Origin of the sequence: Microlunatus sagamiharensis (assembly GCF_900105785.1) — a bacterium.
In the GTDB taxonomy this organism is placed as follows: domain Bacteria; phylum Actinomycetota; class Actinomycetes; order Propionibacteriales; family Propionibacteriaceae; genus Microlunatus; species Microlunatus sagamiharensis.
Window position 1 is genome coordinate 2,405,105 of record NZ_LT629799.1, and the last position, 55,886, is coordinate 2,460,990.

A 55,886-nucleotide genomic window follows, 5' to 3' on the forward strand; every position below is an offset into this window, starting at 1 on the left:
ACGCCTCTCGCTGCGGCTGGTCGTCAACCTGAACGCGGTCCTGCACGGCCGCCTCGCCGCCGAGCGGGCGGCGGCGGAGGTGATCGGCGACGACGTCGCCCACCACCTCGTCGACCCCGACGGCCTGCTCGGGCTGGACCCCCTCACCGCGACCGAGCTCGACGACGGCTTCGCCGCGCTGGTGGCCGCTGAGCCGGAGCGCTGGCTGCTCGCCCTGCCGGTGCCCGGGGCCCTCGCCCCGCTGCGCGGCCCGGTCGCCCTGAACACCGCCGCTCTCGCGGCGGGCGAGGCCGCCGTCGCCGAGGGCGGCAGCGTCGCGCTCGTGCCCCACCGGGTCGGGCAGGCCGTGCAGTGGCGGGTCCACGCGGCCGCACGCCCCTTCGCCCCGCCCACCCTCTACGAGGCCGAGCGGGAGCTCAGCGAGGCGGTCCTGCGGGCCGCGACCACGCTGACCCACCTCGACGTCGCCTCCGGGACCCGGCCCCGCGACCGCGGCACGGCCCTCGCGCCCGGCTACCCGCCGCGCGCCCGCCTCGCCGCGGACCGTGCCGCGCGTCTGCTGGCCGCCTGCGACGAGGCGCTCGCCACCGACGGGGCCGCGATCACGCTGCACGAGGCCGAGGTCCGCTCCCGCGAGCTGCGGGTGGTCCGCACCGCCGCCGGCCAGGCCCTCTGCGCGGCCGCCGGCTGGCCGGAGGCCTGAGGCCCGCACCTCTCGTCGGGGCCGTCGACGCGCCCGAGCATGGGCGCGCGATGATGGGTTCAGGACGCACACCGCTCGGGGCGGACGGAGGCGTCGACCGTGACGAAGGCCGACCTGAAGCGCGAGATCACCACCTACGCGGCACCGCGCGGCCGCTTCCAGCTGGTCGTGGTCGCACCGGCCCGCTACCTGGCCCTCGACGGCCGCGGGGACCCGAACTCGGCGCCCGCCTACCGCGACGCGCTGGCGACTCTCTACCCGGTGGCGTACCGGCTCAAGCTCGCGAGCAAGACGGTCCTCGACCGCGACTACGGCGTGATGCCGCTCGAGGCGCTGTGGTGGGCCGACGACCTGGACACCTTCACCAGCGCCCGCGACAAGTCGCGCTGGCACTGGCGCCTGCTCAACCTCGTGCCCGCCTGGCTCACCGCCGTCCACGTGGCCGCGGCGCAGGACGTCGTCGCCCGCACCGGGCACGCCCCCGCGATCGCCGACCTGCGCCTCGAACCCCTCGACGAGGGCCTGGTCGTGCAGACGCTGCACGTCGGGCCGTACGACGAGGAGGGCCCGGTGCTCGCGGCGATGCACGAGCACGTGACGGCCGAGGGCTACGCCCTGACCGGCCGGCACCACGAGGTCTACCTCAGCGACCCCCGCCGCACCGCGCCCGCCCGGCTCCGGACGATCCTCCGCCAGCCCGTGACAAGGGGCTGACGACGGCTAGGAGCCGGTGGAGTGGAGCCCGCCGTCGACGTGGACCATCTCGCCCGTCGTCGCCGGGAAGAAGTCGCTGAGCAGCGCCACGACCGCCTTGGCCGTGGGCTCGGGGTCGCGCGGGTCCCAGCCGAGCGGCGCGCGGCTGCCCCAGACCGTGTTGAACTCGTCGGCCCCGCCGATCGCCTTCTTGGCCAGCGTCTCCAGCGGGCCGGCCGCGACCAGGTTCACCCGCACGCCCTCGGGTCCGAGGTAGCGGGCGAGGTAGCGGCTGGTGCTCTCCAGCGCCGACTTCGAGACGCCCATCCAGTCGTATACCGGCCACGACACGGTCGCGTCGAAGGTGAGGCCGACGACCGAGGCCGGGTTGGCCAGGACCGGCTTGCAGGCCATGGTCAACGAGGTCAGCGAGTAGGCCGAGACCTGGAGCGCCTTCGAGACGTCGTCCCACGGCGTGCTGAGGAACTTGCCGCCGAGCGCGGTCTCCGGGTTCGCGTACGCGAGCGAGTGCACGAGCCCGTCGAGGGAGTCGGTGTGCTCACGCAGCTGGTCGGCGAGACCGCCCAGATGCTCCTCGTTCGTCACGTCGACCTCGAGCAGCACCGGCTCGGTCGGGAGCTTCTTGATCACCCGTCGGGTGAGGCTCATCGCCCGCCCGAAGTTCGACACGACCACCGTCGCGCCCTGCTCCTGGGCGATCTTCGCCACCGAGAACGCGATCGAGGTGTCGAGGGTGACGCCAGCCACCAGGACCGTCTTGCCGTCGAGGATGCCCACCCCCCGATCCTGCCCTAACCGGCACCGGACGACGAAGCCCGCTCACGCCCTACCTCCGCACCCGCGCAGGAAGGCACCTGGAAGGAAGCCGCACCAAGAGGGGCACGATCGGCACCGAGCACGCGCACCGACCGCACGGCAAGGAGGGGTCGTCCACACCTGCGGCGGGCGTGGATGGGTCTGGCGGGAGCCCGGGCGCTGCCGTCCGGTACCCGCACGGGCACGTGACGACGCCCGGGCGGATGGTTGCCCGCCGCAGGTGTGGACGACCCCGACGGAGCGGGACGCCACCCCTCGGGCTCGAGACCCAGCAGATCAGTGACCCATCCCCAGACCCCCGTCGACGGGGATCACCGCCCCGCTCACGTACGCGCCACCCGGGCCGGCGAGGAAGGTGACGGCCGCGGCGACGTCGTCGCTGGTGCCCATGCGGCCCAGCGGGATCTGCGCCTGGTAGCCGGCGACGGTCTTCTCGTCGAGGTCGGCGGTCATGTCGGTCTCGATGAAGCCGGGGGCGACGACGTTCGCGGTGATGCCGCGCCCGCCGAGCTCGCGGGCGAGCGAGCGGGCCATGCCGACCAGGCCGGCCTTGGACGTCGCGTAGTTGACCTGCCCGGCGCTGCCGAGCTGGCCCACGACCGAGGAGATCAGGACGATGCGGCCCGAACGGGCGCGGACCATGCCGCGCGCGGCGCGCTTCACGACGTGGAAGGTGCCGGTCAGGTTGGTCTCGAGGACCGTGTCCCAGTCCTCCTCGCTCATCCGCATGATCAGCGTGTCGCGGGTGACGCCGGCGTTGGCGACGAGCACCTCGACCGGACCGAGCTCCGCCTCGACGGCCTTGTACGCCGCGTCGACCTGCTCGACGTCGGTGACGTCGGCCCGCACGCCGAGCACGCCCGCCGGGACGTCGCCGCTGCGGTGGGTGCCGGCGACGCGGAAGCCGTCGGCGGCGAGGCGCTGGGCGATCACGCGGCCGATGCCGCGGTTGGCGCCGGTCACCAGGGCGACGCGGCCGCCGCCGGGGCCGGGAACCGCGCCCGTCGGCCCACCGTTGGACTGGGTGTCGGCCCCTCCGGGCCCTGCGGTCGTCTCAGGCGTCTCGGTCACCACCCGAACGTTAGCGAGGCACGCCCGGCAACCTCCTGCCGCCGGGGCGAAACCGCGCGCGCCCCCGGGACGTAATGTCTGGTTATGGCGATCCCCTCGGGTGCGAACATCACCGACGCTCGCGCCGGGAGCAGCGTCGACATGACGCAGCGGATCCGCCGCTACACGATCACGATGGCCTTCCGGACGGTCTGCTTCCTGGTCGCGGTGATCTTTGCGCACGGCTGGCTGCAGTGGACGCTCTTCGCCGGGGCCGTGTTCCTGCCCTACATGGCCGTGCTGCTGGCCAACCAGAGCAACATGAAGGGCCAGAAGCACGTGGTGCGCCGAGGCGCCCCCGAGGACGCCAAGCAGCTGACGGTGATGCCGGCGTCGGAGTACGTCGAGGGTGAGGTCGTCGTCGACGAGGCCGGCGGGGTGCACGAGCCGGTCGCCGACCGCCGTCGCTACTGGGCGGCCTGAGCATGCCGGTCCCCGGCCAGGGCACCGACGGCGTCGACGAGCTCGGCGAGCTGGTCTGCTCCGCGCGCGGGTGCAGCCGGCCCGCGACGACGGACCTGCGCTGGAACAACGTCAAGATCCACACGCCGGAGCGGCGCAAGCACTGGCTGGCGTGCGACGAGCACACCGACTCGCTGAGCCGCTTCCTCTCGGCGCGCTCGATGCTCCGCGAGGTCGTCCCGCTCGGGGACCCTCCCGCCGAGGGCTGAGCCCGACGGCGGGAGCGGCCTAGCCGCCGATCGCCGACATCGGGCGGTCGGGCTGGAGGAACGACGGGTCGTCGATCCCGTGGCCCGGCTGCTTGCCGGCCATCGCCACCACCCACGCGTCGGCGATCGTGGCGTCGTCGGCCCCGCCGCGCAGCAGCGAGCGCAGGTCGGACTCCTCCCGGGCGAAGAGGCACGTACGGATCTGGCCGTCGGCGGTGAGCCGCACCCGGTCGCAGGAGCCGCAGAAGGGCTGGGTGACCGAGGCGATGACCCCGACGGTCTGCTGGGTGCCGACGACGCGGAAGAGCTCGGCGGGCGCGCTGCCGCGGGCGGCGGCGTGGGCCGGGTCGACGACGAGGTCGAACTCGGTGCGCAGCCGGGCCAGGATCTCGGCGGCGGTGACCATCTCCGTGCGCCGCCAGCCGTGCTGGGCGTCGAGCGGCATCTGCTCGATGAACCGCAGCTGCACGCCCTCCTCGAGCGCCCAGCGCAGCAGGGCGGGGGCCTCGTGGTCGTTGACGCCCCGCATCAGGACGGTGTTCATCTTCAGGGGGGCCAGCCCGGCGGCACGCGCCGCCCGGATGCCCTCGAGGACGTCGCCGTGCCGGCGGCGGCGCGTCATGCGCGCGAAGACGTCGGGGTCGAGCGTGTCGAGGGAGACGTTGATGCGGTCGAGGCCGGCGGCCGCGAGGCCCGCGGCGCGCGGGGCCAGCCCGATGCCGTTGGTCGTCAGGGCCAGCGCCGGGCGCGGGTCGAGCGACGCCAGGCGCGTCACGAGCCCCTCGAGGCCGCGGCGCAGCAGCGGCTCCCCGCCGGTGAGGCGGACGGTGGTGATGCCGAGCCGCTCGACGCCGATCTGCACCAGGCGGACGATCTCGTCGTCGTCGAGCAGCTCGTCGCGCCCGAGCCAGTCCAGGCCCTCGGCGGGCATGCAGTAGGTGCAGCGCAGGTTGCAGCGGTCGGTCAGCGACAGCCGCAGGTCCGACGCCACCCGCCCGTAGGCGTCGGCCAGAGCGCGCACCTCGCCCACCCCGGGACGGGGAGCGCGCAGGCCGGGCAGGCCGAGCAGGACGGTCATGATCGCGAGTCTAGGCCGGGCCGCACGAGGCGGCCCGGGCCTCGACCCGGTGCGACGACGGGGAGGATCAGGCCTCCGGGTCGGTGTCGCCCGCCGGCACCTCGGCCGGCGGACGGGAGGCGAGCTCCTGGCGACGGGCCACGATGATCGCGGCCGCCGCGCCCGCGGCGCCGACGTAGGCGACGGTGCGCATCCACGGCTTGTCGAGGACGTGACCGGTGAGGTGGTCGAGGGAGTAGCGCCCGCCGCCCGCGAGGGTCAGCGCGGAGCCGACGGCCGCGTACGCGAGGGGCATCTCGGGCCCGCCGTCCTGGGCGAAGAACTTCTCGAAGCCGTGCACGGAGGACGCGACGACCATGTTGCCGGCCAGGGCCGCGCCCGCCGGACCGGTCGCCAGCCCGAGCGCGACGGCCGCGCCGCCGGCCCCCTCGGCCAGACCGGCCAGGGTCGCGTTGCGCTTGCCCGGCGTGAAGCCGATGGACTCGAAGAAGCCGCCGGTCCCCTCGATGCCGTAGCCGCCGAACCAGCCGAACAGCTTCTGCGCGCCGTGCGCAGCCGCGGCCGCGCCGAAGCCGAGCCGCAGGACCAGCAGGCCCAGGTCGGTGCCCTTGCTCATGGTGGTGCTCCTCATCTCGCGCCGCGGCGCGACCGGTCGGGGGTGGCTCGTCCCGCACGCCGACGTACGGGTGGTTGAGCCTTGGACGAACGCTACGAGGCGTGGGCGCGTCGCGCCACCCGCCCGACGGGCGTGGACGCGTCCCGGGGACGGTCAGGCCGGACCCAGCGCGAGGTCGGGCACGGGCAGGACGGGCTGCGCCGTGCGCGACTCGTAGCGGTGCTCGCCGTCGTCGGTGACCCAGCGGATCGTGTAGGTGAGGGTGCACGCGAGCTGCTCCCGTGCCGCGGGCGAGCTGTACGCCTCGCTGGTCCAGCCCGCGCTGGCGACCTCGGTCAGCCAGGGCGCCAGGTCGGCGAAGCGGAGCTCGACGCTCGCCCCGGTCCCGACGAACCGCGCCGTGTGCTCGGCCGACGCCGACATCCCGGAGCCGGCCACGAGGGTCGCCTCCATCCTCACGTCGTGCACGGACTCGCCGTGGTCGGCGTTGGAGACCAGCAGCACGCCCGGCTCGGCCCACTGCAGCCGCCAGCCGGACGGGTCGACCCGCCGGGCCGCCGCGACCGCCGTCACCAGCCGGTCGCGGTGCCGGCGCTCGCGCCGTGCGACCAGCAACGCGATCGTCGCGGTCTTGACGACGACGAAGCCGCCGACGGCCGCGAGCAGGGTGCTGGTGTCCATACGGAGATGCTAGGCATCTTTCTGAGACGCGGAGAGAGGTTCGCTGAAGAACCGCCAGGAACTCGGCGTCCGCGGCCGGGGGCCTCAGCCGACGGGGACCTGCCCCACGGCGGCGAGGTCGAGGCGCTCGGGGTGGGTGTAGACGTTCATCGACTCCCCGCGCACGAAGGCCACGAGCGTCAGCCCCGCCTCGTCGGCGAGCTCGACGGCCAGCGAGCTGGGCGCGGAGACCGCGACCAGCAGCTCGGCACCGGCGAGCACGGCCTTCTGCGTCAGCTCGTACGACGCCCGGCTGGAGACGACCAGGGCGCAGCCGGTCAGCGGCAGCCGCCCCTCGCGCATCGCCCAGCCCACGACCTTGTCGAGCGCGTTGTGGCGCCCGACGTCCTCGCGCACGCACACCAGCGAGCCGTCGGCGTCCATCAGCCCGGCGGCGTGCAGGCCGCCGGTCTTGTCGAAGGCCCGCTGGTGCTCGCGCAGGCGGTCGGGCGCCTCGAGCACCCGCTCGACCGGGATCGGCTCGCGCCACGTCGTGGGGTGACGCCGGGCGCTGGTGACCTGCTCGATCGTCGTCGTGCCGCAGAGCCCGCAGGCGCTGTTCATGACGACCTGGCGGATCGGCCCGTCCGGGGCCACTCCGGGGGCCAGACTCACGTCGAGCACGTTGTAGGTGTTGTGCCCCTCGGCGTCGGTGCCGGCGCAGTAGCGCGCGAGCACCACGTCCTCCGCGGAGGCGATGACGCCCTCCCCGTGCAGCAGGCCGTGCACGAGGTCGATGTCGTCGCCCGGCGTCCGCATGGTCACGAGGTACGCGGTCCCGCCGAGGCGCACCTCCAGCGGCTCCTCCACGGCGAGCGTGTCGCTGCGGCGCACGACCCGGCCGTCGGGACCGGTCCTGACCTTGACCACGGGCCGGGTGCGGGTGAGGCGTCCCATGCCGCCATCCTGGCACCGGGAGCCAACGGGCTGCCGGGGAAGGCGGGACGAGACATGGACGCGACGCAGTGGCTGGCCAGGCTGGCCGCCGAGCTGGGGACCGAGGACGCGCTGCCCGACGAGGGCGCGGTCCGCGACCTGCTCGACCTGACCCGGGAGGTGGCCCACGGCGTCGAGCGCGTCGCCGGCCCGCTCAGCACCTTCCTGGTCGGCGTGGCCGTCGGGCGCGGTGCGGACCTCGCCGCCGCCACGGAGGCCGCCTCCGCGCTGCTCGACGAGCCGGCACCGGCGCCAGCACCGACCTCCGACGGCGCGAACTAACCTGGGGGCGTGCGCCGCCTCTGGGTCCGATGGGCCCTGCTCATCGCCTTCGTGGCGGCGCTGGGCACCGCCTTCGTCAACCTGGGCGAGTGGCAGCTCGACCGCCTGCACCAGCGCCGCGACCGCAACGTCTCGACCGTCGGCAACGAGCAGCGTCCGGTCGAGCCGTGGGAGCAGGTCTTCACCCGCCAGATCACCGACGCCGACCAGTGGCAGCGGGTCAGCGCCACCGGCACGTTCGACGCCGACCACCAGCTCGTCGTGCGCTACCGCAGCAGCGGCGACACCACCGGCTACGAGGTCGTGACGCCGCTGCGTACGGCGACCGGCACCGTCCTGGTGGACCGCGGGATCGTCCCGGTGAGCACCGGTTCTCAGATCCCCTCGACCGCGCCGGCCCCGCCGACCGGCCAGGTGACCGTCGTCGGCCACGTCCGTCGCAACGAGGAGGGCCGGGGCTCGGCGCGCACGCCCGTGAACGGCTCGATCCGCCTCATCGACTCCACGGCGATCGCCGAGACGCTGCCCTACCCCGTGGCCGACGGCTACATCGGCCTGCTCACCGTCGACCCCGCGCAGAGCGGGGGCTTCCAGCCCGTGGCGCTGCCGGAGATCTCCGACGGGCCGCACTTCTGGTACGCGGTGCAGTGGTTCATGTTCACCGGCATCGGCGCGCTCGGCGTCTTCGTCTTCATCCGCGGCGACCTCCGCGAGCGCAAGACCGGTCAGCGCAAGCCCGCCGGCGGCAAGGGCCGCAGCGACAGGGCTCCCGGCGCGAGGACCGGCACCGGGGCGGGTTCGGGACCGCCGAGCGGCCAGGAGCGCCCCGAGCTGACCAAGAGCGGAGCCTGACCCCGTGGACCTGCGCCTGACCGACCGCGTCTTCGTCGTCACCGCCGCCAGCAGCGGGCTGGGCCGGGCGACGGCGGAACAGCTCGTCGCCGAGGGCGCCCGGGTGGTGATGGTCGCCCGGCGCGCGGACGTGCTGGCCGACGTGGTCGCCTCGCTCGGCGAGGGCCGCGCCGTCGCGGTACCCGCGGACCTCGCCGACCCGGGTGTCGGCGACCTCGCCTGCCTCGTGGCCCTGCGGGCGTACGGGCGGCTCGACGGCGCGCTCGTCAGCACCGGCGGCCCGGCGGCGGGCACCGTGCTCGGGACGACCGACGAGCAGTGGGACGCGGCGTTCACCGGCGTGTTCCGAGCCGCGCTGCGGGTCACCCGGGCGGTCGTGCACCACGGCACGGCCGACGACCTCGCGCTCGCCTGGGTGCTGTCCACGTCGGTGCGCTCGCCGGTCGGCGGCCTGGCCACCTCCAACGGGCTGCGTCCCGGGCTCGGCATGCTCGTCAAGCAGCTGGCCGACGAGCTCGGCCCGGACGGCACGCGCGTCGTCGGCCTGATGCCCGGTCGGGTGGACACCGAGCGCGTCCGCCACCTCGACGGGCTCGCCGAGGACCCGGCGGCCGCCCGCGCCGCGTCGGAGGCGTCCATCCCGCTGCGTCGCTACGGCACGCCGGAGGAGTTCGCGCGGGTCGCCGCCTTCGTGCTCTCCCCCGCCGCCTCCTACCTCACCGGCTGCGTCCTCCCCGTCGAGGGCGGGGCGCTGCGGACCCTGTGAGCACCGCGGCGACCAGCCGACGGCGCCGGTGAGCGTCGCCGACGTCGTCGACCTGCTCGCCTGCCCGACCTGCGCCGGCCGCGGGTGGGGGGACGAACCCCTCCGGCTCGACGGGCCCACCCTGCGCTGCGCCCAGGGGCACGCGTACGACGTCGCCCGCCAGGGGCACGTGAACCTGCTCGGCCGCGCCGCGCCCCGCAACGCCGACACGGCCGAGATGGTCGCGGCGCGCGAACGGTTCCTGGGCAGCGGGGCGTACGACGCGGTGGCCGACGCGCTCGCCGACACGGCAGTCCGGCACTCGACCGGTGCCGCCGCGGTGCTCGACGTCGGCGCCGGTCCGGGCTTCTACCTCGACCGCGTGCTCGCAGGGCTCGTGGCGCGCTCGGGGCCGGAGCGGAGCGCCCGCGGTCTCGCGCTCGACGTCTCCCCCGCGGCCGCGCGCCGCGCCGCGCGCAGCCCCTGGCCCGTGGGCGCGGTGGTCGCCGACGCCTGGGGCGTCCTGCCGGTGCGGTCGGGGTCGGTCGACGTCGTGCTCAGCGTCTTCGCACCCCGGCACCCGCCCGAGCTCGCCCGCGTGCTGCGCCCCGGCGGCGTCGCTCTCGTGGTGAGCCCGCTGGCGGAGCACCTCGCCGGGCTGCGGGCGGCCTGGGGGCTGCTGGACGTCGAGCCGGGCAAGCAGGAGCGGCTCGCCTCGACGTTCGGTGAGCACCTCGTGCCCGTCGGCGACACCGACGTCCGGTACTCCGTTGCCGTCGACCGCGCGCGCGTGGACGACCTGGTGGCCATGGGCCCGAACGCGTTCCACCGCGGCCCGGGCGCGGACGGCACCGCTCCGACGCAGGTCGACGTCGCGGTCCGCGTTGCCGCCTGGCGCCGCCCGGGCTGAAGACCTAGGGCCGAGGAAGGGGTCGGGCGTCAGCCCTTCTTGCCCTTCTTGGCGGACTTCTTCACGTCCGCCTTCTTCTTGGACTTGTCGTCCTTCACGCTCTTCGCCTTCGCGGGCGCCTTCTCGGCCTTCTCCGCCTTCTTGGCCGCCTTGGCCTTGGTGCGCTCCGGCGAGGCCGTGCCGGCCGTCTCGGCCTTCACCTGCTCCGCCAGCTGCCCCGTGGCGTCACGCCGCGGACCCCGGGTCGCCCCGCCGCGGCCGCGCAGGCTCGTCCCGGACTCCTTCAGGACGCCGTGGACGAAGCCGTACGAACGCCCCGTGTCGATCGCGATCGACCGGATGCTCTCCCCGCCCGCGTAGCGCTCGCCGAAGGACGCCGCCAGCGACGACCGCTGGTCGCCGGTGATGCGGGCCCCCTTGGTCAGACCGCCCGAGCCCGTGCTCGCCGCCTCGGCCATGCCAACCCCCTGATCAGGACGCCCGGGAGTGGCCTGCGCCGACGGTGCTGGCCCCGGACGTCACGCCCGTGATCGCGCTGACGATCAGGCCACATCCAAGCACCCGGCGGGTGCGGGGGCTCACGCGGCCCCCGCCGCCCCTGCCGGTCAGGCGAGCGTGACGAGCTCGGCGTACTCCGGGCTCCACAGGTCCTCGGTGCCGTCGGGCAGCAGCAGCACCCGGTCGGGGTCGAGCGCGTGCACCGCACCCTCGTCGTGGGTGACGAGCACGACGGCGCCCGCGTAGGTCTTGATCGCGTTCAGGACCTCCTCGCGCGAGGCCGGGTCCAGGTTGTTGGTCGGCTCGTCGAGGAGCAGGACGTTGGCGCTGGAGACGACGAGCGAGGCCAGCGCGAGCCGGGTCTTCTCCCCGCCCGAGAGCACCGCGGCCGGCTTGTCGACGTCGTCGCCGCTGAACAGGAACGACCCGAGCACCTTGCGCACGTCGGTCTCGTTGAGCTGCGGCGCTGCGGTCTTCATGTTCTCGAGCACGCTGCGCGAGGTGTCGAGCGTCTCGTGCTCCTGCGCGTAGTAGCCGAGCCGCAGCCCGTGCCCGGGCCGGACGCCGCCGGTGTCGGACTGCTCCAGCCCGGCGAGGATGCGCAGCAGCGTGGTCTTGCCCGCGCCGTTGAGCCCGAGGATGACGACCTGCGAGCCCTTGTCGATGGCCAGGTCGACACCGGTGAAGATCTCGAGCGAGCCGTACGTCTTGGACAGGCCCTCCGCGGTGAGCGGCGTCTTGCCGCAGGCCGCGGGCTCGGGGAAGCGGATCCGCGCGACCTTGTCCTGGACGCGCTCGCCCTCGATGCCCGCACGGAGCTTGTCGGCGCGCTTGGCCATGTTCTGCGCGGCCGTCGCCTTGGTCGCCTTGGCCCGCATCTTGTCGGCCTGGGCCATCAGGGTGTCGGCCTTGCGCTCGGCGTTCTGCCGCTCGCGGCGCCGGCGCTTCTCGTCGGTCTCGCGCTGGGCGAGGTAGCGCTTCCAGCCCATGGCGTAGACGTCGAGCTCGGAGCGGTTCGCGTCGAGGTGGAAGACCTTGTTGACCGTCGCGTCGAGCAGGCCGACGTCGTGGCTGATGATCAGCAGCCCGCCGTTGTGCCCGGCGAGGTAGGTCCGCAGCCAGGAGATCGAGTCGGCGTCGAGGTGGTTGGTCGGCTCGTCGAGCAGCATCGTCGAGGCGCCCGAGAAGAGGATCCGGGCCAGCTCCACGCGGCGGCGCTGACCGCCGGAGAGCGTGCGCAACGGCTGGTCGAGCACGCGCTGCGGCAGGCCGAGGTTCGCGGAGATGCGGGCCGCCTCGGCCTCGGCGGCGTAGCCACCGCCGGCGGCGAGCTCGGCCTCGGCGCGCGCGTACGCGGCCATCGCCCGCTCGCGCTCGGCGTCGTCGTCGCTGGCCATCGCCATGCCGGCCTTGTCCAGGCGGGCGATCGCGGTGTCGAGGCCGCGGGCGGAGAGGATCCGGTTGCGCGCCAGCACCTCGGGGTCGCCGGTGCGGGGGTCCTGCGGGAGGTAGCCGACCTCGCCGGTCCGGGTCACCGAACCCGCCGCCGGCTGCGTCTCGCCCGACAGGATGCGGGTCAGCGTGGTCTTGCCGGCGCCGTTGCGCCCGACCAGCCCCACCTTGTCGCCCGCGGCGATCTGGAAGGACGCACCCCCGACGAGCAGGCGCGCGCCCGCGCGCACCTCGAGGTCCTTCGCGACCAGCATGTTCGTTCCTCAGTCCTTGCTCGGGGCGTGCGCGCTCACGGCTGTCCGCGCGGTCGGCGCGGTGCCCGGGAGGCTGCAGCGCCGCGGACGCCCCCGTTGTTCCCGGCCCCGGCCGCACGGACCGCCGGGACGCGACCTCCCAGGCTACCGCCCGGCGAGGGTGAGCGCCGCCGGACGCGGGCCGGGCACCGCCCTCAGGGCGCCGCGATGGCGGCGGTCGAGCTGCGCACGACCAGCTCGGTGGCGAGCTCGACGTGGTGGGAGTCGAGCGGCTCGCGCGCGGCGACGCGCAGGGCGGTGACGAGCGCGACCCGGCCCATCTCGCGCAGCGGCTGGCGCACCGTGGTCAGCGGCGGCGACAGGATCTCGGCCACGGCCGTGTCGTCGAAGCCGACCACGCTCAGGTCCTGCGGCACCCGCGCCCCGTGGCGGCGCGCCGCCTCCAGCACCCCGGCAGCGATCTGGTCGGTCGCCGCGAAGACGGCGGTCGGCGGCTCTGGCAGCTCGAGCAGCGCGCCCCCGCCCTCCACGCCGGCGGCGAAGTCGAAGCTGCCGATCCGCACGTACTCGTCCGGGACCGGCACGCCGGCCGCCTCGCAGGCCGCGCGGAACCCGTGCACCCGGGCCTGGTTGTAGGCCGACGACGGGTCGCAGCCGATGTAGGCGACCCGGCGGTGACCGAGGTCGAGCAGGTGCTGCGTGGCGGCGAGGCCGCCGGAGAAGTTCGTCGTGCCGACGCTGGCCAGCTCCTTGCGGGGCGGGCTCAGCGGGTCGATCACCACGAGCGGGATCCCGGCACGCACCAGCGCCGGCAGGTCGCCGTGCCGCGCGTCGTCGACCACGTCGATCACGCCGCGGCGCCCCAGGTCGGCGAGCTCGCGCGCCCAGGCGGCGGGCCGTAGGGCCCCGGGGGTGGGCTGGCTGCGCGGACGGACGCTGACGCTGACGCTGACCTTGCGCTCGCCGGCGCCCTCGAGCACGCCCTGCAGGATCTCGGTGGTGTACGCGGTCAGCGGCCCGTGGAACACGAGCTCGACCGTGTGCTGGGACGCCTCGGCCTCGGGGACCTCGGCCCGGCGCGCGACGTAGTCGTGCGCCGCGAGCAGGCTCTCGACGCGGGCGCGGGTCTCGGGACCCACGTCGGCGCGGCCGTTCAGGACCTTGGAGACCGTGGCCACGGAGACGCCAGCGGACGCCGCGACACGGGCGAGCGTCGTCGTGCGCCCCTCCTGCGCCACCACGGCCTCCCCCAGCCTCACGTCACCGGTGCCGATGACCGTCGTCCTTGGGGCGGTGCTGCTCGACGGTGCTGACGAGGCGCCGGTCGTGCCCCGCGCTGCGGACCGGGCCGGTCAACCGTACCGGGAGCCGGAACGGCAGATCTCCTGCCGACGTGCCGATCTGGACCTCGATCTCCCCCGGCTCGACCCGCCGGCGCAGGTCGCGGCCGGTGAACGAGGTCAGGTCGGCGTGCACGGTGAAGACGACCTCCGCGGACGCCCCTGGCTCCAGGTCGACGCGCGCGAAGCCGGCGAGCTGGCGCACCGGCCGCACCACCGACGCCACCGGGTCGTGCAGGTAGAGCTGGACGACCTCGGTGCCCCGGCGCAGACCCGTGTTGCGGACGGTCACCGACGCGGTCAGCTCGCCGTCGGTCGGGATCTCCGCCGCGCTCGCGCGCGCCTCGTCGAGGGCGAAGCTCGTGTACGCCCGGCCGTGGCCGAAGGGGAACAGCGGCGTGGGGTCGAGGTTGCTCGCCCCCGACTTCACGGCGCCAAGCACCGGCTGCAGGTAGGTGCCCGGCTGCGCGCCCGGCCCCTGCGGCACCTGCACGGGGAGCCGCCCGCTCGGGTCGACCCGCCCGCCCAGCACACCGGCCAGGGCCGGACCGCCCTCCTCGCCGGGCATGAAGGCCTGCACGAGCGCGGCCGCGCGGTCGGCGTACGCGCCGAGCGCGTACGGGCGGCCCGAGACGACCACCACGACCACCGGCGTGCCGGTGCCCAGGAGCGCCTCGAGCAGCTCGCCCTGCAGGCCGGGGAGACGGAGGTCCTCCGCGTCGCAGCCCTCGCCGGAGGTGCCTCGGCCGAAGAGGCCGGCGAGGTCGCCGACCAGCGCGACGCAGACGTCGGCGTCCCGGGCGGCCGCCACCGCCGCGTCCAGCCCCGAGCGGTCGTCACCGGTGACCGCGCAGCCCTGGGCGTACGCGACCTCGACCCCCTCGAGCTCGGAGCGCAGCGCCTCGAGCGCCGTCGGGACCGCGACCCCGGTCCCCAGGTCGAGGTCGGGGTAGAGCGGCAGGACGTGGTTGGGGAAGGAGTAGCAGCCCATGAAGGTCCGCGCGTCGTCGGCGCACGGCCCGACCACGGCGAGCCGGCCCAGCGCCGGACGGCCCTCCCCGGTCAGGGGCAGCGCGGTGCCCGCGTCGAGCAGCACCACCGACTCCTCCGCGAGCCGGCGGGCGACGTCGCGGTTGCGCGGGCTGTCGAGGTCGTGGTCGGCGGCGTCGAGGACGGTGGCCTCCGGCGTCCAGCCCTCGTCCAGCAGACCGAGCGCGACCTTCTGCGTCAGCACCCGGCGCACGGCGGTGTCGACCAGCGCCTCGTCCAGCTCACCGCGGCGGACGCGCCCGACGAGGTGCTGGCCGTAGCCGGCGGTGTCGGGCAGCTCGACGTCGATGCCGGCCTCGAGCGCCTGCACCCCCGCCTCCTCGGCGTCGGTCGCGACCCCGTGGGTGGAGGCGAGGAACGGGACCGCCCAGTAGTCGGAGACGACCGTGCCCTCGAAGCCCCACGCGTCGCGCAGCAGCTCGGTCAGCAGCCAGCGGTCGCCGCCGGCGGGGACGCCGTCGACGTCGCTGTAGGAGTTCATGACCGAGGCCGCCCCCGCCCGCAGCGCCGCCTCGAAGGGCGGCAGCACGACGTCGGCCAGCTCGCGCCGGCCCATCGGCACCGGCCCGTGGTTGCGGGCGCCCCGCGAGGCGGAGTAACCCGCGAAGTGCTTGAGCGTGGCGAGCACGCCGGCGCCCTGGAGCCCGCGCACGTACGCGGCCCCCATCAGCGAGACGAGGTACGGGTCCTCCCCCAGCGTCTCCTCGACCCGGCCCCAGCGGTAGTCGCGGACCACGTCGAGCACCGGCGACAGCCCGTGGTGGACGCCGAGGGCGGCCATGTCGGAGCCGATGGCGCCCGCCATCTCCTGGACGAGGTCGGGGTCGAACGTCGCCGCCCAGGCGAGCGCGGAGGGGTAGACCGTGGCACCCAGGGTGGTGAAGCCGGTCAGGCACTCCTCGTGCACGACCGCGGGGATGCCCAGGCGGGACTGCCCGAGGACGACGCGCTGCTGGCGCACCAGCTCGGCCGCCCCCTGGGCCGGGGTCACGGGCGTGCTGCCGTAGATCCGGGTGAGGTGCCCGAGCCCGTGGCGGCTGGCCTCCTCCAGGCCAGGGCCGGTGGAGAACTGCTCCTGCATCGGGGCGACGTTGCGCGAGGCGTCCGCCTCGTCCGCGCCGTTCGCCTCGTCCGAGTCCGCCGCCGCGCCGGCCTCGCCGCCCACGGGGGCGAAGTCGGAGTCGTCGGCGTCGTGGTCCTCGCGCCCGAGCCACCGGCTGCCCAGCTGGCCGACCTTCTCCTCGAGGGTCAGCTCGGCCATCAGCGCGTCGACCCGCTCCGCCACCGGGAGGTCGCTCCGCCGCCAGCGATCCTGGACCTCGGCGGGTGCCGGCACCGTGCTGGTCCGCGTCATCGCTCCTCCTCGTCGAGGCGCTCGTCCTTCTCGAAACTTTCGAACCGGCTTCGGCGCCTGACCCCGACCTTAGCCTGAGACCCTGATGAGGGCCACGGCCCTGCATCCGCGCGTCGTTTTCCGGGGAACGTTCCCAACCGAGCCTGAATCGTGACCGGCCGCTCCTTGACAGAGCCCGGAACCGCACCTACGTTGCTTGCGCGGGCTTACGAAAAGCCTGCGAAAGATCAGCGACGCCAGCAACGGGTCCGACCGAGGACCCGACCCACTCCAGCGGCGCAGCCGCTCGCACGCAGGGAGATCAACGTGGATCCCAGAACGACCCGACGAGGCTTTCTCGGACTGGGCCTGAGCGCTGCTGCGCTCGGGACCCTCGCCGCCTGTGGCGGCTCCGCCCCGACCCAGACCGGTGCCGGTGGCAGCGGTGCGGGGGCCGGCACCGGCGGCGGTGACGGCAAGAACGCCACCCACTGGTTCCTCACCGGCCAGCCCGGTCAGGGCATCCGTGAGAACACGGTCAAGCGCTTCAACGAGGCGAACCCCGACACCAAGATCGACTACACCGAGTTCCAGAACGACGCGTACAAGACCAAGATCAGCACCGCCATCGGTGCCGGGCAGGGCCCTACGATCATCTGGGGCTGGGGCGGCGGCACGCTGCGCGGCTACGCGGAGAACAACGAGGTCGAGGACCTGACGTCGTGGTTCGACCAGAACCAGGCGGTCAAGGACCGGCTGTTCCCGTCCGCCTTCCCGGCGGGCACCGTCGACGGCAAGATCTACGCGATGCCGGCCGAGACCGTCGCGCCGATCGTCATGTACTACAACAAGCAGGTCTTCGAGAAGGTCGGCGCGCAGCCGCCGGCGACGTGGAACGACGTCATGGCCCTCGTCGACAAGTTCAACGGCGCGGGCATCGCCCCGTTCTCGCTGGGCGGCCAGTCGCGCTGGACCAACATGATGTGGCTGGAGTTCCTCCTCGACCGCATCGGCGGCCCGGAGGTCTTCGAGCGCGCGTTCAAGGGCGAGACCGACGCCTGGTCCGACCCGTCCGTCACCGACATGCTGACCAAGATCCAGGACCTGGTGAAGGCAGGAGGCTTCATCAAGGGCTTCTCCTCGATCACCGCCGACTCCAACGCCGACCTCGCCCTCCTCTACACGGGCAAGACCGCGATGATGCTGCACGGTGCGTGGACCTACGGGACGATGAAGTCCGACGGCGGCAACTTCGTCAAGGACGGCCACCTCGGCTTCATGAACTTCCCGACCGTCGACGGCGGGAAGGGCGACCCGAGCAACACCGTCGGCAACCCGGGCCAGTACCTCTCGATCTCCTCCAAGGCGACGGACGCGCAGAAGGAGACCGCGAAGAAGTTCTTCGCGACCGCCGTGCTGTCCGACGCCGAGGTCGGCGAGTGGGTCGAGAACGGCAACGTGCCGATCGTCAAGGGCGCGGACTCCAAGTTCACGGGTAGCGACACCGAGTTCCTGAAGTTCATCTACGACACCGCCAGCAACGCCAAGGTGTTCGCCCAGTCGTGGGACCAGGCGCTGCCGCCGTCGGCCGCCGAGACCCTCCTGGACAACATCGCGAAGCTCTTCCAGCTCTCGATCACCCCCGAGCAGTGGGTCGAGAGCATGAACAAGGCCACCAACAAGTGACCGCGCTCGCCGCGCCGGCCGCGGTGCAGGCAGCACCAGCGCGGCCGGCCGGCGGGAGCGGCGGCATCAAGGGAGCGAACCTCACCTGGATGGCGCTGCCCGCGTTCGTCTTCTTCCTGCTGTTCGGCATCGTGCCGCTCCTGGGCGTGCTGGCGCTGTCCTTCACCACCTGGGACGGCATCGGCCCGATCACCTTCAGCGGGGCGACGAGCTGGCGGACGGTGCTGAGCGACCCGGGGCTGCCGCACTCGCTGTGGATCACCTTCCTGGTGATGGCGCTGAGCTGGCTGGTCCAGACGCCCATGAGCATCCTGCTCGGGACGTTCCTGGCCGGCTCGCAGCGCTACCGGGCCGTCCTGGCGGTCCTCTACTTCGTGCCGCTGCTGCTCAGCTCGGCGGCCATCGCCATCACGTTCAAGGCGCTGGTCGACCCGAACTTCGGCCTCGGCGCGGGCCTCCACGTCGACGCCCTCGCGCAGGACTGGCTGGGTCGTCCGGTGCTGGCCATCGGGACGCTGATCTTCGTCGTCTCCTGGCAGTACATCCCGTTCCACTCGCTGATCTACCAGGGCGGCGTGCGGCAGATCCCGGCCTCGCTCTACGAGGCGGCGCTGATCGACGGGGCCGGCCGGGTGAAGCAGTTCTTCAACATCACCCTGCCGCAGCTGAAGTACACGATCATCACGTCCTCGACGCTGATGGTCGTCGGGTCGCTGACCTTCTTCGACCTGATCTTCGTGCTGACCGCCGGCGGCCCGGGCGACGCCACCGAGGTGCTCGCGCTGAGCATGTACAAGACCGGTTTCCAGGCCCACCTCATGGGCCCGGCCTCGGCCATCGCCGTGATCCTCGTGCTCGTCGGGCTCGCGCTCGCCCTGCTGCTGCGGCGGCTCGGCGGCCGGGGCGACGAGAGCCAGCTGGAAGGGGCCTGAGATGGCGACGATCGCCTCGGAGAACGTCCAGACCCGCGACACGGCCAAGAGCTCCCGCTCTGGCCGTCACGGTCGCGGTGCTCCCGAGCGGGGCGCGGCCCTGCGCGGGACCACCCGTCCCAACTGGCTCGGCGGCGTGCTCAGCTTCGTCTGGCTCGCCATCGTGATCATCCCGATCTACTGGATCGTGGTCACGAGCTTCAAGAGCCAGAGCGTGTACTTCCTGGCCAACCCGCTCGCGCCGCCGACGGAGCCCACGCTCGAGAACTACCAGCTGGTGATCGAGAACGACTTCATCCGCTACTTCGCCAACAGCGTGATCGTGACGGTGGGGGCGATCGTCCCGGCCGTCCTGCTCAGCTTCCTGGCCTCGTACGCGATCATCCGCAACGCCCACCGCCGCAGCCTGCGCTTCATGAACTCGCTGTTCCTGATGGGCCTGGCCATCCCGCTGCAGGCGACGATCATCCCCGTCTACCTGTTGATCATCAAGCTCGGGCTCTACAACACGCTCGCGGCGATCATCCTGCCGTCGATCGCGTTCGCCATCCCGCTGTCGGTGCTCGTGCTGAGCAACTTCATCCGCGACGTCCCGAAGGAGCTCTTCGAGTCGATGCGCACCGACGGGGCGACCGAGTGGGGCACGCTGTGGCACCTCGCCTTCCCACTCACGCGGCCGGCGCTCGTCACCGTGACGATCTACAACGCGCTCGCGGTGTGGAACGGCTTCCTGCTGCCGCTGATCCTGACCCAGGACCCCGACAAGCGCCTGCTCCCTCTGGCACTGTGGACGTTCCAGGGGCAGTACGGCGTCAACGTCCCTGCGGTGCTCGCCTCGGTGATGCTGACGACCCTGCCGATCCTCGTGCTCTACGTGGTCGGTCGGCGCCAGCTGCTCAGCGGCCTGACCGCGGGGTTCAGCAAGTAGCTCGTCGCCCGACGCCGTCCGAGCCTGTCGAGGGAGCCCCGGCTGCACCACGCCGCGCGGCCCCGACAGGCTCGGGGCACGTCGCCGGCCGTGCAGGCCGACGGCCCCCGTACCCATCCCGCCCTCGCCCGAGGGCACGAGAGGAGATCCTCACCATGGAAGCCGCAGCACCGGAAGCGTCCGAGCTGGACCGCACCCCGAAGCGCGAGGACAAGTTCAGCTTCGGCCTGTGGACCGTGGGCTGGCAGGCCCGCGACCTGTTCGGCGAGGCCACCCGCCCCGTGCTCGCCGGCGCCGAGGCCGTCCACGAGCTGGCCAAGCTCGGCGCGTACGGCATCACGTTCCACGACGACGACCTCGTCCCGCCGGGCAGCGGCGCCGCCGAGCGCGACCGGATCATCGGTGAGTTCAAGCAGGCCCTCTCCGACACCGGCATGGTCGTGCCGATGGTGACGACGAACCTGTTCAGCGACCCCGTCTTCAAGGACGGCGGGTTCACCAGCAACGACCGCTCGGTGCGTCGTTACGCGCTGCGCAAGGTCATGCGGAACATGGACCTGGCCGCCGAGCTCGGCGCCCAGACCTACGTCTTCTGGGGCGGCCGCGAGGGCTCCGAGGTCGACTTCGCCAAGGACATCCGCGCGGCGCTCGACCGGTACCGCGAGGGCATCGACATGCTCGCGCAGTACTCGATCGACAAGGGCTACGGCCTGCGCTTCGCCATCGAGCCCAAGCCCAACGAGCCCCGCGGCGACATCCTGCTGCCCTCGATCGGGCACGCGCTCGCCTTCATCAACGAGTGCGAGCACGCCGACATGATCGGCATCAACCCCGAGACCGGCCACGAGCAGATGGCCTCGCTCAACTACACGCACGGGATCGCCCAGGCGCTGTGGTCGGGCAAGCTCTTCCACATCGACCTCAACGGCCAGAAGGGCCCGCGCTACGACCAGGACCTGGTCTTCGGCTACGGCGACCTGCTGCAGGCCTTCTCGACGGTGGACCTGCTCGAGAACGGCGGGCCGAACGGTGGCCCGACGTACGACGGCCCGCGCCACTTCGACTACAAGCCGCTGCGGACCGAGAGCATGGTCGGCGTGTGGGAGTCGGCCCGCGCCAACATGGAGCTCTACATCCGGCTGCGGGAGAAGTCGAAGGGCTTCCGCGCCGACCCCGAGGTCCAGGAGGCCCTCGAGGCGGCCCGCGTCGCCGAGCTGTCGCAGCCCACGCTGAACGAGGGCGAGTCCTACGACGCCCTCCTCGCCGACCGGTCGTCGTTCGAGGACTACGACATCGACACCGCACGCGAGCAGAACTACGGCTTCGCGCGCCTGCAGCGCCTCGCGATCGAGCACCTGCTCGGGACCCGCGGCGCCTGAGCGCTCCCTCGTCCGTCGCCGCGGGTGGCCCTGTCCGGAGGGTCGCCCGCGGCGACGGTCTTTTCCGGACCTCCCGCGTCTCCCTGACGCACCCACCCCACCCAGAACGAGGAACCTGCACCATGACGACCTTCCACGTCGCGACCACCGGCGACGACGCCGCCGACGGCTCGGCCGAGCGACCCTTCCGCACGATCGACCGCGGGGCGCGCGCGGCGCACCCGGGCGACACGGTGCAGGTCCACGCCGGGGAGTACCGCGAGTGGGTCGTCCCCCGCCGGGGCGGGCTCGGCGAGAACCGTCGCATCACCTACGAGGCCGCCCCCGGCGAGCACGTGGTGGTGAAGGGCTCCGAGCGCGTGACCGGGTGGGAGCAGGTCGCCGGGCCGGTGTGGCGCGTACGGGTGCCGAACGCCCTCTTCGGCGACTTCAACCCCTACGTCGAGGAGATCGACGGCGACTGGATCGTGCGCCCCGAGCGCGACTCGCCGCGCCGCCACCTCGGCGAGGTCTACCTGGACGGCGTCGCCTCGACCGAGGTCGCCACCGTCGCGGAGGTCGGGCAGCCCGAGCGCCGCACCGAGGTGACCGACCACTGGACCGGCATCGCGCAGCCGGTCGAGGACCCCGACCAGACGCAGCGCGTCTGGCACGCCGAGGTCGACCACGCCCTCGACGGCGGGGTCACGACGATCACCGCCAACTTCGGCGACGCCGACCCCAACGCGCACCTGGTCGAGATCAACGTGCGCCGCTCGGTCTTCTACCCGCTGCAGCACCACCTGGACTTCATCACCGTGCGCGGCTTCGAGCTCGCGCAGGCGGCGTGCCCGTGGACCCCGCCGACCGCCGACCAGCCCGCGCTCATCGGCCCGAACTGGGCCCGCGGCTGGGTCATCGAGGACAACGACATCCACGACGCCAAGTGCTCGGCGGTCTCGCTGGGCAAGGAGGCGTCGACGGGCCACAACTGGTCGACGACGCGGCTGGACAAGCCGGGCTACCAGTACCAGCTGGAGTCGGTCTTCTCCGCCGAGCAGATCGGCTGGGACGCCGAGCACGTCGGCTCGCACGTGGTGCGGCGCAACCACATCCACCACTGCGGCCAGAACGGTGTCGTCGGCCACCTCGGCTGCGTGTTCTCGACCATCGAGGACAACCACATCCACCACATCGCCGACCGCCGCGAGTTCTACGGCTACGAGATCGGCGGCATCAAGCTGCACGCCGCGATCGACGTCGAGATCCGCCACAACTACATCCACGACTGCTCGCTGGGCACCTGGCTCGACTGGGAGACCCAGGGCACCCGGGTGTCGCGCAACGTGTTCGCGCGCAACAGCCGCGACCTCTTCGTCGAGGTCAGCCACGGCCCGTACGTCGTCGACCACAACGTCTTCGGCTCCCCCGTCTCGGTCGAGTCCTTCAGCCAGGGCGGGGCGTACGTGGGCAACGTCCTGTGCGGCTCGCTGCGCCTGGAGAAGGTCATGGACCGCGCGACGCCGTACCACCGCGCGCACAGCACGCAGGTCGCCGGCTACGCGGTGATCTACGGCGCCGACGACCGCTGGGTCGCCAACCTGTTCCTCGGCGGCCAGGGCCAGGAGTCGTACGGGCACGGGGCGGAGTTCAACCCGCGCTTCGGCTACGGCACCGCGCTCTACGACGGCCACCCGACGTCGTTCGCCGACTACCTCGCACTGGTCGACGCGCAGCCGCCCGGCGACCACGACCGCTACCCGTCGGTGCCGCAGCCGGCGTACGTGCGCTCGAACGTCTACGCCGACGGCGCGACGGCCTTCGAGGGCGAGCCCGACGCGCTCGTGCTCGACGGCCCCGTCGCCGTGCGCGTCGTCACCGAGGGCGAGGAGGTCTACCTGGAGACCGAGCTGCCCGAGGCCTTCCTCGGCACCGGGGTCGGCGTCGTGACCGGCGCGGACCTGGAGCACGTGCGCTTCGCCGGGCTCGAGTTCGAGGAGCGCGACGGCAGCCCCGTCGTCATCGACGTCGACCTGCTCGGCGAGCGCAAGGAGGCCGGGCAGACCTACCCCGCGTTCCCCGTCGCCGGGATCTCGACGGGCACCTCCCGCACGCGGGTCTGGTGACGTCCCCTGAGATCCGACGTCTCGATGTGCTGCTGACGAGCAGCGCGAGCGTGGACGACACCGCTCGCGCGCGTCGAGCCGTCGGATCTCAGGGCTGTCGCCGACGCCCGGCTCCGTCCATGCCTGCGGGCACGACCTCGCATCCCTCGTGCCGGACTAGGCTGAACGATGGTCCGGACACGGGCGAGCGACGAAGAAGGACACAGGGATGAGCGACATCAGCACGCAGGCCGCGACAGGCACCGACCGCGTCAAGCGGGGCATGGCCGACATGCTCAAGGGCGGCGTGATCATGGACGTCGTCGACGTCGAGCAGGCCAAGATCGCCGAGGACGCCGGTGCGGTCGCCGTGATGGCGCTCGAGCGCGTCCCCGCCGACATCCGCGCCCAGGGCGGGGTGGCCCGGATGAGCGACCCGGACATGATCGACGGGATCATCGACGCCGTCTCCATCCCCGTGATGGCCAAGGCCCGCATCGGCCACTTCGTCGAGGCGCAGGTCCTGCAGTCGCTCGGCGTCGACTACATCGACGAGTCCGAGGTGCTGACCCCGGCCGACTACGCCCACCACATCGACAAGTGGGCGTTCACCGCCCCGTTCGTCTGCGGCGCGACCAACCTCGGCGAGGCGCTGCGCCGCATCTCCGAGGGCGCGGCGATGATCCGCTCCAAGGGCGAGGCCGGCACCGGCGACGTCTCCAACGCCACCACCCACATGCGCACGATCCGCGCGGAGATGCGCCGCCTGGCGGGTCTGTCGAAGGACGAGCTCTACGTCGCGGCCAAGGAGCTCCAGGCCCCGTACGCGCTCGTCGCCGAGGTCGCCGAGACCGGCAAGCTGCCCGTCGTCCTCTTCACCGCGGGCGGCATCGCCACCCCGGCCGACGCGGCGATGATGATGCAGCTGGGCGCCGAGGGCGTCTTCGTCGGCTCGGGCATCTTCAAGTCCGGCAACCCGGCCCAGCGCGCCGCCGCCATCGTCGCGGCGACGACCTTCCACGACGACCCGGGCATGATCGCCAAGGTCTCGCGCGGCCTCGGCGAGGCCATGGTCGGCATCAACGTCGACGACGTCCCCGAGCCGCACCGCCTCGCCCAGCGCGGCTGGTGACGACGACCGTCCTCGGGCCTGACGCACTCGCCCCGAGCCCGTCGAAGGGTCCCCTGGTCGGCGTCCTCGCCCTCCAGGGCGACGTCGTCGACCACCGGCGGGTGCTGGGGTCGGTCGGCGCGCGGACGCGGACGGTGCGCCGGCCCGAGGAGCTCGTCGGGCTCGACGGGTTGGTGATCCCCGGCGGGGAGTCGACGGTCATCGACCGGCTCTCGCGCCGGTTCGGGCTGCGCGAGCCGCTCGTCGCCGCGCTCCGGGCGGGCCTCCCGGCGTACGGGTCGTGCGCGGGGATGATCATGCTCGCCGACACGCTCGTGGACGGGCTGGGTGACCAGCAGACGTTCGGCGGGCTCGACGTCACCGTGCGCCGCAACGCGTTCGGACGTCAGGTCGACTCGTTCGAGACCGACCTCGACCTCGCCGGCCTCGACTCCCCCGTGCACGCGGTCTTCATCCGGGCGCCCTGGGTCGAGCGGGCCGGAGCGTCCGTCGAGGTCCTGGCCTCGGCGCACGGCCACCCCGTAGCGGTGCGGCAGGGCTCGTTGCTCGCCACGTCCTTCCACCCGGAGGCGACCGGGGACCACCGGGTGCACGGGCTGTTCGTCGACTCCCTCTGACGAGGCCGAGAGCGAGGTCCGGACGGGAACGGGAGGGGCCTGACCGCGCTGCAGCGGTCAGACCCCTCCCGTGGTCAGGGGAGTCCGGTGCCGGACTCCCCCGGCGTCACTTCTTCGGTGCCTTCACGGTGAACGTGCCACCACCGACGGTGTCCAGGGCGATCGTGTTGCTCGCCTTGTAGCCGTCCAGGTAGGCGGACTTGTCGCCCTGGGTCGGCTTGTCCTTCGCCGGCGACTGGCTCTCGAGCGAGAGGAAGGCGCCCTTGACGGTGACCACCTGCTGGCTCGGCTGCGGCCGCCAGTAGCCCGAGGCGATCGTCCCGACGCTGACCGCGACCTGGTGCCCGGCCGCGAGCTCCCAGTCCATGGCCTTGAGCTCGAACGAGGTCTGCCCCTTCTGCAGGCGCGCCACGTTCTCGTTGATCAGGGTCGCCTGCTTCGTCGCCGGGTCGACCTCCCAGAGCCGCACGGCGACGTCACCCGTGCCGCTGGTCTGCAGCCGCACCTGGGGCGTCGCCGTCAGCCGCGTGGCCCGGACGACCGGCTTCGAGAAGACCAGGTACGAGCTCGGCACGGCGTCGGCCGACCGGGCCGCCTTCGAGGAGGGCACGCTCTCGAGGTGGCTGCGCACCTGCCGGTCCATCTGCCCGCCGTCGCTCTGCACCTCCTGCTGGACGCGGGGCGCCGGCGTGGTCCCGCCGGCCGTGGTGCCCGCCGCCGCGGGGGTCGTCGTGCGCACCGGACCGGTGTCGGTGTAGCGACCGCGGCCGAGGCTCACGGTGCTCGGCGTCGACCGGCCCGGCCAGCTCGCCTGGGCCCGCCAGACCCCGTCGCTGCCCTGGATCGCGAAGCGCGGGTCCTTGACCGCGGACGGCTCGTCCTTGAGGTAGCGGTCGTAGAACCGGATCACCTCGTCGAAGAAGCCGGCGCGGCCCTGGAGGAGCTGGCCCGTGGTCGGGTCCTGCTCGTTGCCGCGGACGTGCTCCCAGGGACCCATCCAGCCGTGCTCGTAGCCCTGGTGGTTGGCCAGGAAGGTCTGCATCTGCTCGGGCTTGGTGTTGGACTCGGTGAAGCCCTGGGTGAAGAAGAGCGGGGTTCGGGTGCCCTTCGCCGCGCTGATGTTGTCCCGGTCGCGCCAGTAGTCGTCGTCGGGGCTGGTGTTGTCGGTGCCCGCGGTCAGGTTGCGGCTCAGGCACTCGGGGTGCGTCTGCTCGTAGGTCGCGTTCGCCTTGTAGCGGTCGCTGTCGCCCGTGGTGCCCGGGATCTGCGCGATGCCGTTGTACGCCCGTGGCGTGCCGGTGTTGTTCGGGCGGGCCACGCCGTTGCTGTAGTAGTAGTTGTAGCCGTTCCAGAGCGGCTCCTGGCTGACGACGGCCTCGAGGCCCTTGGGCTTCAGGTTGTTGGCCCACAGCCCGGTCTGGGCGTCGTACGACTTGCCGTACGTGCCGACCTTGCCGTTCGACCACTTCTGGGCGGCCGCCCACTCGATCGAGCGCTTGATGTCGGCCTGCTCGCCCGGACCGTTCCAGTCCAGGCAGCCGGTGCTGCCGCCGTAACCGCGCAGGTCGACCAGCACCACCGTGTAGCCACGGTCCATCAGCTTGGCGCCGGTGATGAGGTCCTCGAAGCGCTGGGACGGACCGGTCTGGTCGGTCTCGACCCCGGTCTGGCCCGCGTGGGAGAAGTACGGGCCGACGGACAGGACCACCGGGGTCCGGGCGCCCTTGCGCAGACCCGTCGGGCGCAGCACGTCGGCGTGCAGCTCGACCTTGGTCGGCGAGTCCTTCTGCGGCGAGGAGAAGTAGTGCTCGGTCCACGAGGCGCCGGCCGGGACGAGCGCGTTCTGGTCGTGGGTCACGCCGTGGTCGACGTCGCCCGCGCGGGCGGCGCTCGTCGCGGGGGCCGGGGCCGGGGCCGTAGAGGCCAGCGGGTCAGCGCTGGCCGGGGCGGCGCCGGCTCCGACCAGGCCGGCGCTGACCAGCGCCAGCCCGGTCAGGGGTGTGAGGAGTCTGGGAAGTGGCATGCACAAGACCTTCCGGGTCCGAGGGGACGACGGCCCGGCTGCCGGGCCGTCGGGGTGCAGCCCCAGCCTTGCTATGGATCACCTGTGTAGTCGAGACCTTCGGCGGACTTTCTCACCGGAGCCGCCATATCTGCTCCGGGCAGGCCTCTGACCCGTGGCCCGGGCCACCGGCAGTCAGAGCAGCGTCGCCCGCCGCCACCCGCGGACGCTGTTCATGCACAGCAACGCATCCCGAGCGGCGGCCTCACGCACCTCCGCGATGGTGAGCACCCGCTCCCGCAGCCGCCCGTCGGCGAGCGCCAGGCCGCGCTCGACGCCCGGCAGCAGCCCGCAGGACACCGGCGGGGTCCACCAGCCGTCCTCGTCGCGCAGCGCGACGCTGCCGATCGTGGTCTCGGTGACCTGGCCCTGGCGGTTCCGGAGCAGGGCGTCGTCGGCCCCGGCGGCGTCGGCCTGAGCGCGGTGAGGCGCGTACACCTCGCGCCAGGTCGTCTTGTGCGCGAGGAAGACGTCCCGCTCGTCCACCGGCTCGGTCGCGAGCACGAGGGTGACCGGACCGTCGGGGTTCGGAGGGAGCGGCTGCACCGAGGTCGACGCGCGACCCTGCTCGTCCACGGTGAGCCGGACCCGCCAGCGACCGTCCGGGTGCGCCGCGGCCACCTCGCCGAGCGCCTCCCGTGCGGCGACGAGCGGGTCGTCGCGGTCGAAGTAGGCGGCCGACGACCCGAGGCGACGCAGGTGCTCCTCGAGCGCCCACCACGACCCGTCCTCCAGCCGCAGCGTCTCGAGCAGGTCGAAGGGTGGCCTCGGCGTCGCGGTGAGGACCGCCGCCTTGGCCAGCAGCTCGTCGTGCTCGCCCGCCGCCGTCGAGTCGACGGTCACGCCGCTGCCCACGCCGTACGTCGCCGTCCCGCCCCGGGTGTCGGCCACGAGCGTGCGGATCGCCACGCTGAAGGTCGCGTCCCCGCCCGGCGCCACGACCCCGACCGCACCGCAGTAGAGGCCGCGGGCGTGCGGCTCGACGCGGCTGATCAGCCCGGCCGTCGACACCTTCGGCGCACCCGTCACCGAGCCGCACGGGAACAGCGCGCCGAACAGGTCGGCCAGCGTCGTCGACGGCGGCACCTCCGCGGTCACCGTCGACGTCAGCTGCCACACCGTCGGGTAGCGCTCGGGCACGCAGAGCGCCGGCACCGCGACGGTGCCGGGCACGGCGAGCCGGCCGAGGTCGTTGCGCAGCAGGTCGGTAATCATGACGTTCTCGGCGCGCTCCTTGTCGCTGGCCAGCAGCGCCGCGAGCCGCTCCTCGTCCTCCGCGCTCGACCGTCCCCGCCGCGCCGTGCCCTTCATCGGCCGGGTCGTGACGGTGCTCCCCCGCCGCGCGAAGAACAGCTCCGGCGACACCGACAGCACGTGGTGACGTCCGAGGTCGAGGTACACGCCGAACGCCCGCCCCTGCGCGGCCAGGAGCGCCTCGTGGCGCGCGAGGTCGTCGGCGCTGTCGTCCCAGTCCGCCACCAGCGGCAGGGTGAGGTTGGTCTGGTAGGTGTCGCCACGTCGGATCGCCGCCTGCACCTCGGCGAACGCCCGCCCGTACGCCTCGCGCCCGACCCGCTCGCGCCACGGACCCGGCACGCCCACCCCGTCGGATGGACGCTCGGGACCGGGGACCGGACCCTCGTGCAGCCCGAACCAGACCAGCGGCAGGTCGTCGGCGCCCCGCTGTCCTGGGACCGTCAGTGCCCGGTCGAGGGCCGGAGCCGCGTCGTACGCGACGAGGCCAACCGCCCACAGCCCGGCCGACGCGGCTTCGTCGACCCTTCGGAGCGCCGGCACGACCTCGTCCAGCGACGACGCGACCACCGTCCGGACCGGCTCGCCGAACCACGACGGCCGCTCCGAAGCGTGGGGCTCACCGGGGTGGAAGTCGACGCGCTGCACCGGTCGATCGTCCCAGGACCGGACGGGTCGACCGACCGGTCGCGATCAGCCGAAGACGTTCTTGTAGGCGATGCTGATCGGCCGGTCGATGCCGTCGGGCTGGCTGGAGCTCTTCGCGCCGCTGTGGCCGACGAAGCCGAAGTAGAGCCGGTGCTCCCCGTCGGCCTTGATGTAGCCCGCCATGCCCTCCGGCTCGCGCGACACCATGGAGCCGAAGGCGTTGCTGTGGACCGCGGTCTGCTCGAACGCGCCGGTGGTGAGGTTCAGCTTGCTCAAGGTGGTGTTGCCGGGCTTGGGGTTCGTGCTGCTGTAGGCCGTGCCGAAGAGCAGGTAGGCGTAGCTCCCGAAGATCGTCCACCCCTGGAACGTGCCCCCGAGCGTGGGCTGCGTGCACTGCAGGAGGACCTGCGAGAAGTCGCCTTCGCTCGCGCGGTCGAGGTCGTAGACGCGGAAGCGCGACTGCCCGCCGGCCGCGTACTTGAGGGCCAGCAACCGGTTCCAGTGGTCGACCGAGGGGGTGACGTTCACGCCGCCCTCGTCGGCGACCGGGTTGCCCTTGTACGTCGGGCTCGCCGACGACGCGCCGTCGACGAACTTGAACCGCTGGATCCCGCGGCCGCGGTCGGTGGCGGCGTCGTAGTTCCACTCCGTCCACAGGTAGGTGTCCGTGCCCGAGCGCTCGGCCGCCATGGAGACGCCGTGGCCGAGCTTGCCGAGCTTCATGTGCCCGTTCACGGTGCCGGAGTAGCTCATCCGTGTCACCGCCAGCTCCCCGGTCGTCCCGCCGTTCGGCTCCGAGATCGTGAAGAGCCGCTGGTTGTTCGGGTCGAAGCAGAACGACTGCATCGTGTGGTGGGTGTCGGCCGTGAGCTTGCCCTCGAGGAAGGGCAACGAGCCCGCGGTGAGGTCGAAGGACCCGACGGCGGGCACGGCCGCGGAGGCGGTGGCCCCGCCGAGCAGGTTGGCGCCGAGGGCGAGGGAGGCACCCCCGGCCGCGCCGAGGAACGTGCGGCGGGAGAGCGTCAGCCGGCGGCTGGGGCGGGTCGGGTGCTGGGGCATCAGAGGTCCTTGTCGTCTCGTCGGTCCGTACGGGCGGGTGGTGGCGGGTGCTGCGGCGGTGCGTGCTGCGGTGTCAGTCCCAGCGGTCCTCGTTGAGGAAGGTCGCGAGGGCGCGGTAGGTGGCCGGGCCCGGGTCGCCGTCGATCGGGCCCGTGTAGCCGTAGTGGGCGGCCTGGCGCTGCCAGGCCTGGTAGGTGGCGGTGCCGGGGACGCCGTCGACCGGCCCGCGGTAGCCCCAGTGCGCGGTCAGGTCGCGCTGGAGCGCCTGGTAGGTGTTCACGCCCGGCTTCCCGTCGATGGGGCCGGTGTAGCCGTCCTCGATCGCGAGCCAGTGCTGGGCGCGCTGCCAGAACACGGTGCCGGGGACACCGTCGCTCTGCGTCGTGGTCTTGGGCAGCGTCGGTGCCGGGCTCGGTGTGGGCGTCGGGCCCGGCGACGCGGCCCCGGCGCTGAACGCGCTGGCGAAGGCCCGGTCGCGGTCGAGCTTCGCGACGCCGTAGAGCGCGGCCGTCGAGGTGTACTGGTGCGCCGCGTACGACGGGTAGGCCGACCCGATGTCGGGCGTCTGGTGGTAGGTGCCGTCGTTCACGCCGTACGAGGCGACCCACAGCTTGGCGCCGGTCGCGATCGTCGAGGTCCACGGGCCCTTCGTCCGCAGGTTGTCGGCTCCCGTGTAGAACCACAGCACCGCGGTGGGGACGCGGCTCTTCACGCGGTTGAGGAACGTCGCGACCTTGGCGTCGTCCCACAGGACCTTCGAGGTGTCGAGGACCTCGTCGTCCACCGCGAGGACGTCGCCGGCGACGTAGCCGTGCAGGTGGTCGACGAAGTAGTCGGCCGCGGCCGTGGGCGTCTGGTAGTCGCCGGTCAGCCAGTAGTGGCCGACCTTCATCCCCGCCGAGCGCGCGCTGTCCACCTGGCGCGTGTAGTAGGGGCTGACGTACGGGCTGCTGACGATCTGCGAGCCGCCCGCCTTCACGATCGCGAAGGCCACGCCGGCCCGCCCGGCCGCGGCGAAGTCCAGGTCGGCCTGCGACGTGCCGACGTCGATGCCCTCGAGGGTGGTCTCGGCCGAGCTGGCCGGCAGGGCGCGGACGCCGAGCACGGCGGCGGCCAGCAGGAGCACTGCGAGCAGCACGGCGACGGGCCGGGAACGGGTGTGCACGGGTCGACCTCCTGGGTGCCGCCGGGCGGCTCGGGGTGGGTCCTGCCCACGCTGCCCGCTCGTCCTCGGTCGCACACCCCACGAATCCGCGGACTTCGCCCGAGGCCGTCGTCACCCACCCGGAGACGCGCCCCGGACCGGGTCCTACATTGACCGCGTGACAGGGCTGCCGCTGCCGTGGCGCGACCTCGGGGCGACGGCGCAGGACCCCTCCGCCGCGCGGGCGGGCCACTCCGGCACGCCGCCCGAGGCACGCCGTACGACGACGACCGCCGCGCTCGTCGAGCAGGCCGCCGCGGTGGGCGTCGCCGCGCTGCGGCTCAGCCTGGTCGTGCAGATGGTGCCCGCCGTCGTGTCGGGCACCCACCTCTCGCCGCACCCGCGCTGGTACGTCGCCATGTGGACCGTGGCCGTCGTGGTCGTCCTGGTCGGCGCGGTCGCGGCGCTGGTCCGCCGTCGCCCCCTGCCCGCACCGGCGGTCTACGTCGACGTCGCGATCGCGGTCGTCCTGCTGGTGCTGTCGTCGACCGCCGTGCCGGTCGAGGACCGTACGGGGTCGTGGGTCGGGTGGACGGCCGGCTACGCCCTCACCATCGCCTGCACCTCGGGCACGTTGCGCTCGACCCGCGCCTGGCTGTCGTGCCTGGGTGCCGTCGTCACCGGCTACGTCGTCTACGCGGGCCCGCTCGCGGACGGCCCCGAGCTGCCCAGCGTCGTGGCGAACACCCTCGGCTACGTGGTCCTCGCCGGAACGGTGCGGCTGATCATCTGGTACCTGCGCCGGATCTCGGGCATCGCCGACGACGCGCGCGCCGAGGTCGCCCGCCTCGCCCGGCTGGAGGAGGAGCACCGCGCCCAGCTCGCCATGCACGACGCGACGACCGTCATGCAGCTGCTGGCCGACCCGACGCTGCCGACCGGTCTCCGCGCGCAGCTGCAGTCCCAGGCGGTCGGCGAGGTACGACGGATGCGCAGCTACCTACGGGGCGAGCCGGGACGCGACCTACCGCTGGACGGGGCCGACGATACCCGCCTGCGGTCCGTCGTCGACGAGGCCTGCGAGGGGTTCGCCGACCTGGGTGTGGAGGTCTCGACCGACCTGCTCGACGAGGTCGCCGTCGAGCGGGACTGCGCCACCGATCTCGTCGCGGCCCTCAGGACGGTGCTGCACAACGTGCGCCGCCACGCCCGCGCGAGCCGGGTGGTGGTGCACGGCGACGCCTCCCCGCCCGGTCTGGACGGCGTACGGCGGTGGACGATCTGCGTCAGCGACGACGGGTGCGGCTTCGAGGTCGCCACGACGCCGCTCGGGGTCGGCCTACGTTCGCAGGTCGTGGACCAGCTCGCGCTGCACGAGGTGGCAGCGGCCATCCGGTCGTCGCCCGGCCGAGGAACCCGCGTCGAGCTGACGGGCTCGGCCGCCGCGTGAGCACACCCGTGTCCCCCGACGGTCCGGCCCCCGAGCCGAGCCCGGCCCGTCCACGGGTCGTGCTGGTCGACGACATCGCGGCGCTGCGCGTCGCGCTGCCGGCGCTGCTGCCCGGCCTCGACTTCGTCGCCGTCCACGCCGACGCGGAGTCCTTCCTCGCGGAGCGACCGGTGGCCGACCTCGCGCTGCTCGACCTCAAGCTCTCCAACGCCAGCCAGCCGGACGCGGCCCAGGGTCTCGAGCTCGTGCAGCTGGTCGTCGCCGCGGGCTACCGGGTCTGCCTCTACAGCCAGGAGGAGCGGCGGTTCGTGCTGGCCGCGTGCATCGCGGCCGGCGCGTCTGGCCTCGTCAGCAAGTCCGACCCCGTCGACGTGGTCGCCGCCACCGTCGCGCGCGTCCTCGCCGGGGAGGTCGTGCTGCCGGACGGCCTGGCCGGGCTGGCCGAGACCCTCGTCCGGCGCGGCAACCTGCGGCTGCTGAGCCCCCGTCAGCGCGAGCTGCTGGCCGGACGCGCGCGGGGCAAGACGTACGCCGAGATCGCCGGCGAGCTCTACCTGTCGGAGTCGACGCTGCGCGGCTACTGGGCCGACCTCAGCGCCGTCGTGGCCGAGCACCTGCAGAGCACCTCCGCCGCCGACATCGAGCAGGCGATGGGCCTCGCGCCGGGCGACCTCCTCTGGCCGAGGACGGCGCCGGGGCGGCGGCCCTAGACCGCCGCCCCGGGTCCTGCGCTCAGGGGCGTTCGAGCCCCAGGGCGAAGCCCGACCACGAGTTCGGGCCGAGCACGCTGTCCACGGGACCGGTGTAGGAGCCGAACTTCTTCGCGTAGACCTGCACGTAGTGGCAGGTGTTCGGCCCGGGCTTGCCGTCGACCGGCCCTGTGTAGCCGACGTTCTGGCAGGTGGTCTGGATGCCCTTGACGGAGTTGACGCCCCACTGCCCGTCCTGCGGTCCGCTGTAGCGGTTGCGGTCGGCCAGTGCCACCTGGACCCGCTTCTGCGTGGCGGAGTCGGGGGCGTTCCAGGCCCAGTCACTGGTGGGCGTGTCGTCGCCACCCGGCGACCAGGCCTGCACCGGGATCTGCGGGTTGACGCCGTTCCGGTAGGTCCAGCCCTGGTAGGCCCCGACCTTGTAGTCGGCGAGCCTGCTGATGTAGAGGTTCTTGGCGAACGTGTGGAAGTGCGTCCCGTTGGCGAGCGGTGACGTGTTGATGCAGTAGCCGTTGCCGATGTTGGTCACGACGTGGCCGGAGGACGACGCGTTGAACCACGAGAACGACCCGGCCGGCGCCGACGCCATGTCGGAGTGCAGCGTGCCGCTGGCCACCCTCGCGGCGTTGGCCGTCGGGTAGTCCTGCTTCAAGCCCCCCACCGCTGTCTCGGCCCAGGACTGCGCGGCCTGGCACTTCTCCGCCCACGTCCAGCCGGACCCGTGGTAGTTCACGGCGAGCTGGTTGAGGCGTTCGCCGAGCGTGATGGCGTCGATGGTCTCCGCCCAGGCCAGCCCGGGCAGGCCGACGGAGAGGCCGGCGACGCCCACCCCGCCCGCGCCGACGAGGCCGAGGAAGCGGCGACGGCCGAGGGCCTTGCCGAGAGGGTTCTGGTCGCGGTCCGAGCTCGAGGTGCGCATGGGGTGGGCCTTCCTGGTCGGGGTGATGCTCGGACGCTAGGTCGGCGTCCGAGCACCCAGCAAGACCCATAGGCCGACAATTGGTCGGAAGGGGTGAAGTCCGCGATTTCGTGGGGTCGGGGATCCGTACGCTGACCTCGTGCGCACCCCCTGGCGACGTTTCGCGGTGTTCGGCGTCGCCTTCGTCGTCCTGGGAGCGGTGAACCTCGCACGCGTCGTCGGAGGCATCGTCTCCGCGACCGGCCTCGACGCCCTGTCCCTCGTCGGCACGGGTCTGATGAGCGTGCTCGCGGTCCTGTTCCTGCGCCAGGCGGTCCTCCGCCGGCGGGCGAACGGTGGTCGTCGGCGGTCGCCCTAGGAGGTCTGGAGCGACGGGGCGTCACCACTGATCGACCCGCCGTCGGCCGACACCACCGCGGGGTCGGGCGGCAGCGGCCAGTCGCCGCCCCGGTCCGTGGTGGCGCGCCTCGCCAGGAGGTCGGGGACGTGCAAAGCCGTGGCGACGGCGGCGCCGACCTGGACGGCGGCGACCCCGACGCGGGTCCTCGGGAGACCCAGCTTGAGCAGACCGGGCTTGACGCTCGCCTGCACGACTTCGACGAACGGCCGCAGCTCGGCGTCGTACGCCGCCAGCGCGGTGGGCAGGTCGTCGGCATGGGCGTTGACCTGCCGGGCCAGCACGTGGGCGCCGACGAGGCCGGCCGAGATCCCCATGCCGCTGTACGGCGAGGCGCAGTGCGCCGCGTCGCCGAGCAGCACGACCCGGCCCCGCGACCAGGTCGAGGTCCGCACCTGCAGCGCCTCGGAGGAGTAGAAGCCCGGGCTGGTCCGCATGCCCTCGACGAACCGGTCGGCCTGCCAGCCCGCGCCGGCGAAGCGGCCGGCCCAGAAGGCCTGCTGGACCTCGAGCGGTGCGCGGTGGACCGCACGCGCCTCGTCGGAGTCCTCGCGCAGGATGAAGTAGGCCTGCGTCCAGTCCGGGTGGTGGCTCCGGCGCATGATCATCCGGCCGCCGGGCGCCACGTAGGTGTCGCGGACCGGCCCGTCGGTGGCGATCCGCGGGACGAACCAGTACCCCAGGTGCAGGCCGAACCGCCGGTACGGGTCCTCACCCTCGGGCAGGAGGGCCTGGCGGATCCGCGAACCCTGCCCGTCCGCCGCGACCATCAGGTCGAACTCCCCGCTCGAGCCGTCCGCGAACCGGGCGACCACGCGCTCCTCGTCCTGCTCGAAGCCCGTGACGGCCGCGTCGAAGACGTGCTCGACGTCGCCCTCGACGGCCGCGTGGAGGATCCGGACGAGGTCGCCGCGCATGATCTCGTACTCCGAGGTGAGGGTCTGGCGCCCCTGGCCCGAGGTGTTGGCCATGACGGTGCCCCACCGCCTCCCGCGCGCGTCCACGAACGCGACCCCCGGCTCGTCGACCCGTGCCGCCCGCACCTGCTCCAGCAGGCCCATGCGCCTGACCGCCTCGATGCCCTGGCCGCGCAGGTCCACCTGCGCCCCGCTGGCGCGCAGGGCCGGGAACCGCTCGACCACGACCACCTCGTGCCCGCCGCGCGCCAGCCAGTACGCGACCGCCTCCCCTGCCACCCCGCCTCCGGCCACCAGCACCCGCAGCCGCCTGCTCGTCGTCCTCGTCGTCCCCGTCATGACCCGCTCCGCTCTCTATCGGTGATAGGTACGAGGTCGAGCATGCTCTATCGCTGATAGGTTGGCAACGTGACGCGAGCGACACGGCTGAACCGCGAGGTGGTGGCGGAGGCCGCCCTCGACCTGCTCGACGAGGTCGGGCTGGACGCGGTCAGCACCCGCCGGCTCGCGCAGCGCCTCGGCGTCGAGCAGCCGTCGCTGTACTGGCACTTCCGCGACAAGGGCCGGCTCCTCGCGGCGATGGCCGAGGCGGCGATGGCCCCGCACGCGGCGGCACCGCTCCCCGCTCCGGACGACGAGCCGCTCGCGTGGTTCCGGGAGAACGCGCGCAGCCTGCGCCGTACGCTCCTGCGGCGCCGCGACGGCGCCCGCCTCCACGCCGGGTCTCGTCCCGCGGGCGACGACCTCACCCGCATCACCCACAAGGTCACCTTCCTGACCGCGCACGGCCTGCCCGAACCGGTCGCACGGATGGCGCTGCTGGCCGCCGGGCGCTTCACGGTGGGCAGCGTGCTGGAGGAGCAGGCCGACCTCGCGCAGGGCGAGGCCGGGACCGGCCCCGAGGAGGCGGTCGCGCCCGCCGTCGACCACGACGCCGCCTTCGAGGCCGGCCTCGGGTTCCTCACCGACGGCCTCCGACGGCACCTGGACCCGGGATCCACAGCGTGGGCGGGGACACTCGGGAGGCCAGGAACGGCCGACGAGAGGAACGAGCGATGACCGACTTCGAGGGCAGGGTGGCGATCGTCACCGGCGGTGGGTCCGGGCTGGGCGAGGCGATCAGCCTCGAGCTGGCGGCCAAGGGCGCCTCGGTCGTGGTCACCGACATCAACCTCGCCGGCGCCGAGCGCGTGGTGCGGGCGATCGCCGACGCCGGGGGCACCGCGTCGGCGCTGCAGCAGGACACCGCGTTCGCGGCCGACTCCGAGCGCGCGGTGCGGCACGCGGTGGAGACGTACGGCGGGCTGCACCTCGCCGTGAACAACGCCGGGATCGGCGGGCCGCAGGCACCCGCCGGCGAGACCGACCTCGAGGCCTGGGACAGGGTCATCGCCATCAACCTGAGCGGCGTGCTCTACGGCATGCGCCACCAGATCCCGGCCATGCTCGAGACGGGCGCGGAGCGGTGCGCGATCGTCAACATGGCCTCGATCCACGGCACCGTCGCCGCGCTCGGGAACGGCGCCTACACCGCCGCCAAGCACGGCGTCGTCGGCATCACCAAGAACGCCGCCGCGGAGTACGGACCGCAGGGCCTGCGCGTCAACTGCGTCGGCCCGGCCTACATCGACACCCCGCTCCTCGCCGGCCTGCCCGACGAGTTCCGCGACGCGCTCGTCGCGCGGCACCCGCTCGGACGCCTCGGACGACCCGAGGAGGTCGCGCACCTCGTCTCCTTCCTGCTGTCGGACGAGGCGTCCTTCATCACCGGCGGCTACTACCTGGTCGACGGCGGCTACACCGCCGTCTGACCGCTGCGGCCTCAGGCCGCGTAGGCCCGGATGAGCTCGATCATCGAGTCCAGCGCCGCCTCGAGCGGCACCGTGGTGCGACGCGTCTGGGTGAGGAGCAGCCCTCCCTGCAGCGCCGCGAGCAGCGCCAGGGCGAGACGGTCGGTGTCGGTGTCCGGACGCAGGAGGCCCCGGTCCCGCATCGTCGCCAGCCCGGAGCGCAGCGGCGCCTCCCACTGCTCGAACCCGGCGACCAGGTCGGCCCTCGCCTGCGGGTCCTCGTCGGCGACCTCCGCGGCGATCGAGCCGATCGGGCACCCGCCGACGCAGTGCCGTGACCGCTGAAGGGTGACGAGCCGGTCGCGCCACCGCAGCAGCGCCTCGAAGGTGTCGAGGGAGTCGAGCTCGGGCCGCTGCGCGGCGAGGACCGCCTCCGTCTGGTGCGCGATGACCGCCCGCATGAGGGTCTGCTTGTCGCCGAAGTAGTGGTAGAGCTGCGACGCGCTGACGCCTGCCTCGCGCTGGATGTCCTCCACCCCCGTGCGCGTGACGCCGTGGGCGAAGACCAACGACGAGGCGGCGTCGACGATCCGCGCGCGCGTCGCCTCCCCCTTGGCCGTGAGCCGGCGGGTGGAGCCGGGGGTCGAGGTGGTCGTGGCGCTCATGCTGCGAGCCTAGCTGATTTTGGAGTGGTGTATCCAGAAACTTCGGGTCATTCTGGTGCGACCACTCCATTCGAGGGAAGGAACCTCATGACCACCGACCTCACCGGCCAGACCGCGCTCGTCACCGGCGCCACCAGCGGCATCGGGCGCGCCGTCGCGCTCACCCTCGCCGCCCGCGGCGCCCACGTCGTCGTCTCCGGCCGGGATGCCGCGCGCGGCGACGCGACGGTCGCCGACATCCGGGCCGCAGGGGGGCGGGCCGACTTCGTCGCCGCCGACCTCGTGGACGCCTCGAGCGCCCGCGCGCTCGCCGACCGGGCGACCGAGCTGGGCGACGGCCACGTGGACGTGCTCGTGAACTGCGCCGGCATCTTTCCCTTCGGCCCGACGGCCCAGACGACGCCCGAGGACGTCGAGCGCGTCCTGGCCGTCAACGTCACCGCGCCGTACTTCCTCGTCGCCGCCCTCGCGCCGGCCATGGCCGACCGCGGCCAGGGGGCGGTCGTGAACGTGACGACGATGGTGGCGGAGTTCGGCGCGGCGGGCATGGGCCTCTACGGCGCCAGCAAGGCAGCGCTGGTCCTGCTCACCAAGTCCTGGGCCGCGGAGTTCGGCCCGGCCGGCGTACGGGTCAACGCCGTCAGCCCCGGCCCGACCCGCACCGAGGGCACGGCGGCCATGGGCGAGGCTCTCGACCAGCTCGCCGCAGCCGGACCGGCCGGACGCCCCGGTCAGCCGGAGGAGGTCGCCGAGGCGATCGCCTTCCTCGTCAGCGACGCGGCGAGCTTCGTGCACGGCGCCGTGCTGCCGGTCGACGGGGGACGCATCGCGGTCTGAGGGCCCGGTCGCCACCGCCCGGCCGGGTCGCCCGACCCGGCCGGTCAGGTGCCCGGCACGACCGACGCCCGGCGGGTGACGCCGAGCCGGGCGGCCACCCGTCGCGCGACGACGAACGTCACCGCGAAGTGCAGGGCGAACGTGAGGTTGGCCCCCACCTGCACGGCGGCCAGGGCGGCCGGCTCGTCGGCGCGGTAGAACGCGACCCGGACGACGAGGTTGGCCGCCGCGAGGAGCAGCGCGACGAGCGTGCTGACCAGGTAGGTGCGGCGCAGCGCGCGTTGACGCCGCCAGTCCCGGGGTCCGCCGGCCAGCGGGTTGACCAGCAGCCCCATCAACGGCCGGCCGGCCACCAGGGACACGAGGTGGGCGAGGACGAAGAGCGGCGGGACGACCAACGTGGGCAGGAAGAAGGCCCGGGCCTCGCCTGCGAGAGCGGCGACCGCCGCGCAGAGCCCGGCGACGACGAGACCGGCCAGCGCCGCGCCCGGGGACTCACGCCGCAGGAGGCGTACGGCGCAGGCCAGGACCGCGGTGGCCCCCAGGGCGACGAAGGCCGGCCCGAGCCCTGCCGCGGCGTCGGTCGCCACGAAGGCGACGGTCGGCGCCGCCGCGGCCACCAGCCCGACCCCTCCGCCGACCCGCTCCAGCGCTCGGTCGGCGGCGACCCGGACCGCCCCGCGCTCGACGTGTTCACCCCGCCCGAGCACCTCGCGCACGACGGCGCTCCAGCCGCCGGCGGGCGCGCTCATGCGCCCGCGAAGGAGGTCCGGGTGAGCCGCTCGGAGACGTCCCAGACGCGCCGGGCCTCCTCCGCGTCGCGCAGCGTCGGGTAGATCGCCTGCTCGGCGGGTCGGCCGCCGAGGTGACCGGGCCCGCTCGGACCGTAGAAGGCGCCGCCGCGGGCGTCGGCATCGGTCGCGGCCAGCAACGCCGGGAGGCCGGCCGACTCGACGGTGCCGAGCAGGATGCCGCGGCGCGAGAGGGCCTTGATGATGCGACGTCCTGCCGTCTCCTGGGTCCGGCCCAGCTCCGGACGTGCGGCGAGCAGGTTCGTGGGGGCGACGCCCGGGTGCGAGAGGACGCTCGTGATGCCCCAGCCGTGCGCCTGGCTGCGGCGGTCGAGCTCCAGGGCGAACAGGCCGAACGCGATCTTCGACTGCGAGTAGGCCTTCATCCCGTCGTACGACCGCTCCCAGTTCAGGTCGTCCCAGTTGATGCGGCCGCTGCGCGCGGCCACGCTGAGCTGCGACACGACCCGGGCCCGGCCGGCCCGCAGCAGCGGCAGCAGGTGCGCGACGAGCGCGACGTGGCCGAGGTGGTTGGAGCCGAGCTGCAGCTCGAAGCCGTCCGCGGTCTCCTGACGCTCGGGCGGCGTCATGACCCCGGCGTTGAGGACGAGCAGGTCGACGGGGTTCCCCTCGCGGTTCAGCGTCTCGCCGAGCGCGGCGAGGGAGGCGAGCGAGGACAGGTCCAGGTCGCGGAGCGACACGTCCGCGTCGGGCGTGGTGCGGCGGATGGCGGCGAGCGCGGCCTCGCCCTTCGTACGGTTGCGGACGGGCATGACCACCTCGGCGCCGGCGGCCGCGAGACGGCCCGCGATGCGTAGGCCCATCCCGTCACTGGCGCCGGTGACCACGACGCGTCGGCCGCTCAGGTCGGGAAGGGTGATGTCGATCGTGCGGGGCATGGCGGGCACTCCTGTCGGGGTTCGGTGCAACCACCCTCGCCCCGGACAGCCACGCCGTGAAGGACCCGGTCATCCACGGATCGCCGGTCCCAGGGTGGGCGCCACGCCGGGCAGCAGAGGGGGATCGGCAGGCCGTGGTTCCGAGCGCCCCTCGCAGGTAGACAGGACCTCGAACGACGCTCGGTGAACGGGACGAGCAGGACGAGCAGGACGAGAAGGAGATGTCGTGGCGATCGACCGGGCCGGGCTCGCCGAGTTCCTGCGCCGACGACGCGAGTCGCTGCAGCCCGAGGACGTCGGGCTCCCCCGCGGTCAGCGGCGGCGGACCAGTGGCCTGCGGCGCGAGGAGGTCGCCTCGCTGTGCCACATGTCCACCGACTACTACTCCCGCATCGAGCGCGAGCGCGGACCCCAGCCGTCGGAGCAGATGATCGCCTCGATCGCGCAGGGCCTGCACCTCTCGCTGGACGAGCGCGACCACCTGTTCCGCCTCGCCGGCCACCAGGCGCCCTCGCGCGGGACGACCAGCGAGCACGTCAGCCCCGGCCTGCTGCGCATCCTCGACCGCCTCGAGGACACCCCGGCCGAGGTCGTCACCGAGCTCGGCGAGACGCTGCGCCAGACGACCCTCGGCGTCGCCCTCGTCGGCGACCTGACCCGCTACACCGGGCCCTCGCGCAGCCTCGGCTACCGCTGGTTCACCGACCTCGGGACCCGCGCCCGCTACGCCTCGGAGGACCACGCCTTCCTCGGCCGCCTCTTCGCCTCCGGCCTGCGCAGCATCGCGACGCTCCGTGGCCCGGACTCGCGCGCCGCGCGGTACGCCGAGCTGCTGCTGCCGCAGAGCGAGGAGTTCCGCACCCTGTGGGAGACCCACGAGGTCGGCGTGCGCCCGCACGAGGTCAAGCACTTCGTCCACCCCGAGCTCGGCGTGCTCGAGCTGACCTGCCAGTCGCTCCTGGACCCCGACCAGTCCCACCGCCTGCTCGTCTACACCGCCGTCCCCGGCAGCGAGAGCCACGAGAAGCTGCAGCTCCTCTCCGTGATCGGGAGCCAGGCCCTGGCCTGAGTCACGCCCGGGCTGACCAGCCCGGTCACCGCGCAGGCGCGCCGTCGCCGGTCAACGCCTCGGCCTCGCGGACCAGCGCGGCCAGGACCGCGGCGACCGTACGCCGCAGGGCCCGCTCGGGCCGGACCAGCGCGTCGACGTGGCGGGCCAGCGCGAGGTCGCGCAGCGGTCGCAGGACGAGCCCGGGTGCTGCCGGCGCGGTGTGGCGCGGCATCAGCGCCACCCCCGCCCCGGCGGCCACGAGCGCCGCGACGACCGAGAGCTCGTTCACCCGGTGGGCCATCGTCAGCGACCGCCCGCTCGTCGTCGCGATCGCCTCGAGCGGGGCGAGCAGCGGGAAGCCCTCGTGGACCGCGACCCAGGGCTCCCGGCTGACCTCCTCCGCGGTGACCTCGGACCGGTGCGCCAGCGGGTGCTCGGCCGGGAGGGCGACGTCCAGCGGTTCGTGGAGCAGGCGGGTCACCGTGACCGTCCTCGGCCACGGCGGGCTGTGGTCGAGGCGGTGGGCCAGGACGACGTCGTGCTCCGCGCACAGCGCGGGGAAGGCGGACTGGGCCACGTCGCGCTCGGCGCACTCGACGCCCGGCCCGCCCGCCGCGGCCACCCGGACCAATGCGGGGAAGAAGGCCGCGCCCGCGCTCGAGAACGCCGCCACGCGGACCAGACCGCCCGGGTCGGCCAGGAAGTCCTCGACCGCACCCTCGGCGCGGGACAGCGCGGCGGCCACGTCCGCCGCGGCCGCCGCGAGGGCCTCGCCGGCGTCGGTGAGGACGAGCCGCCGGCCCTGACGCCGCGTCAGCGGGACGCCGACGCCGCGCTGCAGCGCGGCGAGCTGCTGGGACACCGCCGACGGTGTGATGAACAGCGCCTCGGCGACGGCGGTGACGCTCCCCCGGTCGCCGAGCTCGCGCAGCACCGCGAGCTGGCGTACGTCCATGAAGCGACGCTACAACGACGCTTGACGAACTGGTCATTGTTCTTCATCCGCCGGCCGGTCACGGTGGTCCCCGTGCAGCCCCTCCGCCCGCGCCCCGGCCTCGCCACCGACCTCGTGCTCATGGGCGTCGCCCTGGTCTGGGGCAGCAGCTACCTCGTGGCCAAGGACCTGACGCTCGCCGCGCCGGTCCTCGTCGTCCTCGCGCTGCGCTACGTGATCTCCGCCGTCGCGCTCGGGCTGGTCTGCCGCGGCACCCGTACGCCGCTCCCCCGCCGCCCGGAGCTCGCCGCGGGAGTCCTGCTCGGGCTCACGCAGGCGGCGGTGCTGACGCTGGAGACGTTCGGGGTGTCGGGGACGACGGCCACCAACGCCGGGCTGATCATCAGCCTGACCGTGGTCCTCACGCCGCTGCTCGACGGGGTCTGGCGCCGCTCCCGGATGCCCGCGCCCTTCTTCGCCGCGACCGCGCTCGCCGTCGTGGGCGTGGCCCTGCTCGTGTCCGGCGACGGGTTCCGTGCGCCCGGCTGGGGAGACGGGCTGATGCTCGCCGCCGCCGTCGTCCGCGCGGTGCACGTGAGCCTCATCGGCCGCCTCACCGCCGGCCGTTCCTCCAACTCGCTGGCGCTCACGGCGGTGCAGGCCGCCGTCGGTGCGGTGGCCCTCTCCGCGGCGGCCGCCCCGGCGCTCGGCACCGCCGTCCCCCGCCTGCCGCTGTCGGCCTGGGCGCAGCTCGTCTACCTCGCGCTGGCCTGCACCGTGTTCGCCTTCCTGGCCCAGACCTGGGCGATCCGGCGCACCTCGCCGAGCCGGGCGAGCCTGCTGATGGGCACCGAACCGGTCTGGGCCGTCCTCGTCGGCGTCAGCCTGGGCGGCGAGCGCCTGACCCTCGTGGCCGCGGTCGGCGCGGTCCTGGTCGTCGCGGCCACCTACTACGGCCAGCACGTCGAGCGGGTCCACCGGCTCGGCTCGGTCGCACTGCCCGAACCGGCCGAGGCGGCGCGTCGGCTGACGTCCGCTTGATGTTCGCGTCGCAGGGGCGCCCCGTCGCTAATCACTTAACGGCATAAGTGATGAGCGAAGGCGGCGAGGCTCTCGTCTGCGCATCGAGTCGCAGCCGAGCTAGACCAGCGTGTACCCGCCGTCCATCAGCAGCTCGCTGCCGCAGAAGTAGCCGGCCTCGTCGGACAGCAGGAAGGCGACCGTGGCCGCGACGTCCTCGGGCGCGCCCATCCGGCGCTGCGGCGTGTGCGCGAACCACTGCTCGAACTGGTGGGTCTTGCGCGCCAGCAGCTCGGTGGCGATGTAGCCCGGCGCGACCGCGTTCACCCGCACGCCGCGGTCGGCCCACTCCGCGGCGAGCGAGCGGACGAGCGCCGACACCCCGGCCTTGGAGGCGTTGTACGCGCACTGGCGCTGCGGGGTGTTGACGGTGTGGTTGCCGCTCATCGAGCTGATCGCCACGCACGACCCCGAGCCCTGCTCGAGCATGATCCGGCCCGCGCTGGTGAGGGTGTGGAAGACGCCGGTGAGGTTGACCGCGAGCACGGCGCCGAACTGCGCCGAGCTCATCGATTCCGCCGCGACGTCGTCCTCGACGATGCCCGCCCCGGCGACGACCGCGTCGAGACGGCCCTCCTGCTGCCGGACGTGCGCGAAGCCCTGCTCGACCGAGTCGGCGTCGGTGACGTCGACGGCGACGGCGACGCCGTTCGGTCCCTCCGGCTGCCGCAGGTCCATCGCCCAGACGCTCGCCCCGTCGCGGCGCAGCCGCTCGCAGACCGCCTGGCCGATCCCGCCGGCCGCGCCGGTGACGGCGACGACCCTGCCCTCCTGCGAGGTGCTCATGCCCCGCCCCTCAGTGCCGGGTCTGGCGACGGCGGACGCGGACGGCGTCCACGACCACGGCGAGGAAGATCATCACGCCGCCGGCCATCGCCACGTAGTAGGCGGAGATGTTCGTCAGCTGCAGACCGACCTGGACGATGGTCAGCAGCAGGACGCCGCCGAGCATGCCGAGGACGCGACCGCGCCCGCCGGTCAGCGACACCCCGCCGATCACCGGGGCGGCGACGGCGTAGAGCAGCAGGTCGGAGCCCATCGTCGAGTTGACCCCGGAGAGGTAGGAGGTCGCGAGCCAGCCCGCGGCGCCGGCCAGCAGCCCGCCGAGGGTGTAGGTGCCGATGACGAGCCGGTCGGTGTTGATGCCGGCGGCATACGCGGCCCGGCGGTTGCCGCCGGTGGCGTACACCTTGCGGCCCCAGGGCGTGCGGTAGAGCACGACGGCGATGACGACGAAGAGCAGGACGAGCGCGAGCGGCATGATCGGCCAGCCGAGGAGCTGGCCCTGCCCGATCCAGGTGTAGCCCGTGTCGGAGATCGTGATCGTGCGGCCCTTGGTCACCGCGAGCACCGCTCCGCCGAGCACGAGGCCCATGGCGAGGGTCTCGATCAAGGACGTCATGCGCAGCTTGGCGATGCAGAAGCCGTTGATCAGGCCGATGACCGCGCCGATCGCGAGGACGACGAGGATCGCGACGCCGCCGGGCAGCCCACGCTCCATGAGCGTGGCGCCGATCGCGCCGCTGAAGCCGAGGATGCCGACGACCGACAGGTCGATCTCGCCCAGCAGCATGGCCAGCGCGATGGCGACGGCGAGGAAGCCGAGCGTCGTGGTCTGGACCAGGATGTTCTGGAAGTTGGCCAGGCTCAGGAAGAACGGGTTGAGGGCCGTGGCGAGCAGGACGAAGACGACGAGCAGCAGCCAGACGATGTTGTCGAGCGCGAGGTCGGCCCAGCGGCCGCGGCCGCGCAGGGTCGCGGTCGGCGTCTCGGCTCCTGCCGCCGGAGCGGTCTGAAGGGTGGTCACGATGGTCTCCCTGGTGAGGGCGGAACGGGCGGAACGGGCGGGACGGGGTCGAGCAGGGCGGCCGGGTTCGCGCCGGGTGGCGCGCTGCGGCCGGTCAGGCGTCGGCGAGCGCGGTCTCGTGGTGCAGCCGGCCGAGGATCGCGTCGGCCGTGACCTCGGTCCCGACGAGCTCGCCCACGACGCGGCCGTCGGAGAAGGAGACGACGCGGTCGACCATGCGCACCATCTCGTCGGTGTCGTACGCGAGCAGGATCACCGCCAGCCCCGAGCCGGTGAGCTCGTCGATCAGGCGGTGCACCTCCTCCTTGGTCGCGACGTCGACGCCGAGGGTGGGCTCGTCGAGGATGAGCACCTCCGGCTGACGGGCCAGCAGCCGGCCGAGGATGATCTTCTGCTGGTTGCCGCCCGACAGCTCCTCGATCGGCTGCTCGGGCCCGGCGACGCGGAAGTGCATGCGCGCGTGGTACTTCTCGTATGTCTTGGTGATCTCGCCGTCGGCGAGCAGCCCGCCGCGCGACGGCCAGTTGCCGAGGCGCAGGCTCTCGCGCACCGACATCGGGCCGACGATGCCCTCGCCGTGCCGGTCGTTGGTGAGGTAGACCATCCCGCTGTCCAGGGCGCCGCGCACGTCGGCCGTGCGCAGGGCACGCCCGTCGAGCTCGACCGTCCCGGACTGCACCGGGCGCAGCCCGGCGACCGCCCGGGCCGACTCCTGGGCGCCCGAGCCCGGCAGCCCGACGAAGCCGACGATCTCGCCGGCCCCGACGCTGAAGGAGACCGGGCCGACGCCCTCGGTCACGAGGTCGCGGACCACGAGCCGCTCCCGCTCGGCCACGCGCGGCACGCGCACGAACTCGTCGACCGCCGAGCCGACGACGAGCTCGGAGATCTCCGCCGAGCCCATCGCGCGGGGGTCGGCGCCGTCGGCGACGACCCGGCCGTCGCGCAGGACGGTGGCGCGGTCGCAGATCGCCTGGATCTCGTTGTTGAAGTGCGAGATGAAGACGAAGGTCTGCCCGGCGTCGTTCAGCGAGCGGACCCAGTCGAAGAGCGACGAGCGCTCCTCCTGGCTGAGCGCGGTGGTCGGCTCGTCGAGCATGACCAGCGCGCTCCCCTCGACCAGGGTCCGCACGATGCCGAGCCGGCGCTGGTCGGGCGCGCTCAGCGCGCCCGCCGGCTGGTCCACCGCGAAGGGCACGTCGTAGCGCTCCAGGAGCGCGCGCGCCTTGGCGTGCATCGCCCGGACGTCCACGAACGGCCCTCGCCGCGGGTAGTCGGGCAGCAGCAGGTTCTCCGCGACCGACAGGTCGGCGACGACCTCGGCGTGCTGGCTGAGCAGGTGGATGCCCAGCTGTCGGCGCCGTACGAGGGGCAGGCCGGTGATGTCCTCGCCCTTGAACAGGATCTGCCCGGCCGTCGGCCGCTCCGAGCCGGCGATGAGCTTGACCAGCGTCGACTTGCCGGCGCCGTTCTTGCCCAGGAAGCCGTGGATGGAGCCGGCCCGCACGGTGATGTCGGTCGGGTGCAGCGCGGTGAAGCGCCCGTAGACCTTGCTGAGCCCGCGGGTCTCCAGCAGCGGGGCGTCGGGGTCCGTCACTGCTTGAGGCCCCACTTCTGCACCACGACGTTGCCCCACTGACGCGGGTCGTCGACGTTGGACTCGTCGATGAAGAAGGGCGGCACCACGCAGCTCGGGCCCTGCGGGGTCGAGGTGATCGGAGCCTTCTCCCAGTAGTAGGCCGCGTTGGCGTAGTCGCCGGTCGGGATCGGCTTGCCCGCCGCGAGGTCGCTGAGCATCTGGACGCAGATCTCGCCGTACGCGACCGGGTCCTGGCTGACCTCGGCGTCGACGAGGCCGTCCTTGATCCACTGCAGCGACTGGGGCTCGCCGTCGATCGAGGTGAGGAAGACGTGGTCGGGGTCGTCCTTGGGGAGCGCCTTGTTCTTGCTGCGCAGCGCGGTGATGACGCCGCGGGTGATCGAGTCGCTCGGGGCGTGCGCCGCGTCGAGGTCGGGGAACTCGGCCAGCGTGGCGCCGGTGACGCTGACGGCCGTGGCCTCGTCGCCCTCGGTCGGGCGCGAGATCAGCTTGATGTCGGGGTACTTGGCCAGCACGCCCTCGAAGCCCTCCTTGCGCGCCCGCCACGCCGACGAGGACAGCGCCCCGTAGCCGTTGAGCACGGTGCCCTTCTCGCTGCCGTACTTCTTGCGCAGCAGCTCGACGATCTTCTCCGCGGCCATCTCGCCGCCGCGGAGGTTGTCGAAGGCGATGGTGAAGTCGACCTCGCCCTTGGTCAGCGGGGTGTCGATGATGCCGGTCGGCACCTTCTGGGTCTTGGCCTTCTGCGCCAGCGGCGCGAGGCCCTCGGAGTCGATCGGGTCGGCGATGAGGAAGACCGGCTTGGCGATCAGCAGCGAGTTCCAGTTGTCGAACTGCGCGCTGGAGTCGAACTTCGCGTCGGTGGTCTTGAAGGTGTGGCCGAGCTCCTCGCTCTTGCGCTTGACCGCCTCGCTCTGCACGACGAAGAAGAAGTAGTTCATCCCCTTGTTCGCGTACGCGGCGGTGCCGCCACCACCTCCCCCGCCGGGAGCGGCGCTGGTCGAGCGGCCGCAGGCGGCCAGGGCCGCGGCCGCGCCGAGGCCGAGGGCCCCTCGACCGAACGAGCGCCGGCTGAAGACCGTGCTGGGCGATGTCGTCATTGTTCATGCCTCCTGGACAGGGGTGTGCGTGGTGGTGGTGGGGGTGTGCGAGGTGGGGGTCTGAGAGGTCTGACGCCGGCGAGCGGCCTCCGCGTCGGTGGTGGAGCTCATCTCGCGGATGCTCGGCGCGACGGCGCCGTCGGTGGGGGTCTGCCACTTGCGCAGCAGCCGCCGCAGGTGCTCCTCCGACGCCTTGCGGGCGCCGTAGGTGTCCCGCCGTCGGAGGTTGGTGAGGATCTCCCCGTGCTCGGCGAGCGTGAGCGACGGGTTGGACGGGTAGCCCTCGCGGTACTGGTAGTGCGTCCGGAGGAAGCTGTTGATCGGGCGGCAGACCAGGTCGAAGAACGGGTTGCCGCTGGCCCGGGCGAGCGACTCGTGGAAGTTCATGTCGGCGTCGAGGAAGGCCTCTGCGTCGACGGTCCCGTCGGCGGCCACCGCGGCCTCCCCCTCGGTGATCGAGGCGGCGAGCCGCTCGAGGTCCTCGGGCCCGGCCGACTGGGCGGCGGCCGTGCTGACCTGCAGCTCGAGCGCGAGCCGGAGCTCGAGCAGGTGGCCGAAGGTGCCGTCGCTGGCCAGCATGAGGATGGAGAACTGCTCGGCGATGCGCGCCCCGTCGAACTCGGCCACGACCATGCCGCGGCCCGGGGCGACGCTGACCAGGCCCCGCTGCTCGAGCAGCTTGGCGGCCTCGCGCACCACGGTGCGGCTGACGGAGTAGCGCTCCATCAGCTCGACCTCGGTGGGCAGGCGCAGGTTCGGCACGAGGCCACCGCGGAGGATCTCGGTCTGGAGCTCGTCCGCGATGCGCTCGGACAGTCGGCTCCGACCGTCTCGCCATTGAGTCATGGGCCGAACGTACGATGATTGGGTTCCGTCCGCAACCCCCAGTTCGCGTGACTATGGGCTACTCGCGCTCAGGGCAGGAGCCGTGAGACCTCGGCACCCCGGTTGACCGACGCGAACGTACGACGTTACGTTCGCTGGGCAGCCCTGCGGCGAAGGGAAACTTTCGTCGTACGATTCGAACCACCCCAGGAGGCACCGGTGCCACACCTGCAGCACGCCGCATGACCATCCCCATGACGAGCCAGCCGAGCGACCCCACGACCGGGCGCACGACGCGCTTCGTCGTCACCGACCACGCCTTCGTCGAGACCGCCCACGAGGCGGCCGCCGCGCAGGGCGTGGGCGCCGCCTTCGCCGTGCACCAGTGCGCGGAGGCCGCCGAGACGACCGAGGTCGTGCGGGACGCCGACGTCGTGTTCGTGAACTTCGCCCCGATCGGCGCCGAGCAGCTCGCGGCGATGGCCCCCGGCGCGACGGTCATCCGCTACGGCGTGGGCTACGACAACGTCGACGTCGAGGCCGCGCACCGCCTCGGCGTCCAGGTCGCCAACGTCCCGGACTACGGCGTCGACACCGTCGCCGACCACGCGGCGGCGCTCCTGCTGTCGCTGCTGCGCCGCATCCCGCTCTACGACCGCGGCATCCGTGGGAGCACCTGGGTCGCCCCCGGCGACGCCGGCCCCGTCCCGTCGTTCGCGACGACGACCGTGGGCCTGCTCGGCGCCGGGCGGATCGCCTGCTCGCTGGCCGACCGGCTGCGCCCGTTCGGCTTCCGGCTCCTCGCCCACGACCCGTACGCCGACGCCGACGTCGTCGCGACGCACGGGCTCACGCTCGTCGACCGCGACACGCTCCTGGCCGAGTCGCACGCGATCTCGCTGCACCTGCCGGTGACGCCGGAGACGCGCCACCTCGTCGACGCCGACCTGCTCGCCCGCGTACGCCGTGGCTGCGTCGTCGTGAACACCGCGCGCGGGGCCCTCGTCGACGAGGCCGCGCTGGCCGAGGCGCTGGTCGACGGGCGGGTCGGCGGCGCCGGCCTGGACGTCTTCGACCCCGAGCCCCTCGCCGCGGACTCCCCCCTGCGGAGCGCACCCAACGCCCTCTTCACCCCGCACGCCGCCTTCTACTCCGAGACGTCGCTGGACAACCTGCAGCGCCTCGCCGCGGAGGAGGCCGTGCGGGCCGCCCGGGGAGAGCCGCTGCGCTGCCCCGTGACCCCCGTGGGCCGGCCCGACGCCGGTGCCCAGACCAGCGAGACCGGAGACCCGAAGTGACGGCGATGTCCACGATGTCCACGAAGTCCGAGATGCCCGAGCCCCGCAACCTCGTCGCCGGCCGCTGGGTGAGCGGCGGCGAGCCGAGCGTCGCCGTGGTCAACCCGGCCGACGGCCAGGTGCTGACGACCATCCCCGACACCGCGGCCGAGGGCGTCGACGAGGCCGTCCGCGCCGCCCGCGCGGCCCTGCCCGCCTGGCGCTCGACCACCCCGTTCCAGCGCGCCGCGGTCCTGCACCGCCTCGCGACCGCGGTCCGCGGTGACCTCGAGCCGCTCGCCCGCCTGATCACGCTGGAGATGGGCAAGCCGATCGGCGAGGCCCGCGGCGAGACGGCCAAGCTCGCCGACGCCTTCGACTACTACGCCGAGGAGGGCGTCCGCGTCTACGGCGAGACGATCCCCAACGAGCAGGCCGGCGTGACGAGCATCGTCCGCCACGAGCCCGTCGGCGTCGTCGGGGCGATCACCCCGTGGAACTACCCGCTCGAGCTGATCGGGTGGAAGCTCGCCGCCGCGCTCGCCGCCGGCTGCACGATCGTGGTCAAGCCCTCGGAGTACACCCCGTCGAGCGCCGTCCGCCTCTTCGGGCTGCTGGCCGGCGCGGGCGTGCCCGACGGCGTCGCCAACCTGGTGCTCGGCGCGGGGACCGCGGGCCGAGCGCTGGCCTCGCACCCCGACCTCGACAAGCTCGCCTTCACCGGCTCGGGGGCCACGGGCGCGGCGATCACGCGCTCGCTGGCCAAGGCGATCCTGACCTCGATGGAGCTGGGCGGGTCCTGCCCGCAGATCGTCACCGCGAGCGCGGACCTCGACGAGGCCGTCGCGGGCTGCGCGCGCCGCGGCTTCCGCAACGCCGGGCAGATCTGCATCGCGATCAACCGCGTCTACGTGCAGCGCGAGGTGCACGCCGCGTTCGTCGACAAGCTGACCGCGGCCGTCGCCGCGCTGAGCGTCGGCCCGGGCCTCGACGACCCCGACGTCGGCCCGGTCACCAACGCCGAGATCCGCGACCGTTGCGCCGCCCACGTCGAGGACGCCGTCGCCCGTGGTGCGCAGGTGCGCGCCGGCGGCCACAGCCCCTCCGACCTCGAGGGCACGTGGTTCTCCCCCACCGTCGTCGACGACGTGCCCCCGGACAGCCTGCTCGGCAGCCAGGAGACCTTCGGCCCGGTCGTCGGCGTCACGCCGTACGACACCGCCGAGGAGGCGATCGCGCTGGCGAACGGGACCGACGCCGGCCTCGCGGCGTACCTGTACGCCCGCGACCTCGGCGAGGTCTTCTCGATCGGCCACGCGCTCGAGTTCGGCAACGTGGCCGTGAACAACCCCGACGCCGGGATCATGAACGCCCCGTACGGCGGGCGGAAGGGTTCGGGTCACGGTTCCGAGCACGGCCGTGAGGGCCTGCACGCCTACCTGCAGGTCAAGCACCTGCGGATCCGGTACGGCCAGTGACGGGTCACTGGCTCGGTGTCGACCTCGGCACGTCCGGGGTCAAGGTCGTCGCGGTCGACGACGCCGGCGACGTCGCTGCCACCCACACCTGCTCATACCCGCTCCAGACCCCGCGCCCGGGCTGGACCGAGCAGCACCCCCAGGACTGGTGGGAGGGCACGCTCGAGGCCGTCCGCACCGTCGTCGCGGCGCTCGACGCCGCCGATGGCACGGTCACCGGCGTCGGCCTGTCCGGGCAGATGCACGGCATGGTCGCCCTCGACCGCCACGGCGAGGTCCTGCGCCCGGCGATCCTGTGGAACGACAACCGCAACGCCGCCGAGTGCGAGCTCCAGGTCGAGCGCGTCGGCGGGCTCGACGCCCTCGTCGGCCTGACGAACAACGCCGCGCTGCCCGGCTACACCCTCGGCAAGATCCTCTGGCTGCGCCGCCACGAGCCCGAGGTGTTCGCGCGCACCGAGGTCGTGCTCAACCCCAAGGACTTCCTCCGCCTCCGCCTGACCGGCGAGCGCGCCACCGACGTCTCCGACGCCTCGGGGTTCGGCGCGCTCGACGTACGGCGGCGCCGCTGGAGCGACGACCTGCTCACCGCGCTCGAGCTGCCCGGTTCGCTGCTGCCGCCCGTCCTCGAGTCCGACGCCCCCGCGGGGCGGATCACCGCCGAGGCCGCGGCGCTGACCGGCCTGCCCGCCGGCACGCCGGTCGTCGCCGGCGGCGGGGACTCGGTCCTGCAGACCACGTCGATGGGCATCGTGGCCCCGGGCACCCTGGGCATCACGCTGGGGACGGCCGGCATCCTCGGTGCCGCGCTCGAGCGCTGCCCCGACAACGTCGGCGGGCGGCTCCAGATCTCGTGCGGCAACGAGGCCGGGCGCTGGCACGTGATGGGCGTCGCCCTGTCGACCGGCGGCGCGCTGCAGTGGTGGGCGAAGGCCCTCCGCGCGCTGGTGCCCGACGCCGACGCCGCCACGGTGACCGAGCTCGCCGGCCGCTCCCCCGTCGGGTCGCGAGGCGTCCGGTTCCTGCCGTACCTGGTCGGCGAGCGCGCGCCGCACGTCGACCCCGACGCCCGCGCTGGCTTCGTCGGGCTGGACCTCTCCCACGACCTGACCGACCTCTCGCGCGCCGTGCTCGAGGGCGCGCTGCTCAACCTGCGCGAGATCCGCGACGTCATGGCCGCCGCCGGGGTGGCGACCGACGACGTCCGCATCTCCGGGGGCGCGTCCGCCTACCCGGTGTGGCGCCAGACCCTGGCCGACGTGCTCGGCACCGAGGTGCACCTGGTGACCGGCGGCGAGCAGGGGGCCGCGTACGGTGCGGCTCTGCTCGCCGGCGTCGGTGGCGGGCGGTGGTCGAGCCTCTCGGAGGCGCTCGGCCACGTCGTCGTCACCGACCGGGTGAGCCCCGACCCGGCCTCGGTCGCGGTCCACGACGTCGGCTACGACGAGTTCCGCCGGATCTACCCGGCCCTGACCACGACGAGGACACCATGACCGGCTACCGCAGCGTCGTCTTCGACCTCGACGGCACCCTGGTCGACTCCACCGTCGACATCGCCGGGGCGCTCAACCTCGCCCTCGTCCCGCTCGGGGGGCGGCCGCTGCTCCCGGCCGAGGTGGCGCCGATGCTCGGCGACGGCGTGGCCGCCCTCGTCTCCCGGGCCGCCGGCCTGTCCGGCGTCGACGGGACCGACGGAGCCGACGGAGTCGACCTGGCCGCCGTCGCCCAGCACTACCTGGCGGAGTACCGGAGCCGACCCGTCGTCGACTCGACCCTCTTCTCCGGCGTGCAGGACGCCCTCGCGGCGCTGCACGCGGCCGACGTCCCCATGGCCGTGTGCACCAACAAGCCCGAGGCCATCGCGCGCCAGGTGCTCGACGGCCTGTCGGTCGCGCAGCACTTCCCCGTCGTCGTCGGCGGCGACCGCATCGAGCGCAGCAAGCCGTACGCGGACCACCTCTGGCTCGCCCTGTCCGAGCTCGGGGCCGACCCGACGACGTCGGTCCTCGTCGGCGACTCCCCCGTCGACGAGCAGTGCGCGCGGGCCGCCGACGTCGCCTTCCTCGCCGTGCCCTGGGCACCGCCCACCGTGGTCGGGCAGCGCCTGGCCTCCTTCGAGGCCCTCCCCGACCTCGTCCTCGTTGACACCGTCCACCCAAGGAGCCGTGCATGACCGCCACCACGCCCATCGCCACGAGCAGCGACCAGGACCGCGCCAAGCTCGCCGCCGGCCGCTTCGCGGCCGACAGGTACTGCTTCGACGGGGCACGCCTCGGCCTCGGCTCGGGCACGACGTCGCACTACTTCGTCCGCGCGCTCGCCGAGAAGGTCCGCGACGGCCTGCAGGTCGTCGGCGTGCCGACGTCCAACGGCACCCGCGACCTGGCCCTCTCGCTCGGCATCACGCTGGTCGACCTCGACGACATCGACCAGCTCGACGTCTGCATCGACGGGCCCGACGAGATCGACCCGGACGGCTCGATGATCAAGGGCGGCGGTGCCTGCCTGCTGTGGGAGAAGCTCGTCGCCCGCACCAGCGCCCGCATGGTCGTCGTCGCCGACCACACCAAGGCCGTCGCCGGTCTCGGGGCCTTCCCGCTGCCGGTGGAGATCGTCCAGTTCTCCTGGGGCACCACGACCAAGGCCGTCCGCGCCCTGCTCGTCGAGCACGGCTACCCCGCCGACCTGCGGATCGTCCGCCGCGAGCGCGACGGGTCCCCGGTCGTCACGGACAACGGCAACTTCATCATCGACGTCCAGCTCGACGAGGCCCGCGACGCCGCCGCGCTGACCGTCGAGCTCAACCAGATCCCCGGCGTCGTCGAGAACGGCTTCTTCGTCGGCATCGCCGACGAGGTCGTCTTCGGCTGGCCGGACGGCTCCGCGGGCGCCTTCGACTTCCCGCTGACGCTGCCGCTCACCCAGCCCGCCCGCTGACCCGCACCTGACCCACGTCCGAGACCCACGCCCGAGACCCAGAGGAACCCACCGCCGTGACCTTCGTCCCGCTCAACGCCGTGCTCGCCGACGCCCTCGCCGGCGGCTACGGCGTCCCCGCCTTCAACATCGTCAACGACGTCAGCACCGAGGCGGTGCTGGAGGCGGCCGCCGAGGAGCGCTCGCCGGTGATCCTGCAGACGTCGGTCAAGACCGTGCGCATGTACGGGCGCAAGAAGCTCTACACGATCCTCGCCGGGCTGGCCGAGGACGCGGCCGTGCCGGTCGTGCTGCACCTCGACCACTGCCCTTCCCGGGAGGTGATCAGCGACTGCCTGCGCGGTGGCTGGACCTCGGTCCTGTTCGACGCCCACGAGCTCGAGGTGGCCGAGAACCTGCGCCAGACCGTCGAGGTCGTCGCCGAGGCCCACGCGGTCGGCGCCAGCGTCGAGGGCGAGATCGAGGGCATCCAGGGCGTCGAGGACGGCATCGGCTCCGACGACGCCTCCGCGCAGCAGACGATCGAGGTCTCGGTCGACTTCATCCAGCGCACCGGCGTCGACTGCTTCGCCCCGGCGATCGGCAACGCCCACGGTCAGTACAAGGCCGCCCCGGTCCTCGACCACCAGCGCGTCTCCGACCTGCTCGCCGCGACCGGCGTGCCCATGGCCCTGCACGGCGGCACCGGGCTCTCGGCCGAGCAGTTCCAGGACCTCGTCAAGCGCGGCTGCGCCAAGGTCAACATCTCCACCGCGCTCAAGGAGGTCTACATGCGCTCGAGCCTGGAGTCGCTGAAGCGCTCCGAGGAGAAGGGCTCGTGGGACCCGCCCACGCTGTTCCGCGACCAGAAGGAGGCCGTGACGGCGATGGCCCGCGAGCACATGCGCACCTTCGGCAGCTCGGGCCAGGTCCGATGAGCGCCCTGGTCTTCGACTGCGACGGCGTCCTCGCCGACACCGAGCGCTACGGCCACCTGCCGGCCTTCAACCTCACCTTCGAGCACTTCGACCTGCCCGTGCGCTGGGACGTCGAGGAGTACGCCCGGCGGCTGAGGATCGGCGGCGGCAAGGAGCGGATGGCGAGCCTCTTCGCCGACCCCGGCTTCTCCGAGGCGGCGCACGTCCCGGACGACGAGGACGCCCGGCGCGCGCTGCTGGCGGAGTGGCACCGCTACAAGTCGGCCGCCTTCCGCGACCTCGTGCAGAGCGGGCAGCTGCCCGCTCGGCCCGGCATCAGCCGGCTGATCCCGGAGGCGCTGGCCGCGGGCTGGACGGTGGCCGTCGCGTCCACCTCGGCCGAGGCGTCCGTCCGCGCCGTGCTCGAGCACGCGGTCGGGACCGAGGTCGCCGCCGGCGTGCCGGTCTTCGCCGGCGACGTCGTGCTGGCCAAGAAGCCCGACCCGGCGATCTACGACCTG

Annotated in this window: 55 protein-coding genes (2 of these 55 running past the window's edge); 30 read left to right on the forward strand and 25 right to left on the reverse strand. The window is 73.4% G+C overall.

All coding sequences use genetic code 11. The annotated features are described in order from the left end of the window. On the forward strand, window positions 1-703 hold the 3' portion of the coding sequence (locus tag BLU42_RS10940) for a hypothetical protein (RefSeq protein WP_091074458.1). 26 nt of this gene lie to the left of the window's left edge; only the last 703 of its 729 coding nucleotides appear in the window; its start codon lies beyond the left edge, outside the window; its stop codon occupies window positions 701-703. 99 nt (window positions 704-802) lie between these two features. Continuing rightward, window positions 803-1,417, forward strand: a complete 615-nt coding sequence (locus tag BLU42_RS10945; RefSeq protein ID WP_091074459.1) for a GyrI-like domain-containing protein — start codon at window positions 803-805, stop codon at window positions 1,415-1,417. A 6-nt stretch (window positions 1,418-1,423) separates the two neighbouring features. Here the strand turns inward: BLU42_RS10945 and fabI are convergent, their stop codons facing one another. Both fabI and BLU42_RS10955 read right to left on the reverse strand, forming a co-directional pair. Next, complete coding sequence (gene fabI / locus BLU42_RS10950) at window positions 1,424-2,194, reverse strand: enoyl-ACP reductase FabI (protein WP_091074460.1); 771 nt, start codon at window positions 2,192-2,194, stop codon at window positions 1,424-1,426. Between the two features lie 315 nt (window positions 2,195-2,509). Then, a complete protein-coding gene (locus BLU42_RS10955; RefSeq protein WP_197680801.1) occupies window positions 2,510-3,199 on the reverse strand; it encodes a beta-ketoacyl-ACP reductase in 690 nt (229 codons plus the stop codon). Window positions 3,200-3,388: 189 nt separating this feature from the next. Here BLU42_RS10955 and BLU42_RS10960 point away from each other — a divergent pair, with 189 nt between their 5' ends. Both BLU42_RS10960 and BLU42_RS10965 read left to right on the forward strand, forming a co-directional pair. After that, window positions 3,389-3,766 (forward strand): DUF3099 domain-containing protein, encoded by a 378-nt coding sequence (locus BLU42_RS10960; protein ID WP_091074461.1) that lies wholly within the window; start codon window positions 3,389-3,391, stop codon window positions 3,764-3,766. Between the two features lie 2 nt (window positions 3,767-3,768). Next, the gene (locus BLU42_RS10965) at window positions 3,769-4,014 is read left to right on the forward strand and encodes an acetone carboxylase (RefSeq protein WP_091074462.1); all 246 of its coding nucleotides are present in this window, start codon (window positions 3,769-3,771) and stop codon (window positions 4,012-4,014) included. Window positions 4,015-4,033: 19 nt separating this feature from the next. Here the strand turns inward: BLU42_RS10965 and moaA are convergent, their stop codons facing one another. The 4 genes from moaA to fdhD form a co-directional block, all read right to left on the reverse strand. After that, window positions 4,034-5,092 carry a GTP 3',8-cyclase MoaA gene (gene moaA / locus BLU42_RS10970; RefSeq protein WP_091074463.1) on the reverse strand — a complete coding sequence of 353 codons (1,059 nt, stop codon included), beginning with the start codon at window positions 5,090-5,092 and terminating at the stop codon, window positions 4,034-4,036. Between the two features lie 67 nt (window positions 5,093-5,159). Continuing rightward, the gene (locus tag BLU42_RS10975) at window positions 5,160-5,708 is read right to left on the reverse strand and encodes a DoxX family protein (protein WP_091074464.1); all 549 of its coding nucleotides are present in this window, start codon (window positions 5,706-5,708) and stop codon (window positions 5,160-5,162) included. Between the two features lie 153 nt (window positions 5,709-5,861). Next, entirely contained in the window at window positions 5,862-6,389 is a 528-nt protein-coding gene (locus tag BLU42_RS10980; protein WP_091074465.1) for a hypothetical protein, read from the reverse strand. A gap of 84 nt (window positions 6,390-6,473) precedes the next feature. Further along, the gene (gene fdhD / locus BLU42_RS10985; RefSeq protein ID WP_091074466.1) at window positions 6,474-7,325 is read right to left on the reverse strand and encodes a formate dehydrogenase accessory sulfurtransferase FdhD; all 852 of its coding nucleotides are present in this window, start codon (window positions 7,323-7,325) and stop codon (window positions 6,474-6,476) included. A 54-nt stretch (window positions 7,326-7,379) separates the two neighbouring features. Between fdhD and BLU42_RS10990 the strand changes: the two genes are divergently transcribed. From BLU42_RS10990 to BLU42_RS11005, 4 genes are read left to right on the forward strand one after another with little or no spacing between them, the layout of a single operon-like run. Further along, window positions 7,380-7,646, forward strand: coding sequence for a DUF6457 domain-containing protein (locus BLU42_RS10990; RefSeq protein WP_091074467.1), 267 nt, complete (start codon window positions 7,380-7,382; stop codon window positions 7,644-7,646). A gap of 9 nt (window positions 7,647-7,655) precedes the next feature. Beyond that, a complete protein-coding gene (locus BLU42_RS10995) occupies window positions 7,656-8,498 on the forward strand; it encodes an SURF1 family cytochrome oxidase biogenesis protein (RefSeq protein WP_091074468.1) in 843 nt (280 codons plus the stop codon). 4 nt (window positions 8,499-8,502) lie between these two features. Further along, window positions 8,503-9,264 (forward strand): SDR family oxidoreductase, encoded by a 762-nt coding sequence (locus BLU42_RS11000; RefSeq protein ID WP_091074469.1) that lies wholly within the window; start codon window positions 8,503-8,505, stop codon window positions 9,262-9,264. Between the two features lie 28 nt (window positions 9,265-9,292). After that, the gene (locus BLU42_RS11005; protein ID WP_091074470.1) at window positions 9,293-10,153 is read left to right on the forward strand and encodes a putative RNA methyltransferase; all 861 of its coding nucleotides are present in this window, start codon (window positions 9,293-9,295) and stop codon (window positions 10,151-10,153) included. Between the two features lie 29 nt (window positions 10,154-10,182). Here BLU42_RS11005 and BLU42_RS21420 read toward each other — a convergent pair whose 3' ends face one another. From BLU42_RS21420 to BLU42_RS11025, 4 genes are all read right to left on the reverse strand, one after another. Beyond that, window positions 10,183-10,611 (reverse strand): helix-turn-helix domain-containing protein, encoded by a 429-nt coding sequence (locus tag BLU42_RS21420; protein WP_231918098.1) that lies wholly within the window; start codon window positions 10,609-10,611, stop codon window positions 10,183-10,185. A gap of 147 nt (window positions 10,612-10,758) precedes the next feature. Further along, on the reverse strand, window positions 10,759-12,357 hold the full coding sequence (abc-f, locus tag BLU42_RS11015; RefSeq protein ID WP_091074471.1) for a ribosomal protection-like ABC-F family protein: 1,599 nt from the start codon (window positions 12,355-12,357) through the stop codon (window positions 10,759-10,761). 194 nt (window positions 12,358-12,551) lie between these two features. Continuing rightward, a complete protein-coding gene (locus tag BLU42_RS11020; protein ID WP_231918099.1) occupies window positions 12,552-13,616 on the reverse strand; it encodes a LacI family DNA-binding transcriptional regulator in 1,065 nt (354 codons plus the stop codon). Between the two features lies 1 nt (window position 13,617). Further along, complete coding sequence (locus BLU42_RS11025; RefSeq protein WP_091074472.1) at window positions 13,618-16,101, reverse strand: glycoside hydrolase family 3 N-terminal domain-containing protein; 2,484 nt, start codon at window positions 16,099-16,101, stop codon at window positions 13,618-13,620. Window positions 16,102-16,407: 306 nt separating this feature from the next. Here BLU42_RS11025 and BLU42_RS11030 point away from each other — a divergent pair, with 306 nt between their 5' ends. From BLU42_RS11030 to pdxT, 7 genes are all read left to right on the forward strand, one after another. Then, window positions 16,408-17,766, forward strand: a complete 1,359-nt coding sequence (locus tag BLU42_RS11030; RefSeq protein WP_091074473.1) for an extracellular solute-binding protein — start codon at window positions 16,408-16,410, stop codon at window positions 17,764-17,766. After that, window positions 17,763-18,698: a carbohydrate ABC transporter permease gene (locus tag BLU42_RS11035; protein WP_231918100.1), complete on the forward strand. Its 936-nt coding sequence runs from the start codon at window positions 17,763-17,765 to the stop codon at window positions 18,696-18,698. The genes BLU42_RS11030 and BLU42_RS11035 overlap by 4 nt, the downstream gene beginning before the upstream one ends. Window position 18,699: 1 nt before the next feature. After that, entirely contained in the window at window positions 18,700-19,626 is a 927-nt protein-coding gene (locus BLU42_RS11040; RefSeq protein ID WP_091074474.1) for a carbohydrate ABC transporter permease, read from the forward strand. Between the two features lie 155 nt (window positions 19,627-19,781). After that, window positions 19,782-21,005, forward strand: coding sequence for a xylose isomerase (xylA, locus tag BLU42_RS11045; protein ID WP_091074475.1), 1,224 nt, complete (start codon window positions 19,782-19,784; stop codon window positions 21,003-21,005). A gap of 122 nt (window positions 21,006-21,127) precedes the next feature. Continuing rightward, window positions 21,128-23,110, forward strand: a complete 1,983-nt coding sequence (locus BLU42_RS11050; protein WP_091074476.1) for a right-handed parallel beta-helix repeat-containing protein — start codon at window positions 21,128-21,130, stop codon at window positions 23,108-23,110. A 208-nt stretch (window positions 23,111-23,318) separates the two neighbouring features. Next, window positions 23,319-24,221: a pyridoxal 5'-phosphate synthase lyase subunit PdxS gene (gene pdxS / locus BLU42_RS21115; protein WP_091074477.1), complete on the forward strand. Its 903-nt coding sequence runs from the start codon at window positions 23,319-23,321 to the stop codon at window positions 24,219-24,221. Further along, window positions 24,218-24,838, forward strand: coding sequence for a pyridoxal 5'-phosphate synthase glutaminase subunit PdxT (gene pdxT / locus BLU42_RS21120; RefSeq protein ID WP_091074478.1), 621 nt, complete (start codon window positions 24,218-24,220; stop codon window positions 24,836-24,838). The genes pdxS and pdxT overlap by 4 nt, the downstream gene beginning before the upstream one ends. Before the next feature lie 106 nt (window positions 24,839-24,944). Here the strand turns inward: pdxT and BLU42_RS11065 are convergent, their stop codons facing one another. The 4 genes from BLU42_RS11065 to BLU42_RS11080 all read right to left on the reverse strand — a co-directional run bounded on the left by BLU42_RS11065 (window position 24,945) and on the right by BLU42_RS11080 (window position 31,026). Continuing rightward, window positions 24,945-26,861 carry a CocE/NonD family hydrolase gene (locus tag BLU42_RS11065; protein ID WP_091074479.1) on the reverse strand — a complete coding sequence of 639 codons (1,917 nt, stop codon included), beginning with the start codon at window positions 26,859-26,861 and terminating at the stop codon, window positions 24,945-24,947. A 174-nt stretch (window positions 26,862-27,035) separates the two neighbouring features. Beyond that, window positions 27,036-28,802: a chorismate-binding protein gene (locus BLU42_RS11070; RefSeq protein WP_091074480.1), complete on the reverse strand. Its 1,767-nt coding sequence runs from the start codon at window positions 28,800-28,802 to the stop codon at window positions 27,036-27,038. A gap of 45 nt (window positions 28,803-28,847) precedes the next feature. Then, entirely contained in the window at window positions 28,848-29,861 is a 1,014-nt protein-coding gene (locus BLU42_RS11075; protein WP_091074481.1) for a phage baseplate protein, read from the reverse strand. Between the two features lie 73 nt (window positions 29,862-29,934). Next, the gene (locus tag BLU42_RS11080; protein ID WP_197680411.1) at window positions 29,935-31,026 is read right to left on the reverse strand and encodes a GH25 family lysozyme; all 1,092 of its coding nucleotides are present in this window, start codon (window positions 31,024-31,026) and stop codon (window positions 29,935-29,937) included. Window positions 31,027-31,183: 157 nt separating this feature from the next. On the opposite strand from BLU42_RS11080, the gene BLU42_RS11085 reads away from it, so the two are divergent. Together BLU42_RS11085 and BLU42_RS11090 are read left to right on the forward strand one after the other, a co-directional pair. Continuing rightward, window positions 31,184-32,455, forward strand: coding sequence for a sensor histidine kinase (locus BLU42_RS11085; RefSeq protein ID WP_091074482.1), 1,272 nt, complete (start codon window positions 31,184-31,186; stop codon window positions 32,453-32,455). Beyond that, window positions 32,452-33,165 (forward strand): response regulator transcription factor, encoded by a 714-nt coding sequence (locus tag BLU42_RS11090; RefSeq protein ID WP_157719934.1) that lies wholly within the window; start codon window positions 32,452-32,454, stop codon window positions 33,163-33,165. Before BLU42_RS11085 ends, BLU42_RS11090 begins: the two co-directional genes overlap by 4 nt. A 22-nt stretch (window positions 33,166-33,187) precedes the next feature. On the opposite strand, the gene BLU42_RS11095 is transcribed toward BLU42_RS11090, so the two are convergent. Continuing rightward, on the reverse strand, window positions 33,188-34,084 hold the full coding sequence (locus BLU42_RS11095) for a twin-arginine translocation signal domain-containing protein (protein WP_091074484.1): 897 nt from the start codon (window positions 34,082-34,084) through the stop codon (window positions 33,188-33,190). 139 nt (window positions 34,085-34,223) lie between these two features. Here BLU42_RS11095 and BLU42_RS11100 point away from each other — a divergent pair, with 139 nt between their 5' ends. Next, a complete protein-coding gene (locus BLU42_RS11100) occupies window positions 34,224-34,442 on the forward strand; it encodes a hypothetical protein (protein WP_157719935.1) in 219 nt (72 codons plus the stop codon). On the opposite strand, the gene BLU42_RS11105 is transcribed toward BLU42_RS11100, so the two are convergent. Beyond that, window positions 34,439-35,737 (reverse strand): FAD-dependent monooxygenase, encoded by a 1,299-nt coding sequence (locus BLU42_RS11105; RefSeq protein WP_091074486.1) that lies wholly within the window; start codon window positions 35,735-35,737, stop codon window positions 34,439-34,441. The genes BLU42_RS11100 and BLU42_RS11105 overlap by 4 nt on opposite strands. A gap of 69 nt (window positions 35,738-35,806) precedes the next feature. On the opposite strand from BLU42_RS11105, the gene BLU42_RS11110 reads away from it, so the two are divergent. Both BLU42_RS11110 and BLU42_RS11115 read left to right on the forward strand, forming a co-directional pair. Then, window positions 35,807-36,457 carry a TetR/AcrR family transcriptional regulator C-terminal domain-containing protein gene (locus tag BLU42_RS11110; RefSeq protein ID WP_197680412.1) on the forward strand — a complete coding sequence of 217 codons (651 nt, stop codon included), beginning with the start codon at window positions 35,807-35,809 and terminating at the stop codon, window positions 36,455-36,457. Further along, on the forward strand, window positions 36,454-37,209 hold the full coding sequence (locus BLU42_RS11115) for an SDR family NAD(P)-dependent oxidoreductase (protein WP_091074487.1): 756 nt from the start codon (window positions 36,454-36,456) through the stop codon (window positions 37,207-37,209). The genes BLU42_RS11110 and BLU42_RS11115 overlap by 4 nt, the downstream gene beginning before the upstream one ends. 11 nt (window positions 37,210-37,220) lie before the next feature. On the opposite strand, the gene BLU42_RS11120 is transcribed toward BLU42_RS11115, so the two are convergent. Continuing rightward, complete coding sequence (locus BLU42_RS11120) at window positions 37,221-37,853, reverse strand: TetR/AcrR family transcriptional regulator (RefSeq protein ID WP_091074488.1); 633 nt, start codon at window positions 37,851-37,853, stop codon at window positions 37,221-37,223. An 87-nt stretch (window positions 37,854-37,940) separates the two neighbouring features. Between BLU42_RS11120 and BLU42_RS11125 the strand changes: the two genes are divergently transcribed. Next, entirely contained in the window at window positions 37,941-38,690 is a 750-nt protein-coding gene (locus BLU42_RS11125) for an SDR family NAD(P)-dependent oxidoreductase (RefSeq protein WP_091074489.1), read from the forward strand. Between the two features lie 44 nt (window positions 38,691-38,734). Here BLU42_RS11125 and BLU42_RS11130 read toward each other — a convergent pair whose 3' ends face one another. Both BLU42_RS11130 and BLU42_RS11135 read right to left on the reverse strand, forming a co-directional pair. Continuing rightward, entirely contained in the window at window positions 38,735-39,442 is a 708-nt protein-coding gene (locus tag BLU42_RS11130; protein WP_091074490.1) for a DUF3159 domain-containing protein, read from the reverse strand. Continuing rightward, entirely contained in the window at window positions 39,439-40,380 is a 942-nt protein-coding gene (locus BLU42_RS11135) for an SDR family oxidoreductase (protein WP_091074491.1), read from the reverse strand. The genes BLU42_RS11130 and BLU42_RS11135 overlap by 4 nt, the downstream gene beginning before the upstream one ends. A 226-nt stretch (window positions 40,381-40,606) precedes the next feature. Here BLU42_RS11135 and BLU42_RS11140 point away from each other — a divergent pair, with 226 nt between their 5' ends. Then, window positions 40,607-41,449, forward strand: a complete 843-nt coding sequence (locus BLU42_RS11140) for a helix-turn-helix transcriptional regulator (protein WP_091074492.1) — start codon at window positions 40,607-40,609, stop codon at window positions 41,447-41,449. 25 nt (window positions 41,450-41,474) lie between these two features. Here the strand turns inward: BLU42_RS11140 and BLU42_RS11145 are convergent, their stop codons facing one another. Then, window positions 41,475-42,386: a LysR family transcriptional regulator gene (locus tag BLU42_RS11145; RefSeq protein WP_091074493.1), complete on the reverse strand. Its 912-nt coding sequence runs from the start codon at window positions 42,384-42,386 to the stop codon at window positions 41,475-41,477. 72 nt (window positions 42,387-42,458) lie between these two features. Here BLU42_RS11145 and BLU42_RS11150 point away from each other — a divergent pair, with 72 nt between their 5' ends. Beyond that, window positions 42,459-43,406 carry a DMT family transporter gene (locus BLU42_RS11150; protein WP_231918101.1) on the forward strand — a complete coding sequence of 316 codons (948 nt, stop codon included), beginning with the start codon at window positions 42,459-42,461 and terminating at the stop codon, window positions 43,404-43,406. Between the two features lie 99 nt (window positions 43,407-43,505). Here the strand turns inward: BLU42_RS11150 and BLU42_RS11155 are convergent, their stop codons facing one another. The 5 genes from BLU42_RS11155 to BLU42_RS11175 form a co-directional block, all read right to left on the reverse strand. Next, a complete protein-coding gene (locus BLU42_RS11155) occupies window positions 43,506-44,231 on the reverse strand; it encodes an SDR family oxidoreductase (RefSeq protein WP_091074494.1) in 726 nt (241 codons plus the stop codon). Between the two features lie 10 nt (window positions 44,232-44,241). Then, window positions 44,242-45,252: an ABC transporter permease gene (locus BLU42_RS11160; RefSeq protein ID WP_157719936.1), complete on the reverse strand. Its 1,011-nt coding sequence runs from the start codon at window positions 45,250-45,252 to the stop codon at window positions 44,242-44,244. 94 nt (window positions 45,253-45,346) lie between these two features. Beyond that, window positions 45,347-46,849: a sugar ABC transporter ATP-binding protein gene (locus BLU42_RS11165; RefSeq protein ID WP_172825785.1), complete on the reverse strand. Its 1,503-nt coding sequence runs from the start codon at window positions 46,847-46,849 to the stop codon at window positions 45,347-45,349. Next, the gene (locus tag BLU42_RS11170; protein ID WP_091074497.1) at window positions 46,846-47,952 is read right to left on the reverse strand and encodes a sugar ABC transporter substrate-binding protein; all 1,107 of its coding nucleotides are present in this window, start codon (window positions 47,950-47,952) and stop codon (window positions 46,846-46,848) included. The genes BLU42_RS11165 and BLU42_RS11170 overlap by 4 nt, the downstream gene beginning before the upstream one ends. A 3-nt stretch (window positions 47,953-47,955) precedes the next feature. Next, window positions 47,956-48,798, reverse strand: coding sequence for a FadR/GntR family transcriptional regulator (locus BLU42_RS11175; RefSeq protein WP_091074498.1), 843 nt, complete (start codon window positions 48,796-48,798; stop codon window positions 47,956-47,958). A 221-nt stretch (window positions 48,799-49,019) separates the two neighbouring features. On the opposite strand from BLU42_RS11175, the gene BLU42_RS11180 reads away from it, so the two are divergent. The 7 genes in view from BLU42_RS11180 to BLU42_RS11210 are tightly spaced (at most 56 nt apart) and all read left to right on the forward strand, a layout consistent with a single transcriptional unit that may run on beyond the window. Continuing rightward, entirely contained in the window at window positions 49,020-50,075 is a 1,056-nt protein-coding gene (locus BLU42_RS11180; protein WP_231918102.1) for a C-terminal binding protein, read from the forward strand. Window positions 50,076-50,080: 5 nt separating this feature from the next. Then, entirely contained in the window at window positions 50,081-51,532 is a 1,452-nt protein-coding gene (locus tag BLU42_RS11185; RefSeq protein WP_231918103.1) for an aldehyde dehydrogenase family protein, read from the forward strand. Further along, window positions 51,529-53,025, forward strand: coding sequence for a xylulokinase (xylB, locus tag BLU42_RS11190; protein WP_091074499.1), 1,497 nt, complete (start codon window positions 51,529-51,531; stop codon window positions 53,023-53,025). Before BLU42_RS11185 ends, xylB begins: the two co-directional genes overlap by 4 nt. After that, window positions 53,022-53,705: an HAD family hydrolase gene (locus tag BLU42_RS11195; protein WP_091074500.1), complete on the forward strand. Its 684-nt coding sequence runs from the start codon at window positions 53,022-53,024 to the stop codon at window positions 53,703-53,705. The genes xylB and BLU42_RS11195 overlap by 4 nt, the downstream gene beginning before the upstream one ends. After that, window positions 53,702-54,469 carry a ribose 5-phosphate isomerase A gene (rpiA, locus tag BLU42_RS11200; RefSeq protein WP_091074501.1) on the forward strand — a complete coding sequence of 256 codons (768 nt, stop codon included), beginning with the start codon at window positions 53,702-53,704 and terminating at the stop codon, window positions 54,467-54,469. Before BLU42_RS11195 ends, rpiA begins: the two co-directional genes overlap by 4 nt. 56 nt (window positions 54,470-54,525) lie before the next feature. Beyond that, complete coding sequence (locus tag BLU42_RS11205) at window positions 54,526-55,386, forward strand: class II fructose-bisphosphate aldolase (RefSeq protein WP_091074502.1); 861 nt, start codon at window positions 54,526-54,528, stop codon at window positions 55,384-55,386. Beyond that, on the forward strand, window positions 55,383-55,886 hold the 5' portion of the coding sequence (locus tag BLU42_RS11210; protein WP_091074503.1) for an HAD-IA family hydrolase. The gene runs 288 nt beyond the window's last position; only the first 504 of its 792 coding nucleotides appear in the window; its start codon is at window positions 55,383-55,385; the stop codon falls past the right edge of the window. Before BLU42_RS11205 ends, BLU42_RS11210 begins: the two co-directional genes overlap by 4 nt.

What these genes read in the sequence shown, in the direction of transcription:
- abc-f (WP_091074471.1), bottom strand. Translation starts at nt 12,357, where the DNA reads ATGCTGGTCGCGAAGGACCTCGAGGTGCGCGCGGGCGCGCGCCTGCTC.
- moaA (WP_091074463.1), bottom strand. Translation starts at nt 5,092, where the DNA reads ATGACCGTCCTGCTCGGCCTGCCCGGCCTGCGCGCTCCCCGTCCCGGG.
- BLU42_RS11040 (WP_091074474.1), top strand. Translation starts at nt 18,700, where the DNA reads ATGGCGACGATCGCCTCGGAGAACGTCCAGACCCGCGACACGGCCAAG.
- BLU42_RS10980 (WP_091074465.1), bottom strand. Translation starts at nt 6,389, where the DNA reads ATGGACACCAGCACCCTGCTCGCGGCCGTCGGCGGCTTCGTCGTCGTC.
- BLU42_RS11125 (WP_091074489.1), top strand. Translation starts at nt 37,941, where the DNA reads ATGACCACCGACCTCACCGGCCAGACCGCGCTCGTCACCGGCGCCACC.
- BLU42_RS21420 (WP_231918098.1), bottom strand. Translation starts at nt 10,611, where the DNA reads ATGGCCGAGGCGGCGAGCACGGGCTCGGGCGGTCTGACCAAGGGGGCC.
- BLU42_RS11180 (WP_231918102.1), top strand. Translation starts at nt 49,020, where the DNA reads ATGACCATCCCCATGACGAGCCAGCCGAGCGACCCCACGACCGGGCGC.
- BLU42_RS11120 (WP_091074488.1), bottom strand. Translation starts at nt 37,853, where the DNA reads ATGAGCGCCACGACCACCTCGACCCCCGGCTCCACCCGCCGGCTCACG.
- BLU42_RS11025 (WP_091074472.1), bottom strand. Translation starts at nt 16,101, where the DNA reads ATGACGCGGACCAGCACGGTGCCGGCACCCGCCGAGGTCCAGGATCGC.
- BLU42_RS10960 (WP_091074461.1), top strand. Translation starts at nt 3,389, where the DNA reads ATGGCGATCCCCTCGGGTGCGAACATCACCGACGCTCGCGCCGGGAGC.
- rpiA (WP_091074501.1), top strand. Translation starts at nt 53,702, where the DNA reads ATGACCGCCACCACGCCCATCGCCACGAGCAGCGACCAGGACCGCGCC.
- BLU42_RS11095 (WP_091074484.1), bottom strand. Translation starts at nt 34,084, where the DNA reads ATGCGCACCTCGAGCTCGGACCGCGACCAGAACCCTCTCGGCAAGGCC.
- xylA (WP_091074475.1), top strand. Translation starts at nt 19,782, where the DNA reads ATGGAAGCCGCAGCACCGGAAGCGTCCGAGCTGGACCGCACCCCGAAG.
- BLU42_RS10975 (WP_091074464.1), bottom strand. Translation starts at nt 5,708, where the DNA reads ATGAGCAAGGGCACCGACCTGGGCCTGCTGGTCCTGCGGCTCGGCTTC.
- pdxS (WP_091074477.1), top strand. Translation starts at nt 23,319, where the DNA reads ATGAGCGACATCAGCACGCAGGCCGCGACAGGCACCGACCGCGTCAAG.
- BLU42_RS11135 (WP_091074491.1), bottom strand. Translation starts at nt 40,380, where the DNA reads ATGCCCCGCACGATCGACATCACCCTTCCCGACCTGAGCGGCCGACGC.
- BLU42_RS10965 (WP_091074462.1), top strand. Translation starts at nt 3,769, where the DNA reads ATGCCGGTCCCCGGCCAGGGCACCGACGGCGTCGACGAGCTCGGCGAG.
- BLU42_RS11130 (WP_091074490.1), bottom strand. Translation starts at nt 39,442, where the DNA reads ATGAGCGCGCCCGCCGGCGGCTGGAGCGCCGTCGTGCGCGAGGTGCTC.
- BLU42_RS11075 (WP_091074481.1), bottom strand. Translation starts at nt 29,861, where the DNA reads ATGCCCCAGCACCCGACCCGCCCCAGCCGCCGGCTGACGCTCTCCCGC.
- BLU42_RS11175 (WP_091074498.1), bottom strand. Translation starts at nt 48,798, where the DNA reads ATGACTCAATGGCGAGACGGTCGGAGCCGACTGTCCGAGCGCATCGCG.
- BLU42_RS11065 (WP_091074479.1), bottom strand. Translation starts at nt 26,861, where the DNA reads ATGCCACTTCCCAGACTCCTCACACCCCTGACCGGGCTGGCGCTGGTC.
- BLU42_RS11115 (WP_091074487.1), top strand. Translation starts at nt 36,454, where the DNA reads ATGACCGACTTCGAGGGCAGGGTGGCGATCGTCACCGGCGGTGGGTCC.
- BLU42_RS11185 (WP_231918103.1), top strand. Translation starts at nt 50,081, where the DNA reads ATGTCCACGATGTCCACGAAGTCCGAGATGCCCGAGCCCCGCAACCTC.
- BLU42_RS11145 (WP_091074493.1), bottom strand. Translation starts at nt 42,386, where the DNA reads ATGGACGTACGCCAGCTCGCGGTGCTGCGCGAGCTCGGCGACCGGGGG.
- BLU42_RS11155 (WP_091074494.1), bottom strand. Translation starts at nt 44,231, where the DNA reads ATGAGCACCTCGCAGGAGGGCAGGGTCGTCGCCGTCACCGGCGCGGCC.
- BLU42_RS11195 (WP_091074500.1), top strand. Translation starts at nt 53,022, where the DNA reads ATGACCGGCTACCGCAGCGTCGTCTTCGACCTCGACGGCACCCTGGTC.
- BLU42_RS10990 (WP_091074467.1), top strand. Translation starts at nt 7,380, where the DNA reads ATGGACGCGACGCAGTGGCTGGCCAGGCTGGCCGCCGAGCTGGGGACC.
- BLU42_RS11050 (WP_091074476.1), top strand. Translation starts at nt 21,128, where the DNA reads ATGACGACCTTCCACGTCGCGACCACCGGCGACGACGCCGCCGACGGC.
- fdhD (WP_091074466.1), bottom strand. Translation starts at nt 7,325, where the DNA reads ATGGGACGCCTCACCCGCACCCGGCCCGTGGTCAAGGTCAGGACCGGT.
- BLU42_RS11170 (WP_091074497.1), bottom strand. Translation starts at nt 47,952, where the DNA reads ATGACGACATCGCCCAGCACGGTCTTCAGCCGGCGCTCGTTCGGTCGA.
- BLU42_RS11105 (WP_091074486.1), bottom strand. Translation starts at nt 35,737, where the DNA reads ATGACGGGGACGACGAGGACGACGAGCAGGCGGCTGCGGGTGCTGGTG.